The 53,957-nt window shown below is 53.1% G+C and carries 41 protein-coding genes; 29 read left to right on the plus strand and 12 right to left on the minus strand.

Annotated features, from left to right (window positions below; all coding sequences use genetic code 11):
- Window positions 1-111: 111 nt before the first annotated feature.
- From BZK41_RS21390 to BZK41_RS21415, 6 genes are all read right to left on the minus strand, one after another.
- Window positions 112-711: an SIS domain-containing protein gene (locus BZK41_RS21390; protein ID WP_079939496.1), complete on the minus strand. Its 600-nt coding sequence runs from the start codon at window positions 709-711 to the stop codon at window positions 112-114.
- Entirely contained in the window at window positions 708-2,345 is a 1,638-nt protein-coding gene (locus BZK41_RS21395) for an FGGY-family carbohydrate kinase (protein ID WP_079939497.1), read from the minus strand. The genes BZK41_RS21390 and BZK41_RS21395 overlap by 4 nt, the downstream gene beginning before the upstream one ends.
- Window positions 2,346-2,362: 17 nt before the next feature.
- On the minus strand, window positions 2,363-3,316 hold the full coding sequence (locus BZK41_RS21400; protein ID WP_003037658.1) for an ABC transporter permease: 954 nt from the start codon (window positions 3,314-3,316) through the stop codon (window positions 2,363-2,365).
- A gap of 1 nt (window position 3,317) precedes the next feature.
- Window positions 3,318-4,307, minus strand: coding sequence for an ABC transporter permease (locus tag BZK41_RS21405; protein ID WP_079939498.1), 990 nt, complete (start codon window positions 4,305-4,307; stop codon window positions 3,318-3,320).
- Window positions 4,300-5,808: a sugar ABC transporter ATP-binding protein gene (locus tag BZK41_RS21410; protein WP_079939499.1), complete on the minus strand. Its 1,509-nt coding sequence runs from the start codon at window positions 5,806-5,808 to the stop codon at window positions 4,300-4,302. Before BZK41_RS21410 ends, BZK41_RS21405 begins: the two co-directional genes overlap by 8 nt.
- A gap of 103 nt (window positions 5,809-5,911) precedes the next feature.
- Complete coding sequence (locus tag BZK41_RS21415) at window positions 5,912-6,895, minus strand: autoinducer 2 ABC transporter substrate-binding protein (protein ID WP_003037665.1); 984 nt, start codon at window positions 6,893-6,895, stop codon at window positions 5,912-5,914.
- A 420-nt stretch (window positions 6,896-7,315) separates the two neighbouring features.
- On the opposite strand from BZK41_RS21415, the gene BZK41_RS21420 reads away from it, so the two are divergent.
- Entirely contained in the window at window positions 7,316-7,954 is a 639-nt protein-coding gene (locus tag BZK41_RS21420) for a DUF1007 family protein (RefSeq protein WP_079939500.1), read from the plus strand.
- Window positions 7,945-8,925, plus strand: coding sequence for a nickel/cobalt transporter (locus tag BZK41_RS21425; protein WP_079939501.1), 981 nt, complete (start codon window positions 7,945-7,947; stop codon window positions 8,923-8,925). Before BZK41_RS21420 ends, BZK41_RS21425 begins: the two co-directional genes overlap by 10 nt.
- 70 nt (window positions 8,926-8,995) lie before the next feature.
- On the opposite strand, the gene suhB is transcribed toward BZK41_RS21425, so the two are convergent.
- A complete protein-coding gene (suhB, locus tag BZK41_RS21430) occupies window positions 8,996-9,799 on the minus strand; it encodes an inositol-1-monophosphatase (RefSeq protein ID WP_003037670.1) in 804 nt (267 codons plus the stop codon).
- Between the two features lie 118 nt (window positions 9,800-9,917).
- On the opposite strand from suhB, the gene trmJ reads away from it, so the two are divergent.
- The 11 genes from trmJ to sseB all read left to right on the plus strand — a co-directional run bounded on the left by trmJ (window position 9,918) and on the right by sseB (window position 18,694).
- Entirely contained in the window at window positions 9,918-10,649 is a 732-nt protein-coding gene (trmJ, locus tag BZK41_RS21435) for a tRNA (cytosine(32)/uridine(32)-2'-O)-methyltransferase TrmJ (protein ID WP_079939502.1), read from the plus strand.
- Window positions 10,650-10,888: 239 nt separating this feature from the next.
- The gene (gene iscR, locus BZK41_RS21440) at window positions 10,889-11,380 is read left to right on the plus strand and encodes a Fe-S cluster assembly transcriptional regulator IscR (RefSeq protein ID WP_003037674.1); all 492 of its coding nucleotides are present in this window, start codon (window positions 10,889-10,891) and stop codon (window positions 11,378-11,380) included.
- Window positions 11,381-11,492: 112 nt separating this feature from the next.
- Complete coding sequence (gene iscS, locus BZK41_RS21445; protein ID WP_003835233.1) at window positions 11,493-12,707, plus strand: cysteine desulfurase; 1,215 nt, start codon at window positions 11,493-11,495, stop codon at window positions 12,705-12,707.
- A 25-nt stretch (window positions 12,708-12,732) separates the two neighbouring features.
- On the plus strand, window positions 12,733-13,119 hold the full coding sequence (gene iscU / locus BZK41_RS21450; RefSeq protein ID WP_002913991.1) for a Fe-S cluster assembly scaffold IscU: 387 nt from the start codon (window positions 12,733-12,735) through the stop codon (window positions 13,117-13,119).
- 20 nt (window positions 13,120-13,139) lie between these two features.
- Complete coding sequence (gene iscA / locus BZK41_RS21455; RefSeq protein WP_003835203.1) at window positions 13,140-13,463, plus strand: iron-sulfur cluster assembly protein IscA; 324 nt, start codon at window positions 13,140-13,142, stop codon at window positions 13,461-13,463.
- Window positions 13,464-13,571: 108 nt separating this feature from the next.
- Window positions 13,572-14,087, plus strand: a complete 516-nt coding sequence (gene hscB / locus BZK41_RS21460) for a co-chaperone HscB (RefSeq protein ID WP_079939503.1) — start codon at window positions 13,572-13,574, stop codon at window positions 14,085-14,087.
- Between the two features lie 15 nt (window positions 14,088-14,102).
- A complete protein-coding gene (gene hscA, locus BZK41_RS21465; RefSeq protein ID WP_079939504.1) occupies window positions 14,103-15,953 on the plus strand; it encodes a Fe-S protein assembly chaperone HscA in 1,851 nt (616 codons plus the stop codon).
- A 1-nt stretch (window position 15,954) separates the two neighbouring features.
- Window positions 15,955-16,290 carry an ISC system 2Fe-2S type ferredoxin gene (gene fdx, locus BZK41_RS21470; protein WP_003037690.1) on the plus strand — a complete coding sequence of 112 codons (336 nt, stop codon included), beginning with the start codon at window positions 15,955-15,957 and terminating at the stop codon, window positions 16,288-16,290.
- Window positions 16,291-16,301: 11 nt separating this feature from the next.
- Complete coding sequence (iscX, locus tag BZK41_RS21475) at window positions 16,302-16,502, plus strand: Fe-S cluster assembly protein IscX (protein ID WP_003037694.1); 201 nt, start codon at window positions 16,302-16,304, stop codon at window positions 16,500-16,502.
- A 61-nt stretch (window positions 16,503-16,563) separates the two neighbouring features.
- On the plus strand, window positions 16,564-17,847 hold the full coding sequence (gene pepB / locus BZK41_RS21480) for an aminopeptidase PepB (protein ID WP_005120412.1): 1,284 nt from the start codon (window positions 16,564-16,566) through the stop codon (window positions 17,845-17,847).
- Between the two features lie 70 nt (window positions 17,848-17,917).
- Entirely contained in the window at window positions 17,918-18,694 is a 777-nt protein-coding gene (gene sseB, locus BZK41_RS21485; RefSeq protein WP_016157136.1) for an enhanced serine sensitivity protein SseB, read from the plus strand.
- A 43-nt stretch (window positions 18,695-18,737) separates the two neighbouring features.
- On the opposite strand, the gene sseA is transcribed toward sseB, so the two are convergent.
- Complete coding sequence (gene sseA / locus BZK41_RS21490) at window positions 18,738-19,583, minus strand: 3-mercaptopyruvate sulfurtransferase (protein ID WP_079939505.1); 846 nt, start codon at window positions 19,581-19,583, stop codon at window positions 18,738-18,740.
- 206 nt (window positions 19,584-19,789) lie between these two features.
- Here sseA and BZK41_RS21495 point away from each other — a divergent pair, with 206 nt between their 5' ends.
- The 13 genes from BZK41_RS21495 (at window position 19,790) to BZK41_RS21555 (ending at window position 39,555) form a co-directional block, all read left to right on the plus strand.
- On the plus strand, window positions 19,790-24,724 hold the full coding sequence (locus BZK41_RS21495; RefSeq protein WP_079939506.1) for an alpha-2-macroglobulin: 4,935 nt from the start codon (window positions 19,790-19,792) through the stop codon (window positions 24,722-24,724).
- Complete coding sequence (pbpC, locus tag BZK41_RS21500) at window positions 24,725-27,037, plus strand: peptidoglycan glycosyltransferase PbpC (RefSeq protein WP_079939507.1); 2,313 nt, start codon at window positions 24,725-24,727, stop codon at window positions 27,035-27,037.
- Window positions 27,038-27,185: 148 nt separating this feature from the next.
- Window positions 27,186-27,617, plus strand: coding sequence for a nucleoside-diphosphate kinase (ndk, locus tag BZK41_RS21505; protein WP_003037710.1), 432 nt, complete (start codon window positions 27,186-27,188; stop codon window positions 27,615-27,617).
- A gap of 290 nt (window positions 27,618-27,907) precedes the next feature.
- Window positions 27,908-29,074, plus strand: a complete 1,167-nt coding sequence (locus tag BZK41_RS21510; protein WP_003037713.1) for a bifunctional tRNA (adenosine(37)-C2)-methyltransferase TrmG/ribosomal RNA large subunit methyltransferase RlmN — start codon at window positions 27,908-27,910, stop codon at window positions 29,072-29,074.
- 283 nt (window positions 29,075-29,357) lie between these two features.
- Window positions 29,358-30,356, plus strand: coding sequence for a cytoskeleton protein RodZ (gene rodZ, locus BZK41_RS21515; protein ID WP_079939508.1), 999 nt, complete (start codon window positions 29,358-29,360; stop codon window positions 30,354-30,356).
- Between the two features lie 26 nt (window positions 30,357-30,382).
- Window positions 30,383-31,501: a flavodoxin-dependent (E)-4-hydroxy-3-methylbut-2-enyl-diphosphate synthase gene (ispG, locus tag BZK41_RS21520; RefSeq protein ID WP_003037720.1), complete on the plus strand. Its 1,119-nt coding sequence runs from the start codon at window positions 30,383-30,385 to the stop codon at window positions 31,499-31,501.
- A 110-nt stretch (window positions 31,502-31,611) separates the two neighbouring features.
- Window positions 31,612-32,886, plus strand: coding sequence for a histidine--tRNA ligase (gene hisS / locus BZK41_RS21525; protein WP_079939509.1), 1,275 nt, complete (start codon window positions 31,612-31,614; stop codon window positions 32,884-32,886).
- 13 nt (window positions 32,887-32,899) lie between these two features.
- On the plus strand, window positions 32,900-33,520 hold the full coding sequence (locus tag BZK41_RS21530; protein WP_079939510.1) for a YfgM family protein: 621 nt from the start codon (window positions 32,900-32,902) through the stop codon (window positions 33,518-33,520).
- A gap of 10 nt (window positions 33,521-33,530) precedes the next feature.
- Complete coding sequence (bamB, locus tag BZK41_RS21535) at window positions 33,531-34,709, plus strand: outer membrane protein assembly factor BamB (protein WP_016153997.1); 1,179 nt, start codon at window positions 33,531-33,533, stop codon at window positions 34,707-34,709.
- A 117-nt stretch (window positions 34,710-34,826) separates the two neighbouring features.
- Complete coding sequence (gene der / locus BZK41_RS21540) at window positions 34,827-36,299, plus strand: ribosome biogenesis GTPase Der (RefSeq protein WP_079939511.1); 1,473 nt, start codon at window positions 34,827-34,829, stop codon at window positions 36,297-36,299.
- Between the two features lie 300 nt (window positions 36,300-36,599).
- On the plus strand, window positions 36,600-38,141 hold the full coding sequence (locus tag BZK41_RS21545; protein WP_079939512.1) for a peptide MFS transporter: 1,542 nt from the start codon (window positions 36,600-36,602) through the stop codon (window positions 38,139-38,141).
- 63 nt (window positions 38,142-38,204) lie between these two features.
- On the plus strand, window positions 38,205-39,287 hold the full coding sequence (locus tag BZK41_RS21550; protein ID WP_079939513.1) for a Gfo/Idh/MocA family oxidoreductase: 1,083 nt from the start codon (window positions 38,205-38,207) through the stop codon (window positions 39,285-39,287).
- Window positions 39,288-39,339: 52 nt separating this feature from the next.
- Entirely contained in the window at window positions 39,340-39,555 is a 216-nt protein-coding gene (locus BZK41_RS21555) for a zinc ribbon domain-containing protein (RefSeq protein WP_079939514.1), read from the plus strand.
- On the opposite strand, the gene xseA is transcribed toward BZK41_RS21555, so the two are convergent.
- On the minus strand, window positions 39,552-40,925 hold the full coding sequence (gene xseA, locus BZK41_RS21560) for an exodeoxyribonuclease VII large subunit (protein ID WP_079939515.1): 1,374 nt from the start codon (window positions 40,923-40,925) through the stop codon (window positions 39,552-39,554). The genes BZK41_RS21555 and xseA overlap by 4 nt on opposite strands.
- Before the next feature lie 160 nt (window positions 40,926-41,085).
- On the opposite strand from xseA, the gene guaB reads away from it, so the two are divergent.
- Both guaB and guaA read left to right on the plus strand, forming a co-directional pair.
- Window positions 41,086-42,552 (plus strand): IMP dehydrogenase, encoded by a 1,467-nt coding sequence (gene guaB, locus BZK41_RS21565; RefSeq protein ID WP_003037756.1) that lies wholly within the window; start codon window positions 41,086-41,088, stop codon window positions 42,550-42,552.
- Window positions 42,553-42,615: 63 nt separating this feature from the next.
- On the plus strand, window positions 42,616-44,193 hold the full coding sequence (gene guaA / locus BZK41_RS21570; protein ID WP_079939521.1) for a glutamine-hydrolyzing GMP synthase: 1,578 nt from the start codon (window positions 42,616-42,618) through the stop codon (window positions 44,191-44,193).
- Window positions 44,194-44,314: 121 nt separating this feature from the next.
- Here guaA and mscS read toward each other — a convergent pair whose 3' ends face one another.
- Together mscS and BZK41_RS21580 are read right to left on the minus strand one after the other, a co-directional pair.
- Window positions 44,315-45,193 carry a small-conductance mechanosensitive channel MscS gene (gene mscS, locus BZK41_RS21575; protein WP_079939516.1) on the minus strand — a complete coding sequence of 293 codons (879 nt, stop codon included), beginning with the start codon at window positions 45,191-45,193 and terminating at the stop codon, window positions 44,315-44,317.
- A 367-nt stretch (window positions 45,194-45,560) separates the two neighbouring features.
- Complete coding sequence (locus tag BZK41_RS21580) at window positions 45,561-45,764, minus strand: YfgG family protein (protein ID WP_079939517.1); 204 nt, start codon at window positions 45,762-45,764, stop codon at window positions 45,561-45,563.
- 350 nt (window positions 45,765-46,114) lie between these two features.
- On the opposite strand from BZK41_RS21580, the gene BZK41_RS21585 reads away from it, so the two are divergent.
- Entirely contained in the window at window positions 46,115-48,334 is a 2,220-nt protein-coding gene (locus tag BZK41_RS21585) for a sensor domain-containing phosphodiesterase (protein WP_079939518.1), read from the plus strand.
- 46 nt (window positions 48,335-48,380) lie between these two features.
- Here the strand turns inward: BZK41_RS21585 and BZK41_RS21590 are convergent, their stop codons facing one another.
- Window positions 48,381-53,798: an autotransporter outer membrane beta-barrel domain-containing protein gene (locus BZK41_RS21590; protein WP_079939519.1), complete on the minus strand. Its 5,418-nt coding sequence runs from the start codon at window positions 53,796-53,798 to the stop codon at window positions 48,381-48,383.
- Between the last annotated feature and the right edge of the window lie 159 nt (window positions 53,799-53,957).

Below are 53,957 nucleotides of genomic sequence, written 5' to 3' on the forward strand. Positions count from 1 at the left end.
TGCACATAAGGTGAACGGAAACTTATTCAGAGTAAAACGTTCTCCCTACATGTTGAACTGACCGCCATTACACTTGCAAATAGGGGGGGTTAAAAAGAGCGCTGTCTGGCGTTACTTACCACGGCTCAGCGTTAATCCCACATCACCGCCTGGATGCACAGACAACAGCGTCTCCTTCGAGTAACCGCTTTCGCTCATCAGGCAGGCGCAGGCGGCGTCAAAGATAGCCAGCACCAGTAAAATTGAGGTGGTGGCCAACATGTTGAGCGGGTCGGCCTCACGCTGGACGCCAGTGGAAATCACCAGCTTCGACGCTTTAGCAATGGCTGAATCGGCGTTTTCAGTCATGCTCAGGATGGGCACATTCCTCGCAGCCAGCCCGGGCAGCAGCCGGGTGAGTTCATCCGAATTGCCCCCACGCGACAGCATAATCACCAGGTCGTCGGCACGTAAAAAACCGAGATCGCCATGTGCCGCGTCCGTCGCGTTGAGGTAGATCGCCGGACGTTCAACGCACGCAAGCATATGCGCCACTTTACGCGCCGCAATGCCGGAGGTACCGACGCCGGTGACAACGATTTTCCCCTGACAGCCGCGCAGCTCCGCCATCAGCGACTGCCAGAGAGGTTCAGTCAGATGCTGCCCCAGACCCGCCAGGGCATCGCTATAGAGCTGAAATACGCCGGTAGCCTGAGACCAGGAGTTGCTCATGCGTCCTCCTGCATCAACTGGCGATATTTCATATGATCCTGATACATCTCGTGGAACACCCGATATTTGCGATCGTAGTACTGCTTAATGCGATTAGTCTGCGGTGTGACAGTTTTGCCAATTCGGCTCATCGCCGACATCGCTTCCGGGAAAGTTTCGAATACGCCCGCGGCGATAGTTCCCATCATGGCGCCACCCAGCAGCATGGCTTCGCTCTCTTCAGGCAGCAGCATGGCGCAGCCGGTGGCGTTGGCATGTTCCTGAACGAAGATCGGGTTTTTCGTCCCGCCGCCGCTGGCCATTATCGTATCGATGGTGTAGCCGCTTTGATTCATCGTTTCAATAATATGACGGGTTCCCAGCGCAATGGCCTGGATGGTCGCAAGGTACTGTAGTGCCATATCTTCCGGCGTACGTGACAGCTTCAAACCGGTGATTGCGCCCGTGAGCGTTGGGTTAGCGCGCGGCGAGCGGTTGCCGTGGAAATAGGGCAGGATGTGCATGTCGCGGGTTAAAAACGCGATATCTTCCGGCTCTCCGGCCATTTTACGCAGCAGCGCATTCAGCACTTCATAAATGGTTTGCCCCTGAGATTTAGCCTGCGTCAGCAGGGTTTCGTAGCAAGGATGCGACTGAATAACGTGGTCGATTAACGCCCCGGTTGCCGACTGCCCACCTTCGTTAAGCCAGTATTCTGGCAGTACGGCTGAGTAGTAAGGACCCCAGACGCCGCCGATAAAACGTGGCTCTTTGGAAATTGCCATGTGCCCGGTAGAGGTGCCGCCAATCAGCGCGATACGACGGTCAAAATCCGCCACCTCGCCGGAAACACCGCTTGCCCCGAGCGTGCCAAGGGTACCGGCGTGGGCATCGATGATCGAGACGCTGACCGCGGTCCCCGGAATCAGCCCCATTTCGCTGGCGGCGCGCGCAGACAGCCCGTGACCGAGCGGTTCGCCCATGGTTTTCACATAGCGACCAATTTTGGCAGCATCATGCTCCAGCAAATCTTCCAGCCCAATCTGGCGGAAATAGCTGGCATCCCATTTGTCTTCATGGCCCATATAGGTCCATTTGCACACCGTCGAACACAATGAGCGCGTGTCATCGCCCGTTGCGCGCCAGGTCAGGAAATCGGGCAGGTCAAAGTAGTAACCCGCATTGGCCCAGGTGTTGGGCATATGTTGCTTCAGCCACAGCAGTTTTGGCGTCTGCATTTCCGGGGAGATAATACCGCCAACGTAGTCCAGCACCCGATGATGCAGAGCGTTGATGCGTTCGGCCTGGGTAATGGCGCGGTGATCCATCCACACAATGATGTTCTGTTCGCTGCGCCCGGACGGGCTGATGGTCAGCGGTTTACCTTCTTTGTCCAGCACCACCAGTGAACAGGTCGCGTCAAAGCCCAGACCTTTCACCTGGATAGGGTTGATATCCGACTGGTTAATCGCATCGCGAACCGCGTTACACACTGCCTGCCAGATGTTATCGGAAGACTGCTCAACAAAATCGGCCTGCGGGCGGTAAATCTCGATGGCCCGACTGGCCTGGCCGACCATTCTGCCGTTGAGATCAAACACGCCAGCACGGGCGCTTCCGGTTCCGACATCCACACCAATAAAGTAACTTGCCATAATTTTTTCTCCTGAAATCAGGCTTTACGATTCTGTAATGCGATAAAGAGGATCAGCACCGCGCCCCACAGCGCCATCGTCAGATAGCTGCTGACCCCCAGCAAGTTAAGGCCGCTTTCCAGCATTTGCAGCACAATCAGTGCCAGCACCAGGCCGATAATGCGCCCGAAGCCGCCATCCGGGTTGATACCGCCGAGGACGGAGGCAAGGATGGTGACCAGCAGGTAGGACTCACCGTATCCGGCTTTAGCCGAGTTGAATTTCGCCATCATCAAAATGGCGGCGACCCAGCCGAGCAGGGCCGAAATCACGTACACCGAAATTTGTACCCGTACGGTATTCACGCCGCTGTAGCGGGTAGCCTGTTCATTGGAACCAACGAGATACAGGCTGCGCCCAAGCGTGGTATGTTCCAGCAGTACCCACAGCAGGATTGCCACCAGGAAAAAGAGCAGTAGCGCCACCGGAATACCGGCAATCGTGGCGTTACCAAGGTACTGAATGGCTGTCGGGAAACCGGAAATCACCGTCCCGTTGGAAAGCAGAATATTCAGCCCGGAGATAAGCGTCATCGTGCCGAGCGTGGCGAGAATAGGCGAGACCCCGACCCAGGCAATCAGCGCGCCGTTGAGCGTGCCGATGGCCACCGCCACGGCAGCGCCTGCCAGCAGCGCCAGTACCAGAAACAGCGGGTTATCCGGATGGGTGACGATAATCGCCGCCATCACCAGTGAGCAGGCGTTCGCCCCGGCAATAATCGACAGGTTAATGCCGCCGGTCAGCATGGTCATGCCCATCCCGAGGGCCAGCATGCCGAGGATTGGCAGCTGTGAGCCAATCGACTGGAAGTTAGCGACGCTGAAGAAACGACTGCCGAGCAGGGCCGAGAAAACCAGGGCGACGACCACAATAATCACGCATTGCAGACGAATGATGGCATCACCGGGTAAAAATCTGGCGATTGTTTTCATCTCAAAGCTCCCTTGCCAGTTTGCGTTTTTCGTTCCAGGCCGTGGCGCTGATGCTGACCAGGATAATGGCGCCGCTGAACACGGTGTGCCAGTAAGAGGAGACGCTGAGCAGCGTCAGACCATTTTGTAAGAAGGCCAGCAGAACCACGCCGAGCAGGGTCCCGGTCAATGTACCGCGCCCGCCGCTCATGCTGGTTCCGCCGAGTACTACCGCCGCCAGCACCGTCAGCTCAAAGCCGAGCAGCGAATTGGGCGCAACTGACTGGGTGATTTGCGCCTGAACCACGGCGGCAACGCCAGCCAGAATACCCATGTAGCCATAGACGTAGAAATGCAGCTTCAGCAGATTCAGCCCCAGGCGCGAGGCCGCGTCGCGGTTGCCGCCCATGGCGTAAACCTGACGGCCAAGACGGGTATAGTTCATCAGCACGGCGGTAAAGATGATCACCGCCGCCAGGCACAGCAGGGGCAGGGTCAAACCGTAGTCGTAGCCATCCGCCGCGGTGAAAGAGAACCAGTTAATGCCGTTCATAAACCAGTCCGGGAAGCCATACAGCCAGGTGCCTTTAGTGGTGTAAACCAGCAGGCCGTAGTAGACGTTCAGCGTGGCGATAGTAATGATGATTGCCGGAACGCGCAGCCAGTAGACCAGAAAACCGTTGATCAGCCCAAGCAGCAGGCCCACCGCAATCGCGATGATTAACGCCAGCGCGAAGTTGCCGCCGTGGCCGATAACCCAACTGGCCATTGCATACTGGGCAATGGCAGTCATCGCCGGAAATGAGATGTCGATCCCGCCGGAAATCAGCACCACAAACAGCCCGCAGGCAAGGATGCCGAGAATTGCGTAGCTGGTAGCCACATCCGTCAGGTTCCCCAAAGACAAGAACTCGTCGGTGCTGATGCTCAGCCCAACGGCAAGGGCTACAACCAGCAGGCCCAGCCAGAACTCATGTTGCCCGATTAAACGGGAGAGATGCATCTTACTCATTGATTACCTCGACCACTTCAGCAATCTCCTCTTCACGGCATTGATGAGGATTAAATTCCGCCACCAGCTTGCCGCGACGCATTACCAGCACGCGGTGGCTGTTGTAATACGCTTCCGGGATTTCATCGCAAATCATCAGCACCGCCATACCCTGTTCCGCCAAATCGCGGGCTATCTGGTAAATGCCCTCTTTGTTGGCGATATCCACGCCGACGGTAGGCGAGTCGAGGATCAGGATGCGGGGATTGGTCGCCACCCATTTGGCAATGGCGATACGCTGGGCATTACCACCGGAAAGGGTTTTGACCGGCAGGTGCGGATCGGACACTTTGATATTTAGTTCGCGGATTAAATCGGCGACCAGCTTTTGTGCTTTACGATGATCGAGCAAGCCGCTACCGGTGTGCAGTTGATCAAACACCGTGACGATGGTGTTGTCGTAGATCGACTGCTCCATGATCAGCCCCTGCGTCAGGCGATCTTCTGAGACATAGCCGATCCCGTGTTTGATGGCGTCATGGTTATTGCGCAGAGTAACCGGCTGGCCGTTAATGCGAATCTCGCCGCTTTCCGGGTGCGTCATACCAAACAGGCTCAGACAAAGCTCAGTGCGTCCGGCACCCAGCAGTCCGACAATGGAGACAATCTCGCCGCCGTGCAGCGACAGATTAATGTTCTGGTATTTACCTCTGCGGCTGAGGTTGTGCAGCTCAAGCAGAGGCTCTTGCTCAATCGCGGGCCTTTCCGGCAGCGGACTGTAGTAGAAGCGTTGTCCGGTCATCAGGAAGGCCAGCTCGTGGCTGTCGAGTTCGCTGGCAGGGTATGTGCCCACCAGTTTGCCGTCGCGCATTACGCTGATGCGGTCCGCCACTTCCATCACCTCATCCAGACGATGGCTGACAAACACGACGCAAATTCCGGCCGCTTTCAGTTCATTAACTACCCGCAGCAGGCCATTAACCTCCTGACGGGTTAGCGAGGCGGTGGGCTCGTCCATAATCACCAGACGCGCGTCGGCGGCTATCGCCCGGCAAATGGCGACCAGCTGTCGATCAGCAATTGAGAGTTTTTCAACTTTTTTATCGGGATCGATATTTACCCCGATACGTTTCATGGCTGCCAGCGCCTGCTGTTTCATGGCGCCACGACGCACCCAGATATCGCCACCAGGCAGATAGCGGTTGACGGCGATATTTTCTGCGACGCTAAAATTGGGGAACAACGACAGGTCCTGATAAATAACCTGAATGCCATAATGGGAAGAGAGCTGCGGCGTCAGGTGATGGAACAGTTTTCCGTCGAGTAAAATTTGCGCGCCTTTTTCCGGGTGATAAACCCCGGAGATCACTTTAATAATGGTACTTTTACCACAGCCGTTTTGACCCGCCAGACAGTGAACTTCGCCTTTTCTTAGCGTCAGATTCACGTTATCCAGCGCCAGCACGCCCGGGAATTGTTTGCTGATATTCTCAAGAGTGATAAATGCGGTGGTGTCTGCCATGGACAATACCCCTGCGCGCGTCCGGGGGGACGCTGAGTGTTAGTTTGGTTGATAGCGCCGACCAGACGGTCGGCGTTAAGGTTCCCTGGTGTTGGCTAAAGCCTTAGAAACCAAGTGATTGTGCGTTGTCTTTGGTGACTTCGAGGATCTTGTTAAAGCGGATCACTTTCTTCTCCGTGTCGATATCGGCTTTCCCTAAACCATCGATACTCAGATCGGCGTTCACTTCTTTGCCCTGCAACAGCTGATCGGCAACTGTTACCAGCGCGTAGCCCGCATCTTTTGGATCCCACAGCAGCGCTTTTTTGATATCACCGCGCATCAGATAAGGCGCAGCCTGTGCTGGCATGGCGATCCCGACGACGGCGATCTTATCTTTGGCGCGTTTTTTCTGCACAGCCTGACCTGCACCGATTGGACCCAGTGAACCGAAGCCGATAATGCCCTTCATCTGCGGGTAAGTTTTCATCAGATCCAGCGTTGTGGCGTAGGATTTATCGATGCTTTCCGCGACCGGCAGACGTGAAGTGACCTCGAACATTTCCGGATATTTTTCTTTCTGGTACTTAATTGCATAATCCGCCCACGCGTTATGCAGTGGGACCGTCAGCGAACCAACATAGATGGCATATCCGCCTTTGCCGCCCATATTTTTCGCTAACTCATCGACGTTGGCCTGGGCGTATTTTTCACTGTCGATGGTTTCGATATCCCACTGGCCAATTTGCTCATCCGGGGATTCGTGCGTCAGCACCACGATGCCTTTATCGCGCGCTTTTTTCAGTACCGGCTCAAGGACCTTGGCATCATTCGGCACCACGATGATCGCATTAACGTTTTTGGCGATCAGATCCTCAATCACTTTCACCTGCTGCGCCGGGTCCGGCGTTGAAGGCCCGGTCTGGTAAGCATTCACATCCAGTTTTTTTGCTGCTTCATTTACGCCGGTTTCCATCCGGTTAAACCATGGGATCCCGGTGACTTTGGCAACCACAGCAATTTCATATTTTTCCGCCGCAAAGGACGTGCCGGACAACATGCATGCAGAAACCAGGGTTGCGCTGAGTAATGCGAGTTTGAATTTCATAGTTGTACCTTTCGTAGGGGGCAGGACATGTCACGGCGTGAAGTTAACAATGAATGGAAGAGGGAATGAATCATAAGTTTTACGAATGTGATCTACGCCCATTATTGTGAATTTATGGAAATAAAATGGTTAACAATTAGTTAAATTTGCATGGTTTTACATTTAAGTGTTCAAATTTATTGTTAATTAAATATTAAAATGAAACTATAAATTAACATTTTATTATCATTTGACTTAAGTTGTGACGCTGAAAAGGTGTTTGGGTGGAATTTCCCGAAGAAGAAATTATCGAAATTGAGAACTGAATCGATACCGGAAAAGGGTACTCAATATTTTTTCGTTCAATGGTATCCTCAGCACTCTTTCGCCAAACCCGGCATCATTATTTGTGGCGGTGTGGATTTTCATCGTGGAGAACTCATGCAAGGCGTTAAACGTATCATTATCACGTTGTTTCTCGCTGTCCTGTCCTTTGGCGCAGGCGCGCATCCCCACAGCTTTATCCATCTGAAAACTGAGATAGTGAGCGAGAATGACCAGTTCGTCGCGCTGAAAATGCGCTGGACGATGGATGAAATTACCTCGGCGGATCTGCTTTACGATGCGGGGAATGCCAAGCCTGGTGATGAGATCTGGAAGAAACTGGCGGCGGAAGTGATGGCCAACGTTCTCGGACAGCACTACTTCACCGAAGTGTGGCACGACGGGCAAAAGGTAAAGTTTAAAAACAGACCGACGGAATATGGCATGGAGCGTGAGGAACATCAGGCGGTGCTGACGTTCGTTCTACCTCTGGCCGAAGCTCAGCCGCTGAGTGGTCAAAAATATACCCTTTCAACCTTCGACCCGACCTACTACGTTGATATGAGCTATGACAAAGACAGCGACGCCAGGCTGGGGCAGGCCATAAGCCAGAAATGCCGTATTTCAGTACATACGCCGACGCCGAATGAACAAACGCTGAGCTTTGCGCAGTCGCTGGATAAAGAAGACGCCCCGCCGGAGGATATGGAGTTGGGTAAACAATTTGCACAGACGGTGACGCTGCAATGTCAGTAGTTTATCAACAACGCGCAGCCAGACGTCGCTGGCTGACGCTATGGCCGCTGGCGGTGTTTTTGCTGCTGGCGGCAGGCGGCATACTGTGGTTATGGCAGGCCTGGCCACAGGTGATGATGAAAAGTGTCGTCTGGCAGCGCGATGTTAATCAACAGATGAGTGGATTGCTGAAAGCGGTTGCCGCCAGTCCGACCCAGGCCGGGGGATCGCTGTTGTTGTTTAGTTTTCTCTACGGCGTTCTTCATGCGCTGGGGCCGGGACATGGAAAAATCGTCATTACTACCTGGCTGGCAACGCATCCCTCGAAGCTGAAGTCGAGTATTGGTCTGACGCTGGCCTCATCTTTATTGCAGGGGTTGGTCGCCATCGGGCTGGTGGTTGTAGTACTCACAGTCTTGCAATTGCCTGCACGACAGTTACATATGAGTAGCTTCTGGCTGGAGAAAGGGAGTTATGCGCTGGTTGGTGTGTTGGGCGTTTTATTGTGCGTCCGTGCGCTGAAGAAATTGCGCCAGCTGCTGCGTCGCCCGAAATTCACCGCCTTTACGCCGCACCATGTGCATCACGAGGGTTGCGGCTGCGGGCATCAGCATTTGCCCAATCCTGAACAGTTGCAAAGCGGGGATGACTGGCGCGCCCGGCTGATGATCGTTTTGTCTATGGGGATGCGGCCGTGCTCGGGGGCAATCATGGTCTTACTGTTTAGCAAAGTGATTGGCGTTTTTAGCTGGGGTATGGCGTCAGCGCTGGCGATGGCGGCAGGAACCTCTTTGACGATTACGTCACTGGCTCTGCTGGTGCACAGTTTCCGCTCGCTGGCGGTGAAACTTAGCGGGCATAAAGCGCCGGTGCTGTGGCGACAGATTGGCTGGACGACGCTGGCGTTAGCCGGTGGTGCAGTGCTGATTGCTGCTGCGGCAGTGATGTGGATGAGCGCGGTGCCGGTGGGGCGGGGGATAAGACCGTTTTAGGTCAGAGCTGTATAGTATGAATTGTAGGCCGGATAAGACGCGAAAGCGTCGCATCCGGCACCACAGCTGATTAACGCTTCAGCGCGTCGCTCAGTTCGTCACGCATGTTAGCCAGCATAGCTTTAACTACGCGCGGGTTACCTGCAACGATGTTGCCGGTCGCCAGGTAGTTATGGCCGCCGGTGAAGTCGCAAACCAGTGCGCCAGCTTCACGAGCAATCAACTCGCCCGCTGCGAAATCCCATGGTTTCAGACCGATTTCGAAGTAACCGTCAACGCGCGCAGCGGCAACGTATGCCAGATCCAGCGCAGCAGAACCGGTACGGCGGAAGTCAGCACACTCGGTGAACATCTTGCCAAGAATCTTCATGTAAGAAGCGGCGTGCTGTTTGGCTTTGAACGGGAAACCGGTGGCGATGATGGTGCCGTCCAGATCGCGGGCGGTGCTGCCACGCAGACGGTAGCCGTTCAGCTGTGCGCCCTGGCCGCGAGTTGCGGTGAACAGTTCATTACGCATTGGATCGTAAACAACGGCGACTTCAGTACGGCCTTTAATGCGTACTGCGATGGAAACCGCGAAGTGCGGCAGACGTTTTACGAAGTTGGTGGTGCCATCCAGTGGATCGATAACCCATTGAACATCCTGATCTTCACCAGCGTGTTCACCGCTTTCTTCGGTGATGATGGTGTGCTGTGGGTAAGATTTGCGAATTGTTTCGATAATAATCGCTTCGGCGGCTTTATCGACGTTAGTCACGAAATCATTGCTGCCTTTCTGGCTGGTTTCTACAGAGTCTGGTGTTTCGTAGTGTTTGGCAATTACATTACCCGCCTTGCGCGCTGCGCGCACGGCGATGGTCAGCATCGGATGCATCGGTCTCTCTCACTGGATGTTAAAGAACGGGAAAACGGCGCAGAGTATAGCAGCGAGTTCGGAATATGTCTTCGTTTTATGGTAATATGCCCGAATAATCTTTAGCCGAAGAAATACAATGCTGCAAAATATTCGAATCGTGCTGGTGGAAACCTCTCACACTGGCAACATGGGCTCTGTAGCCCGCGCAATGAAAACCATGGGTTTAACCAATCTGTGGCTGGTAAATCCACTGGTTAAACCGGACTCACAGGCCATCGCTCTGGCAGCGGGTGCCAGTGATGTGATCGGTAGCGCGCAGATCGTCGATACGCTCGATGAAGCGCTGGCGGGCTGTAGCCTGGTGGTAGGCACCAGCGCGCGTTCCCGTACGCTGCCGTGGCCGATGCTGGATCCGCGTGAATGCGGTTTAAAAAGCGTCTCTGAAGCGACGAACTCGCCGGTGGCGCTGGTGTTTGGCCGCGAACGCGTTGGCCTGACCAACGAAGAGTTGCAGAAGTGTCATTATCACGTCGCTATTGCCGCGAACCCGGAATACAGTTCGCTCAACCTGGCGATGGCGGTGCAGGTTATCTCTTATGAAGTGCGCATGGCCTGGCTGGCAACGCAGGAAAGCGACAAGGCAGCAGAATACGAAGAAGCTGAGTATCCGCTGGTCGATGATTTAGAGCGTTTTTACGGTCATCTGGAGCAAACGCTGCTGTCGACCGGGTTTATCCGTGAAGGGCACCCGGGACAGGTGATGAATAAGCTGCGCCGTTTGTTCACGCGCGCGCGTCCTGAGAGCCAGGAGCTGAACATCCTGCGCGGGATTTTAGCTTCAATCGAGCAGCAGAATAAAAGCAAGTAACTGTACTAATGCCGGATGCGCTTCGCTTATCCGGCCTACAGGCCGCACGATTCGTAGGCCGGATAAGCGAAGCGCATCCGGCAAGTGAAAATGGCACTGAAGGTTAAATACTTGACTAAATTAGTCAAGTAAATAGTTGACTGATTTAGTCGGGAATGTCAGACTTGCCCCTGCTATGCAATACCCCCATTTTACAATAAAAAACCCCGGGCAGGGGCGAGTTTGAGGCTAAGTAAGACATGAGACTGACATCAAAAGGGCGTTATGCCGTGACCGCAATGTTGGACGTTGCGCTCAACTCCGAAACGGGCCCGGTACCGTTGGCTGATATTTCTGAACGTCAGGGAATTTCCCTGTCATACCTGGAGCAGCTGTTTTCCCGTTTGCGTAAAAACGGTCTGGTTTCCAGCGTACGTGGACCAGGCGGCGGGTATCTGCTGGGTAAAGATGCCGGCAGCATCGCAGTAGGTGAAGTGATTAGCGCTGTTGACGAGTCTGTAGATGCGACCCGTTGCCAGGGTAAAGGCGGTTGTCAGGGCGGCGATAAATGCCTGACCCACGCGCTGTGGCGCGATCTGAGCGATCGTCTGACCGGTTTCCTCAACAACATTACGTTGGGCGAACTGGTGAATAATCAGGAAGTCCTGGATGTGTCTGGTCGCCAGCATACCCATGACGCTCCACGCACTAATCGTGCTCAAGACGCGATCGACGTTAAGTTACGCGCATAATAAAAGTATTTTAGAATCAGGCCGGGGTGCTACACACCCCGTTAACTCGGTCGTACATCCAGCCGGTTGCCTGATTCCTTGCATTGAAGCGATGTACGGAGTTTATAGAGCAATGAAATTACCGATCTATCTCGACTACTCCGCAACCACGCCGGTGGACCCGCGTGTTGCCGAGAAAATGATGCAGTGTCTGACCCTGGACGGAAACTTTGGTAACCCAGCGTCTCGTTCACACCGTTTCGGCTGGCAGGCTGAAGAGGCGGTAGATATCGCCCGTAACCAGATTGCCGACCTCGTGGGCGCTGACCCGCGTGAAATCGTATTTACTTCCGGTGCGACTGAATCCGATAACCTGGCGATTAAAGGTGCAGCCAACTTTTATCAGAAAAAAGGCAAGCACATCATCACCAGCAAAACCGAACACAAAGCCGTGCTGGACACCTGTCGTCAGCTGGAGCGCGAAGGGTTTGAAGTCACCTACCTCGCCCCGCAGCGTAACGGCATTATCGACCTGAAAGAACTTGAAGCGGCAATGCGTGACGACACCATCCTCGTGTCCATCATGCACGTGAACAACGAAATCGGCGTGGTGCAGGATATCGCGACTATCGGCGAAATGTGCCGTGCGCGCGGCATCATCTATCACGTTGATGCGACCCAGAGCGTGGGTAAACTGCCTATCGATCTGAGCCAACTGAAAGTTGACCTGATGTCCTTCTCTGGCCACAAAATTTATGGTCCGAAAGGTATCGGCGCGCTGTACGTTCGTCGTAAACCGCGTATTCGTATTGAAGCGCAGATGCACGGCGGCGGTCACGAGCGCGGTATGCGTTCCGGTACGCTGCCTGTGCACCAGATCGTCGGCATGGGTGAAGCATACCGTATCGCTAAAGAAGAGATGGAAACCGAGATGGCGCGCCTGCGCAGTCTGCGTAACCGTCTGTGGAACGGCGTGAAAGATATGGAAGAGGTGTACCTCAACGGTGACCTCGAGCAGGGCGCACCGAACATTCTCAACGTCAGCTTCAACTTTGTTGAAGGCGAGTCGCTGATTATGGCGCTGAAAGACCTGGCGGTATCCTCCGGTTCTGCATGTACTTCTGCAAGCCTGGAGCCATCCTACGTGCTGCGCGCGCTGGGGATGACCGACGAGCTGGCACACAGCTCAATTCGTTTCTCTTTAGGTCGTTTCACTACCGAAGAAGAGATTGACTACGCCATTAATCTGGTTCGCAACTCCATCGGCCGCCTGCGTGACCTTTCTCCGCTGTGGGAAATGTTCAAACAGGGCGTGGATCTGAACAGCATTGAATGGTCACATCACTAATCGGTACCGATAAGGAGAATTCAGCATGGCTTACAGCGAAAAAGTAATCGATCATTACGAGAATCCACGTAACGTGGGCTCTTTTGACAACAGCGACGAGAACGTGGGCAGCGGCATGGTGGGTGCACCGGCCTGTGGCGACGTGATGAAGTTGCAGATCAAAGTCAACAATGAGGGTATCATTGAAGACGCGCGTTTCAAGACTTACGGCTGCGGTTCCGCTATTGCTTCCAGCTCTCTGGTTACCGAATGGGTAAAAGGGAAATCTCTGGACGAAGCACAGGCGATTAAAAACACCGATATCGCTGATGAGCTTGAACTGCCACCGGTGAAAATTCACTGCTCTATTCTGGCTGAAGACGCGATTAAAGCCGCGATTGCGGATTACAAAAGCAAACGTGAAGCAAAATAATTAAGAGTTGAGGTTTTATTATGTCGATTACCTTAAGCGACAGTGCAGCAGCGCGTGTAAATACCTTCCTGGCAAACCGCGGTAAAGGGTTTGGTCTGCGTCTGGGCGTGAGAACCTCCGGCTGCTCAGGTATGGCCTATGTACTGGAATTTGTTGACGAGCCGGCGGCTGAAGATACCGTGTTTGAAGACAAAGGCGTAAAAGTCGTGATCGACGGTAAGAGCCTGCAATTCCTCGACGGTACGCAGTTAGACTTCGTCAAAGAAGGTCTGAACGAAGGGTTTAAGTTCACTAACCCGAACGTGAAAGACGAATGTGGATGCGGCGAAAGCTTCCACGTGTAACGCGCTTACTGATAACCCCACCGTGGTCGCCTGCGCGTGGGGTTTGTTTTACCTGACTCTCTGGTTTTGCCTCATCGAACAACAGAGAATCGATGCCCTGAGAATGTTATGGACTACTTCACCCTCTTTGGCTTACCGGCCCGTTATCAGCTCGATACTCAGGCGCTGAGCCTACGTTTTCAGGATCTACAACGTCAGTATCATCCTGATAAATTCGCCAGCGGTTCCCAGGCGGAACAACTTGCTGCGGTTTCGCAGTCCGCCACTATCAACCAGGCCTGGCAAACGCTGCGTCATCCTTTGATGCGCGCCGAATACTTATTGTCTTTACACGGCTTTGATATCCGCAACGAGCAGCACACGGTGCGCGATACCGCGTTCCTGATGGAGCAACTTGAGCTGCGTGAAGAGCTGGACGAGATTGAACAGGCAAAAGACAGTCAATGTTTAGATGCGTTTATGCAACGCGTCAGCGAAATGTATAACGTTCGCCATCAACTGATGGTGGAACAGCTGGATAGCGAGACGTGGGACGCAGCGGCAGATACCGTGCGTAAGCTGCGTTTTCTCGATAAACTGCGAAGCAGTGCAGAACAACTCGAAGAAAAACTGCTCGATTTTTAATTTCCGGAAGCGAAAATGGCCTTATTACAAATTAGTGAGCCTGGTCTGAGCGCCGCGCCGCACCAGCGTCGTCTGGCGGTAGGTATCGATTTAGGCACCACCAACTCCCTGGTTGCGACTGTACGCAGCGGCCAGGCCGAAACGCTGGCAGACCATGAAGGTCGCCACCTGTTGCCGTCAGTGGTTCACTATCAGCAGCAGGGCTACTCTGTCGGTTACGATGCCCGCGCCAATGCCGCGCTGGATACGGCAAACACCGTCAGCTCGGTAAAACGCATGATGGGCCGCTCTCTGGCGGATATCCAGGCGCGTTACCCGCATCTGCCATATACGTTCCAGGCGAGCGAAAACGGCCTGCCAATGATTGAAACCGCAGCCGGTTTGCTGAATCCGGTGCGTGTCTCCGCTGATATTTTGAAAGCGCTGGCCGCGCGGGCAACCGAATCGCTGTCCGGCGAACTGGACGGCGTAGTAATCACCGTTCCGGCTTACTTTGACGACGCACAGCGTCAGGGAACCAAAGACGCCGCGCGTCTGGCGGGCCTGCACGTATTGCGTCTGCTGAACGAACCGACCGCAGCGGCGATCGCGTATGGCCTGGACTCCGGTCAGGAAGGCGTAATTGCGGTCTACGACCTTGGCGGCGGTACGTTTGATATTTCTATTCTGCGTCTGAGTCGCGGCGTGTTCGAAGTGCTGGCGACCGGCGGTGATTCCGCGCTCGGCGGCGACGATTTTGACCATCTGCTGGCCGATTACATTCGCGAGCAGGCGGGCGTGGCCGATCGTAGCGATAACCGCGTACAGCGCGAACTGCTGGATGCCGCAATTGCAGCGAAAATCGCGCTTAGCGAAGCTGATTCTGTAACGGTTAACGTGGCGGGATGGCAGGGTGAAATCACCCGTGAAACCTTTAATGAACTCATTTCCGCACTGGTCAAGCGTACGCTGCTGGCCTGCCGTCGCGCGCTGAAAGATGCGGGCGTGGAGCCGCAAGATGTACTGGAAGTGGTGATGGTCGGTGGTTCAACGCGCGTGCCATTGGTGCGTGAACGCGTCGGTGAATTTTTTGGCCGTACGCCGCTGACCTCTATCGACCCGGACAAAGTGGTCGCAATCGGTGCGGCAATTCAGGCGGATATTCTGGTCGGGAATAAGCCGGACAGCGAAATGCTGCTGCTGGACGTTATCCCGCTGTCCCTGGGACTGGAAACCATGGGCGGTCTGGTGGAGAAAGTGATCCCGCGTAACACCACTATCCCGGTAGCGCGCGCGCAGGACTTTACCACCTTTAAAGATGGCCAAACCGCGATGTCCATTCACGTGATGCAAGGCGAGCGTGAACTGGTGCAGGACTGCCGTTCCCTGGCGCGTTTTGCGCTGCGCGGCATCCCGGCATTGCCAGCAGGCGGCGCGCATATTCGCGTGACCTTCCAGGTGGATGCCGATGGGCTGCTGAGCGTCACCGCCATGGAGAAATCCACCGGCGTTGAGTCCTCAATCCAGGTTAAACCGTCCTACGGTCTGACCGACAGTGAAATCGCCTCCATGATTCAGGATTCGATGAGTTTTGCCGAGCAGGACGTAAAAGCCCGTATGCTGGCAGAACAGAAAGTCGAAGCGGCACGCGTACTGGAGAGTTTATCTGGTGCGTTGAACGCTGATGCCGCGCTGTTAAGCGCCGCAGAACGTCAGGCTATCGACACCGCCGCCGCGCACTTGAGCGAGGTTGCACAGGGTGACGATGTTGACGCGATAGAGCAAGCCATTAAAAACGTAGACAAACAAACCCAGGAATTCGCTGCTCGCCGCATGGACAAATCCGTCCGTAGCGCGCTGAAAGGCCATTCCGTGGACGAGGTTTAATATGCCAAAGATTGTTATTTTGCCTCATCAGGATCTCTGTCCCGATGGCGCAGTTCTGGAAGCTGAGACCGGCGAAACCATTCTCGACGTTGCCCTGCGTAACGGGATCGAGATTGAACACGCCTGTGAAAAATCCTGTGCCTGCACTACCTGCCACTGCATCGTGCGTGAAGGTTTTGATTCTTTGCCGGAAAGCACAGAAGAAGAAGACGACATGCTGGATAAAGCCTGGGGACTGGAGCCGGAGAGCCGTTTAAGCTGTCAGGCTCGGGTAACCGAGGACGATTTAGTGGTCGAAATCCCACGTTACACAATCAATCATGCGCGTGAGCATTAACAGAGGGTAGTATGGGACTGAAGTGGACCGATAGCCGCGAAATCGGCGAGGCGTTGTACGACGCGTTCCCCGATCTCGATCCCAAGACCGTTCGTTTCACCGATCTGCATCAGTGGATCTGTGACCTGGAAGAGTTCGATGATGATCCTCAGGCATCGAACGAAAAAATCCTTGAGGCCATTTTGCTGGTCTGGCTGGACGAAGCCGAATAAGTCAACGGGCTGCCCACGGGTGGCCCGTTTTCCTGTATGCGCGAAAATAAGGATAAATAAAATGACAGAAGCCATGAAAATTACGCTTTCCACGCAACCCGCCGATGCCCGCTGGGGTGAAAAGGCGACATACAGCATTAATAATGACGGCATTACCCTGCACCTGAACGGAAAAGATGACCTCGGCCTTATCCAGCGTGCCGCGCGTAAAATCGACGGTCTGGGCATTAAACACGTTCAACTGGACGGTGAAGGCTGGGATACCGAACGTAGCTGGGCGTTCTGGCAGGGCTACAAGGGACCAAAAGGCACCCGCAAAGTTGAGTGGGCCGCCCTGGACGAAGCGCAGCGCAAAGAGCTGGATAACCGTCTGAAAATTATCGACTGGGTGCGCGATACCATTAACGCCCCGGCAGAAGAGCTGGGCCCGGAACAGCTGGCGCAGCGTGCTGTTGATCTGCTGTGCTCCGTCGCGTGCGATAACGTCTCTTACCGTATCACCAAAGGCGAAGATCTGCGCGAGCAGAACTACATGGGTCTGCATACCGTAGGCCGCGGCTCTGAACGTCCTCCGGTGCTGCTGGCGCTGGACTACAACCCAACAGGCGACAAAGAAGCCCCGGTTTATGCCTGCCTGGTTGGCAAAGGTATCACCTTTGACTCCGGTGGTTACAGCATCAAACAAAGCGCATTTATGGACTCAATGAAGTCCGACATGGGCGGTGCGGCAACCGTAACTGGCGCACTGGCATTTGCCATCACCCGTGGTCTGAACAAGCGCGTGAAACTGTATCTGTGCTGCGCGGATAACCTGATCAGCGGCAACGCCTTTAAGCTCGGCGACATCATTCACTATCGCAACGGTAAAAAAGTTGAAGTGATGAATACCGATGCCGAAGGGCGCCTGGTGCTGGCCGATGGTCTGATCGACGCCAGCGCGCAGAAACCGGAGCTGATTATTGATGCTGCCACGCTGACCGGCGCGGCGAAAACCGCGCTGGGCAACGATTACCACGCGCTGTTTAGCTTTGATGATCAACTGGCTGCTCGCCTGCTGGCAAGTGCGGCGCAGGAAAACGAACCGTTCTGGCGTTTGCCGCTGGCAGAGTTCCACCGTAGCCAGTTGCCGTCGAACTTTGCCGAGCTGAATAACACCGGCAGCGCGGCCTACCCGGCTGGCGCAAGCACCGCGGCGGGCTTCCTGTCCCATTTCGTGGAAAACTACCAGCAGGGCTGGCTGCACATCGACTGCTCTGCGACCTATCGCAAAGCGCCGGTTGAGCAGTGGTCTGCGGGTGCAACTGGTCTGGGTGTGCGCACTATCGCGAATCTGCTGACCGCATAATTTATTACTGTATTGCCGGATGGCGCTACGCTTATCCGGCCTACATGTATTCATCCAATTTGTGATACTTATGTCCGAAACAAAAAACGAATTAGAAACCTTGCTGGAACAAGCGGCGACAGAGCCTGCGCATCGTCCGGCATTTTTCCGTACTTTACTGGAATCCACCGTCTGGGTGCCGGGCACTGCCGCAGAAGGCGAGGCGGTGGTTGAAGATAGCGCTCTCGATCTGCAGCACTGGGAAAAAGAAGACGGCACGACCGTGATCCCGTTCTTCACTTCTCTGGAAGCCCTGCAGCAGGCGGTGGAAGATGAGCAAGCGTTCGTCGTTATGCCGGTGCGTACGTTGTTTGAAATGACGCTCGGCGAAACGCTGTTTCTCAACGCGAAACTGCCGACCGGCAAAGAGTTTATGCCGCGTGAAATCAGTCTGCTGATGGGGGAAGAAGGCAATCCTCTGAGTACTCAGGAAGTACTGGAAGGCGGTGAATCGCTGATCCTCTCTGAAGTCGCTGAACCTCCGGCGCAAATGATTGACTCGCTGACTACGCTGTTTAAAACCATTAAGCCGGTAAAACGCGCGTTTCTCTGCTCAATCAAAGAAAGTGCGGAAGCCCAGCCGAACCTGCTGATTGGTATTGAAGCCGAAGGTGATATTGAAGAGATCATTCACGCCGCGGGCAGCGTTGCGACCGATACGCTGCCGGGTGATGAACCTATTGATATCTGCCAGGTGAAAAAAGGCGAGAAGGGCGTGAGCCACTTTATCACTGAGCATATCGCGCCGTTCTACGAACGCCGCTGGGGCGGTTTCCTGCGCGACTTTAAACAGAACCGGATTATCTAAATAGTAGGCCGGATAAGCGAAGCGCTATCCGGCTTTTCCAGCTTTATAATTTCGGTTCTACCGGTAAATCGTTACGTGCTCCCCATTCGCTCCATGCGCCGTCATACAATGCGACGTCAGAAACGCCCAGCGTGGCAAGTGCCAGCACCACGACGGCAGCCGTTACGCCGGAGCCGCAGCTGGCAATAATAGGGCGGTCAAAGCTCACGCCGTGGCTGAAGAAAATAGCATCCAGTTCATCGGTAGTTTTCAGTTCGCCGTCACGAACCAGTTCTGTCCACGGTACGTTAAGCGCACCCGGCACATGGCCACGTTTCAGACCTGGACGCGGTTCGTCAACTTCGCCATTAAAACGTGCAGCCGGACGGGCATCGACGATCTGCGCCGTTTTTTCATGACTGGCCAGCAGTACATCGGTAACGCGCACTACTGCGTCAGGCGTAAAGGCCACGTTAAATTCACCTTCAGGTAAATCCTCATCGCCTTCCTTGAGCATTAGCTCATCGCGCTTCCAGCCTGCCAGACCGCCCGCCAGAATGGAGACATTTTCGACGCCAAATGTACGTAGCATCCACCATGCGCGTGGCGCGGAAAACAGATTACCGTCATCGTAGATAACCAGATGCTTATCCTGATCAACGCCCAGCTCGCGCATCGCAACGGCAAAGGCTTCCGGGCGCGGCATCATATGCGGTAGCGGTGAGGTATGATCGGAAAGCGCTTCAATATCAAAAAAGACTGCTCCAGGAATATGGCCCGCGCGATACTCCTCGCCAACATCGCGATCTTCCTGTCCTGGAGGTGCCATCCGGGCATCAAGAATTTGTATTTCCGGGTCGTCAATATGTTCGGCAAGCCAGTCGGCAGCGACAAAGAAGGCGGTGGTCATAGGCATCTCCATTTTTACCAGGTTTCGGCAAATTGTCGGACGTTTAGTGCAAAGCGACAAGTAAAAGAGGCTGATTTGTCAGGCGAATCCACATTAATCATGAAAATTAGGACAACGTTGTTCAGTTACTGACTTCCACAGCTGGAAATCTGACGCATAATAGTTGATCTACGTAGCTAACGGGCCACTACGGCCAGGGATGAAAAATGAAACATTTACGCGTAGCGGCCTGCATGCTGATGCTGGCACTGGTCGGGTGCGATAATAATAACGAAAAATCACCGACGGCTGCGAAACCTGATGCACCAGCGCCACAGACTGCGCCCGCAAAAGACAAGGCTCAGTTAGAACAGCTGATGCAGCAAAGCCAGGGCAAGTCGCTGACGATGCTGGATGCCTCAGAGGTCCAGCTCGACGGTGCGGCAACGCTCGTGTTGACCTTCTCCATTCCCCTCGATCCAGAACAAGATTTTTCCCGCGTCGTGCACGTTGTTGATAAAAAAAGCGGCAAAGTGGACGGCGCCTGGGAGTTGGCACCAAATCTGAAAGAGCTACGCTTACGCCATCTGGAACCTAACCGGGAACTGGTGGTGACCATTGAGCGTGATTTGCTGGCGCTGAATAAAGCGACGTTCGCGATTGATTATGAAAAAAACATTACCACTCGCGACGTCCAGCCAAGCGTAGGGTTTGCCAGTCGCGGCTCGCTGCTGCCGGGAAAAGTAATTGAAGGCCTGCCGGTAATGGCCCTCAACGTTAACAGCGTGGATGTGAACTTCTTTCGCGTGAAGCCTGAATCGCTCGGCGCATTTGTCAGCCAGTGGGAATACCGCAATTCCTTGACGAACTGGGAATCTGACAATCTGCTGAAAATGGCGGAACTGGTGTATACCGGACGCTTTGACCTCAATCCTGCGCGTAACACCCGTGAGAAGCTGCTGCTGCCGCTGAGCGATATCAAGCCGTTGCAGCAAGCAGGTGTTTACATCGCGGTGATGAATCAGGCTGGACAATACAACTACAGTAATGCCGCTACGCTGTTCACGCTCAGCGATATTGGTGTGTCTGCTCACCGTTACCACAATCAACTGGATGTCTTTACGCAGAGTCTGGAAAACGGCGCCGCGCAGCAGGGTATTGAGGTCACGTTACTCAACGAAAAAGGACAGACGCTGGCGCAGGCTACCAGCGACGCGCAGGGTCATGTCAAACTGGAGACTGATAAAGACGCGGCCTTATTGCTGGCCCGCAAAGACGGGCAAACCACGCTGCTGGATCTGAAGCTCCCGGCGTTGGATCTGGCTGAATTTGATATTGCTGGCGCACCGGGATACAGCAAACAGTTCTTTATGTTTGGTCCCCGTGACCTCTATCGTCCTGGCGAAACGGTGATCCTCAACGGATTACTGCGTGACAGCGATGGCAAAACGTTGCCAGACCAGCCGGTGAAGCTGGAGGTCGTGAAGCCTGACGGACAAGTGTTACGCTCGGTGGTTAGCCAGCCGGAGAACGGTCTGTACCGCTTTAGCTGGCCGCTGGACACCAACGCACCAACCGGTATGTGGCATATTCGTGCTAATACGGGCGACAACCAGTCGCGGATGTGGGATTTCCACGTCGAAGATTTTATGCCTGAGCGGATGGCGCTCAATCTCTCCGCCAATAAGATTCCGGTAGCTCCGGCTGATGAAGTGAAGTTCTCGGTAGTGGGCTACTACCTGTACGGCGCGCCTGCTAACGGCAATGCTCTGCAAGGGCAGCTTTTCCTGCGCCCGCTGCGCGAAGCGGTGCAGGCATTGCCGGGGTTCCAGTTTGGTAATATTGCCGAAGAAAATCTGTCCCGCAGCCTCGATGAAGTTCAGCTTACGCTGGATGAACACGGTCGCGGCGAAGTGACCACCAACAGCCAATGGCAGGAGACGCATTCTCCGTTACAGGTGATCCTGCAAGCCAGCCTGCTGGAATCTGGTGGTCGTCCGGTAACGCGTCGGGCTGAACAAGCCATCTGGCCTGCGGACACGCTGCCGGGTATTCGTCCGCAGTTTGCGGCAAAAGCTGTCTATGACTACCGTACTGATACCACCGTGAATCAGCCTATCGTTGATGAAAACAGCAACGCCGCTTTCGACATTGTGTATGCCGATGCGCAAGGCGAGAAAAAAGCGGTGTCCGGTTTGCAGGTGCGTTTGATCCGCGAGCGACGAGATTATTACTGGAACTGGTCTGAAGGCGAGGGCTGGCAATCACAGTTCGATCAAAAGGATCTGGTTGAGGGTGAGCAGACCCTGGATCTTAAGGCCGATGAGACCGGTAAAGTTAGCTTCCCGGTTGAGTGGGGCGCTTATCGTCTGGAAGTAAAAGCCCCGAATGATGCAGTGAGCAGCGTACGCTTCTGGGCCGGTTATAGCTGGCAGGATAACAGCGACGGCAGCGGGGCCGCGCGTCCCGATCGCGTGACGCTGAAACTGGATAAACCCAGCTATCGTCCTGGCGATACCATGAACCTGCACGTTGCCGCTCCTGCTGCTGGCAAAGGTTATGCGATGGTGGAATCCAGCGAAGGCCCGCTGTGGTGGCAAGAAATAGACGTACCGGCGGATGGTCTCGATATCTCCATCCCGATCGATAAAAGCTGGAATCGCCACGATTTGTATCTCAGCGCGCTGGTGATTCGCCCTGGCGACAAGTCCCGTTCGGCAACGCCAAAACGGGCGGTCGGCTTACTGCATTTGCCGTTAGGCGATGAAAACCGTCGTCTGGCGCTGGCGCTGGAAAACCCGGCGAAAATACGTCCAAACCAGCCGTTGACCGTCAAGATTAAAGCCAGCGTCAAAAATGGCGACGTACCAAAACAGGTTAACGTGCTGGTCTCTGCCGTTGATAGCGGGGTGTTGAACATTACCGATTACGCCACGCCGGACCCATGGCAGGCGTTTTTCGGGCAAAAACGCTATGGCGCGGATATTTATGATATTTACGGCCAGGTAATCGAAGGGCAGGGGCGTCTGGCAGCGCTGCGCTTTGGTGGTGATGGCGATGAATTAAAACGCGGCGGTAAGCCACCGGTCAATCACGTCAATATCGTGGCGCAACAGGCGTTGCCGGTCACGCTCAACGAGCAGGGCGAAGGTACGGTGACGTTACCAATTGGTGATTTCAATGGTGAACTGCGGGTAATGGCGCAGGCCTGGACTGCGGATGACTTTGGCAGCAGCGAAAGCAAAGTGATTGTTGCGGCACCGGTGATTGCTGAACTGAACATGCCGCGCTTCCTGGCGGGGGGCGATACCTCGCGCCTGACGCTGGACGTGACTAACCTGACTGACAAACCGCAAACGCTGAATATTAAGCTCGTGGCCAGCGGTTTACTGGAGCTGATGGGGCAAGATCCCGCACCGGTAAATCTGGCGCCAGGCGTACGAACTACGCTGTTTATTCCGGTGCGTGCGCGGGAGGGCTTTGGTGATGGCGAAATTCAGGCAGAAATTAGCGGTCTGACTTTACCGGGTGAAACGCTGCCTGTTCAGCATAAACAGTGGAAGATTGGCGTGCGTCCGGCGTTCCCGGCGCAAACCGTTAATAACGGTGTCGCACTGCAGCCAGGCGAAACCTGGCAGCTTCCGGGCGAAGAACTGACCAATTTCTCCCCTGCAACGATGCAGGGGCAATTGCTGTTCAGCGGTAAGCCGCCGCTAAATCTGGCGCGTTATATCCGCGAACTGAAGGCTTACCCTTACGGCTGCCTGGAGCAAACGGCGAGCGGGTTGTTCCCATCCTTATACACCAACGCTGCGCAATTGAAGGCGTTAGGTATTGTGGGCGACAGCGATGAAAAACGCCGTGCGGCAGTCGATATTGGGATTTCTCGTTTAGTGCAGATGCAGCGTGATAACGGCGGTTTCGCGCTGTGGGATAAAAACGGGTCGGAAGAGTACTGGCTGACCGCGTATGTCATGGACTTTCTCGTCCGGGCGAATGAACAGGGCTACAGCGTCCCGGTGGAAGTGATTAACCGGGGCAACGAGCGGCTGCTGCGCTATTTGCAGGATCCAGGAATGTTGTCGATTCGCTATACCGACGACGCATCAGCAAGCCGGTTTGCCGTACAAGCCTACGCCGCGTTGGTACTGGCGCGTCAGCAAAAAGCCCCGCTCGGTGCATTGCGTGAGATCTGGGATCGCCGTGCTCAGGCGGCTTCTGGTTTACCGCTGTTACAACTGGGGATCGCGCTGAAAAATATGGGTGATGCCAACCGCAGTGAACAGGCGTTGACGCTGGCGCTGAATACGCCGCGCCGCGATACGCAACAGTGGATGGCGGATTACGGCAGTGCGTTACGGGATAACGCGTTGATGCTGGCTTTGCTCGAAGAGAACAAGCTCAAACCTGACGTGCAGAATACGCTGCTGAACACGTTGTCAGAACAGGCCTTTGGACAGCGCTGGCTCTCGACTCAGGAAAATAATGCGTTGTTCCTTGCCGCGCGTACGTTACAGGATTTGCCTGGTACGTGGCAGGCGCAAACGTCACTCTCGGAGCAACCATTGGCAGGGGATAAATCGCTAACCCGCAATTTGGATGCCGACACACTGTCTACGCTGAGCGTCACCAATACCGGTAATCTACCGCTGTGGTTGCGTCTGGATGTGAGCGGTTATCCGCAAACCTCACCGACGCCTGCCAGCAACGTTCTGAATATTGAGCGTCAAATTCTGGGGCTCGACGGGAACAGCAAATCGCTGGATTCTTTGCGTAGCGGCGAGCTGGTGCTGGTCTGGCTGGAGGTGAAAGCCAGCCAGAACGTGCCGGATGCGCTGGTGGTTGACTTACTGCCAGCAGGACTGGAGCTGGAAAACCAGAATCTGGCCAACGGTAGCGCCAGCCTGCAGGATAGCGGCAGCGAAGTGGCGAATCTGCTTAATCAGATGCAGCAGGCAGATATACAGCACGTTGAGTTCCGTGACGATCGCTTTGTCGCCGCGGTGGCGGTCAACGAAGGACAACCGGTTACGCTGGTGTATCTGGCGCGAGCGGTAACGCCGGGAACCTACCAGGTTCCCGTCCCACAGGTGGAATCAATGTATGTTCCGCAGTGGCGCGCGACCGGTGCGACAGAGGGACTTTTGATTGTCAGACCGTAAATGATGCGTGGGTTGGGTAAACGCGGCTGCTGGCTCTGGCTGGCAGCCGTTGCGCTATTGATTGTGGCGGCAGTATGGGCGGCAGATAAAATCTGGCCGCTGCCCTTGCACGAAGTCGATCCGGCACGGGTCGTGGTGGCCCATGATGGTACGCCACTCTGGCGCTTTGCCGATGCGGATGGTATCTGGCGGTATCCGGTAACGATTGATGAAGTGTCGCCCCGCTACCTTGAGGCGCTAATTAACTACGAAGACCGCTGGTTCTGGAAGCATCCCGGCGTCAATCCGTTTTCAGTACTGCGCGCAGCATGGCAGGACCTCTCCTCTGGGCGTGTGGTTTCGGGCGGCAGTACGCTCACCATGCAGGTCGCACGATTACTCGATCCCCATCCGCGAACCTTCGGCGGCAAGTTTCTCCAGCTCTGGCGCGCATTGCAGCTGGAATGGCATCTCTCCAAACGTGACATCCTGACACTGTATCTCAACCGTGCGCCGTTTGGCGGTACGCTGCAGGGCGTGGGGGCGGCAAGCTGGGCCTATCTTGGTAAATCACCCGCGCAATTGAGTTACTCCGATGCCGCATTGCTGGCTGTGTTGCCACAGGCACCGAGTCGCCTGCGTCCGGATCGCTGGCCGGACCGTGCTGAAGCGGCGCGTAATAAAGTGCTCGAACGTATGGCGGCTCAGGGTATTTGGCCTGCCAGACAGGTACAGGAGTCGCGTGAAGAGCCGATCTGGCTGGCACCCCGGCAAATGCCGCAGTTAGCGCCATTATTCTCGCGCATGATGCTGGGGAAAAGCCGGAGCGATAAAATCGTAACTACCCTTGACGCTGGATTGCAGCGCCAACTGGAAGAGCTGGCGCAAAACTGGAAAGGGCGCTTACCTGCTCGCAGTTCGCTGGCAATGATTGTGGTCGATCACACCGATATGAGTGTACGTGGCTGGGTGGGGTCGGTAGATATGAATGACGACTCCCGCTTTGGTCATGTGGATATGGTGAATGCGATCCGTTCGCCCGGCTCGGTGCTGAAGCCGTTTGTTTATGGCCTGGCGCTGGATGACGGACTCATTCATCCCGCTTCGTTGTTGCAGGATGTCCCGCGGCGAACCGGGGACTATCGACCGGGAAATTTTGACAGCGGTTTTCATGGCCCGGTGAGCATGAGCGAAGCGCTGGTAAGGTCGTTGAATTTACCCGCCGTGCAGGTACTCGAAGCCTATGGCCCGAAGCGTTTTGCCGCATCGTTACGTAACGTCGGCTTACCGCTGTATCTGCCCGCAGGGGCTGCGCCGAATCTGTCGCTGATTTTAGGTGGCGCGGGGGCAAGGCTGGAAGATATGGCCGCAGCGTACAGCGCCTTTGCCCGCCAGGGAAAAGCGGGAAAACTGCGTCTGCAGCCGGGTGACCCACTGCTTGAACGTCCGTTGATGTCGGCGGGCGCGGCGTGGATTATTCGCCGCATTATGGCCGGCGAAGCGCAACCGCTGCCGGATAACGCGCTGAGCAGAGTGGTCCCTCTGGCGTGGAAAACGGGCACCAGCTATGGCTATCGCGATGCCTGGGCGATTGGTGTTAACGCCCGTTATGTGATCGGTATCTGGACTGGCAGACCAGACGGAACGCCGGTGGTGGGTCAGTTTGGATTTGCCAGCGCCGTGCCGCTGCTCAATCAGGTCAACAATCTTTTGCTCTCTCGCGGGACAAATCAGCCGGAAGATCCACGCCCTGAATCCGTAGGTCGCGGTGTGGTGTGCTGGCCGGGCGGGCAATCCCTTGCTCCCGGAGACAGCAACTGCCGTCGCCGTCTGGCAACCTGGTTACTGGATGGCAGTCAGCCGCCAACGTTATTATTGCCCGAGCAGGAAGGCGTTAATGGTATTCGTTTTCCTGTCTGGCTGGATGATGAAGGCAAACGTGTGGCGGCGGATTGCCCGCAGGCGCACCAACAAACGTTAATCGTCTGGCCGTTGCCGCTGGAGCCATGGCTACCGGAATCAGAACGCCGTGGGGCGAGATTACCGCCAGTTTCTGCCACGTGTCCGCCGTTGGGACAAGACGCTTCGCAGCCGTTGCAGTTGACAGGCATTCGTGATGGCGCGATTGTGAAGCGTTTACCCGGTTCTGCTCAAGCCTCATTGCCGGTGCAAACCAGTGGTGGGAGCGGTGAACGCTGGTGGTTTCTTAACGGTGAAAGGCTGGATGAACGCGGACGTCGTCTGACGCTACAGCTGGCGACTCAAGGGGAATATCAACTGCTGGTGATGGATGACGCTGGTCAGGTCGCGACGGTGAGATTTTCGATGCAGTAGACCAGTTGGTGACTGTTTGTTGCTAAAATTCATCTTATTTTAAAGAAATGTTACCTTCATCAATAGTCAATTGCCGGGATGCTCTTTATAATCCGCGCCAGGTCGTACATCTATATAGACAACAACAGAACACATTACAGAGGTTATCATGGCTATTGAACGTACTTTTTCCATCATTAAACCAAACGCGGTGGCAAAAAACGTTATTGGGAGCATCTTTGCGCGCTTTGAAGCAGCAGGGTTCAAAATTGTCGGCACTAAAATGCTGCACCTGACCGTTGAGCAGGCGCGTGGCTTCTATGCTGAGCACGATGGCAAACCGTTCTTTGACGGTCTGGTTGAATTCATGACCTCCGGTCCGATCGTTGTTTCTGTTCTGGAAAGCGAAAATGCCGTACAGCGTCATCGCGATCTGCTGGGCGCAACCAACCCGGCGAATGCGCTGGCCGGTACTCTGCGTGCAGATTATGCTGACAGCTTCACCGAGAACGGTACTCACGGTTCCGACTCCGTTGAGTCAGCGGCGCGCGAAATCGCCTATTTCTTTGGTGAAGGTGAGGTTTGCCCGCGTACTCGCTAATCTCCTGCGTCTTTCACGTCGCAGATGCGTTGGCAGCGTTCGTTTACCCCGGTCACATAGTTTTCTATGCTTCCGGGGATGCTCGAACTTGCCGCCTTCCTGCGACGCGAAATCCTCTGGAGATGAATTAGCGATTTACATATTATTTTCGCTAATGCTTCGTGCAAACGTGGCATCCCTGCGCCAGACTTTGTACAATGCAACGCCCCGGAAGAGCAGATCGCTTGCCGGGGCGTTTCTTTTTAACCCTCCACGGGCCACAACGTGTAACAACGAGGCCGGAAAAAATTATGTCTGAATTAGTTAACACCTCTGAAGTCGTCATTCCTGCGGTTCCAAATAAAAATGGAAAAATTAACCTGCTGGATCTGAACCGTCAGCAAATGCGCGAATTCTTCAAAGAGATGGGCGAAAAACCGTTTCGTGCCGATCAGGTCATGAAGTGGATGTACCACTATTGCAGCGACAACTTTGATGACATGACTGACATCAATAAGGTGCTGCGTAACAAGCTGAAAGAAGTGGCTGAAATTCGCGCTCCGGAAGTGGTGGAAGAGCAGCGTTCTTCTGACGGTACGATCAAATGGGCCATCGCGGTTGGCGATCAGCGTGTCGAAACCGTGTATATCCCGGAAGACGATCGCGCAACCCTGTGTGTTTCTTCACAGGTCGGTTGTGCGTTAGAGTGTAAATTCTGCTCTACGGCGCAACAGGGCTTTAACCGTAACCTGCGGGTATCGGAGATCATTGGTCAGGTCTGGCGCGCGGCGAAGATCGTCGGTGCGGTGAAGGCTACGGGCGTGCGTCCTATTACCAACGTGGTGATGATGGGGATGGGCGAGCCGCTGCTCAACCTGACCAACGTGGTTCCGGCGATGGAAATCATGCTCGATGACTTCGGTTTTGGGCTGTCCAAGCGTCGCGTCACGCTCTCCACCTCAGGCGTTGTTCCTGCGCTGGATAAACTGGGTGATATGATTGACGTCGCGCTGGCGATTTCTCTACATGCGCCGAACGATGAAATTCGTGACGAAATTGTACCGATCAACAAGAAGTACAATATCGAAACATTCCTTGGCGCGGTTCGTCGTTATCTGGAGAAATCCAACGCTAACCAGGGGCGTGTAACCATTGAGTATGTGATGTTAGATCACATCAATGATGGTACTGAACACGCGCATCAGCTGGCAGAACTGCTGAAAGATACGCCGTGTAAGATCAACCTGATCCCGTGGAACCCGTTCCCGGGCGCGCCGTATGGCCGTAGTTCTAACAGCCGTATCGATCGTTTCTCCAAAGTGTTGATGAGCTATGGTTTCACCACCATTGTGCGTAAAACACGTGGCGATGACATCGATGCAGCCTGTGGTCAGCTGGCGGGCGACGTTATCGACCGTACCAAGCGTACTCTGCGTAAGCGTATGCAGGGCGACGCTATCGACATTAAGACCGTTTGATGTTGGCGCACTACGGTATAATTCCTGTACCGTAGTGCAACGTAAGCCATATGAGGTTTTTTGTTGTCGTCGTCAGGTCAATAATAACGGTGCGTTTTTGTCGACTTTAAGGCAGTATGTAACGGCGTAACAAGTGTTTAGCCCTCAGGTTTACGCCGTTTTGTCATTGATAGTCTGACCGTTTTATACTGTCTGACGAAGGTTAACTGACCAGATGTTTCGCGGTGTGGGTGAGCATTGTGGCTCGCCGGCATCAGAACCCAAATTTACGCAGCTGTAGCGAATGAATACTGAAGCCACGCACGACAAAAATGAAACACTATCCACCGGCGTTCGTCTGCGCAATGCCCGTGAACAACTCGGATTCAGCCAGCAGGCAGTCGCGGAGCGACTTTGCCTGAAGGTCTCCACAGTACGCGATATTGAAGAAGATAAGGCGCCAGCCGATCTTGCTTCAACATTCCTGCGTGGGTATATCCGTTCTTATGCGCGTCTGGTGCATATTCCTGAAGAAGAACTGTTGCCAGGGCTGGAAAAACAGGCTCCGATTCGACCAGCTAAAGTCGCACCGATGCAGAGCTTCTCGCTCGGTAAGCGTCGTAAGAAACGCGACGGCTGGTTAATGACCTTTACCTGGCTTGTACTGTTTGTCGTTGTCGGACTGACAGGCGCCTGGTGGTGGCAGAACCATAAAGCACAGCAGGAAGAGATCACCACCATGGCCGATCAATCCTCTGCTGAGCTGAATGCCGGTAAAGAGGGTGCGCAGAACGTACCGTTAGATACCAGCGCCGCAGCGGGGCAGGATACCCCTCCGGCTCCTGACGATGGTGCGGTAGCGGACGCGGCGCCAACGTCAGACGTTGCAGCGACCCCGGCACCCGCCGCGGATGCGCAGCAGAACGCCGTTGTGGCACCTTCTCAGGCTAACGTCGATACCGCAACTACAGCGCCAACAGCGCCAGCTACTGCGGCTCCTCTGCCGACCGATCAGGCAGGTGTGACTACACCTGCAGCCGATCCTAACGCGCTGGTGATGAACTTTACCGCCGATTGCTGGCTGGAAGTAACCGATGCAACCGGTAAAAAACTGTTCAGCGGGATGCAGCGTAAAGACGGCAATCTAAACCTGACCGGTCAAGCGCCGTACAAACTGAAAATTGGCGCCCCGGCGGCAGTGCAGATTCAGTTCCAGGGTAAACCTGTCGATCTGAGTCGTTTTATCAGAACTAACCAGGTTGCGCGTCTGACCGTTAATGCCGAACAATCACCGGCTCAGTAACAGACGGCAATGCGGGAGATTTTTTAATGCATAACCAGGCTCCAATTCAACGTAGAAAATCGACACGCATTTACGTTGGGAACGTGCCGATCGGCGATGGTGCGCCCATCGCCGTACAGTCTATGACCAATACCCGCACCACGGATGTGGAAGCGACGGTTAATCAGATTAAAGCGCTGGAACGCGTAGGCGCAGACATTGTTCGTGTCTCTGTACCGACAATGGATGCCGCAGAAGCGTTCAAGCTTATCAAACAGCAGGTTAACGTCCCGCTGGTTGCCGATATTCACTTCGACTATCGTATCGCGCTGAAGGTGGCGGAATACGGTGTTGATTGCCTGCGTATTAACCCAGGTAATATCGGCAGTGAAGAGCGTATTCGCATGGTGGTGGATTGCGCTCGTGATAAAAATATTCCTATCCGTATCGGCGTTAACGCCGGATCGCTGGAAAAAGATCTGCAGGAAAAATACGGTGAACCAACGCCGCAGGCGCTGCTGGAATCCGCTATGCGCCACGTAGATCACCTCGATCGTCTGAACTTCGATCAATTCAAAGTCAGTGTTAAAGCGTCTGACGTGTTCCTCGCCGTAGAATCCTATCGCCTGCTGGCGAAACAGATCGATCAACCGCTGCATCTGGGGATCACCGAAGCCGGTGGCCTGCGTAGTGGTTCGGTGAAGTCCGCGATTGGCCTTGGCCTGCTGTTATCTGAAGGGATCGGCGATACGCTACGTGTTTCTCTGGCAGCCGATCCGGTGGAAGAGATCAAAGTTGGTTTTGATATCCTGAAATCGCTGCGCATTCGCGCGCGCGGGATCAACTTCATCGCTTGCCCAACCTGTTCGCGTCAGGAGTTTGACGTTATTGGTACGGTTAACGCACTGGAGCAACGCCTGGAAGATATCATTACGCCAATGGACGTTTCGATCATCGGCTGCGTGGTAAACGGTCCTGGTGAAGCGCTGGTTTCTACGCTGGGCGTGACGGGCGGTAACAAGAAAAGTGGCCTGTATGAAGACGGCGTGCGTAAGGACAGACTCGATAACGACGACATGATTACGCAGCTTGAAGCCCGCATCCGCGCTAAAGCGAGTATTCTGGACGAAGCGCGTCGTATCGACGTGCAGCAGCTTGAAAAATAACAACGTGATGGGAAGCGGCGTGCTTCCCGTGTATGATTGAACCCGCATGGCGCCCGCATTGTTCGGGTTAGCGCTGAGGGTTCATTTTTATATTCATAAAGAGAATAAACGTGGCAAAAAACATTCAAGCCATTCGCGGCATGAACGATTATCTGCCTGGCGAAACCGCCATCTGGCAGCGCATTGAAGGCACTCTCAAAAACGTGCTCGGTAGCTACGGTTACAGTGAAATCCGCTTGCCGATTGTAGAGCAGACCCCGTTATTCAAACGCGCGATCGGTGAAGTCACCGACGTGGTTGAAAAAGAGATGTATACCTTTGAGGACCGTAATGGCGACAGCCTGACGTTGCGTCCTGAAGGGACTGCGGGCTGCGTACGCGCCGGCATCGAACATGGTCTCCTGTACAATCAGGAACAGCGTCTGTGGTATATCGGGCCGATGTTCCGCCACGAACGTCCGCAGAAAGGACGCTATCGTCAATTCCATCAGCTGGGTGTCGAAGTGTTTGGCCTGCAAGGCCCGGATATCGATGCGGAACTGATTATGCTGACCGCTCGCTGGTGGCGCGCGCTGGGTATTTCTCAGCATGTCAGCCTTGAGCTGAACTCAATCGGTTCACTTGAAGCCCGCGCTAACTACCGTGATGCGCTGGTCGCCTACCTGGAACTGCACAAAGAGAAACTGGACGAAGACTGCAAGCGTCGTATGTACACCAACCCGCTGCGCGTTCTCGACTCCAAAAACCCGGAAGTACAGGCGCTGCTCAACGACGCGCCTGCGCTGGGCGACTATCTTGATGACGACTCTCGCGAGCACTTCGCAGGCTTGTGCAAACTGCTGGAGTCCGCAGGCATTGCCTACACCGTCAATCAGCGTCTGGTTCGTGGTCTTGATTACTACAACCGCACCGTATTTGAGTGGGTCACCAGCAGCCTGGGCTCTCAGGGTACCGTGTGTGCCGGTGGTCGTTACGACGGTCTGGTAGAGCAACTTGGCGGTCGTGCAACGCCTGCCGTGGGCTTTGCTATGGGGCTGGAACGACTTGTTTTGTTAGTTCAGGCAGTTAATCCGGAATTTAACGCAGATCCTGTTGTCGATATATACCTGGTTGCTTCAGGGGCGGACACGCAGTCGGCGGCAATGACGCTTGCAGAACGTCTGCGCGATGACGTTCCTGGGGTGAAACTGATGACAAACCACGGCGGCGGCAACTTTAAGAAACAGTTTGCCCGCGCCGATAAGTGGGGCGCCCGCGTTGCACTGGTACTGGGCGAGTCCGAAGTGGCTGACGGTACTGTTGTAGTGAAGGATTTGCGCTCTGGTGAGCAAACGGCAGTAGCGCAGGATAGCGTTGCCGCGCATTTGCGCACTCTACTGGGCTAAGGAGAAGGACAGCGTGGAAATTTACGAGAACGAACACGACCAGGTTGATGCGGTAAAACGCTTCTTTGCTGAAAACGGCAAAGCGCTGGCTGTTGGGATCATTTTAGGGGTTGGCGCGCTGGTTGGTTGGCGTTACTGGACCAGCCATCAGACGGAGTCCGCACGCTCTGCTTCTCTGGCGTATCAAAATACGGTGTCTGCGGTTAGCGCGGGTAAACCGGACAGCATTCCTGCTGCAGAGAAATTTGCTGCAGAGAATAAAAATACCTATGGCGCGCTGGCTTCACTGGAACTGGCGCAGCAGTTTGTTGACCAAAATGAACTTGAGAAAGCCGCAACTCAGCTGCAACAGGGCTTGGCTGCGACCAGCGATGAAAATCTCAAAGCGGTGATTAACCTGCGTCTGGCGCGTGTTCAGGTTCAGCTTAAACAAGCCGATACCGCACTGAAAACGCTCGACACCATTAAGGGTGAAGGGTGGACGGCCATTGTTGCCGATCTGCGTGGTGAAGCGTTGCTGAGCAAAGGCGACAAACAAGGTGCGCGTAGCGCATGGGAAGCGGGTGTGAAAAGCGATGCCTCTCCTGCTCTGAGCGAAATGATGCAGATGAAAATCAATAATTTGTCCATCTGAGAGGGACCCGATGCAATTGCGTAAATTACTTCTGCCAGGGCTGCTTTCCGTTACCCTATTGAGCGGCTGTTCACTGTTTAGTGGCGAAGAAGATGTCGTTAAGATGTCCCCATTACCGGTGGTTGAGAACCAGTTTACTCCGTCTACGGACTGGAGCACCTCCGTAGGTAACGGTATTGGTGATTTCTATTCCAATCTTCATCCTGCGCTGGCGGATAACGTTGTCTATGCAGCCGATCGCGCCGGTGTCGTTAAGGCGTTGAATGCGGACGACGGCAAAGAAGTCTGGTCTGTTAATCTGGGTGAGAAAGACGGCTGGTTCTCCCGTGCATCTGCACAGCTTTCTGGCGGTGTAACCGTGTCCGGCGGACATGTTTACATTGGCAGTGAAAAAGCACAGGTTTATGCGTTGAATACCAGCGACGGTACCACCGCATGGCAGACGAAAGTCGCCGGTGAAGCGCTGTCTCGTCCTGTTGTGAGCGATGGCGTAGTATTGATCCACACCAGCAACGGCCAGTTGCAGGCATTAAACGAAGCAGACGGCGCCATCAAATGGACCGTTAACCTCGACATGCCTTCTCTGTCTCTGCGTGGTGAATCCGCTCCGGCAACCGCCTTTGGCGCAGCTATTGTCGGCGGTGATAACGGTCGCGTGAGCGCCGTGCTGATGCAGCAAGGCCAGATGATTTGGCAGCAGCGTATCTCTCAGGCGACAGGCCCAACGGAAATCGATCGTCTGAGCGACGTTGATACCACGCCGGTTATCGTCAATGGCGTTGTTTACGCGCTGGCTTATAATGGTAACCTGACGGCGCTGGATCTGCGCAGCGGTCAGATTATGTGGAAACGCGAACTAGGCTCGGTGAATGATTTCATCGTTGATGGTAACCGTATCTACCTGGTTGACCAGAACGACCGCGTGCTGGCGCTGACCACCGATGGCGGCGTGACGCTGTGGACGCAAAGCGATCTGCTGCACCGTCTGCTGACGTCCCCGGTATTGTATAATGGCAATCTGGTCGTCGGTGATAGCGAAGGCTATCTGCACTGGATTAACGTTGACGATGGTCGTTTTGTTGCCCAACAGAAAGTCGACAGCTCAGGTTTCCTGACCGAGCCGGTCTCTGCTGATGGTAAACTGCTGATCCAGGCGAAAGACGGTACGCTGTACTCTATTACGCGTTAATCGTCGCGGCCGCTCGCTTTGAAAAACGGCTCCTGGTGCAGGGGCCGTTTTACTGTTTTTAACAACGGGGCAAAAATGTGCCCGTTGTCTGATGATTTTTTAAATGAGGCTTTAAACATGGTACCTGTGGTCGCGCTTGTCGGGCGCCCTAACGTTGGCAAATCCACGTTATTTAACCGTCTAACTCGCACCCGAGATGCGCTGGTTGCGGATTTCCCGGGTCTGACTCGTGACCGTAAGTACGGTCGTGCGGAAATTGAAGGCCGTGAGTTTATCTGTATTGATACCGGCGGTATTGATGGCACCGAAGACGGCGTTGAAACCCGTATGGCAGAACAGTCGCTGCTGGCTATCGAAGAAGCAGACGTTGTGCTGTTCATGGTGGACGCGCGTGCAGGCCTGATGCCTGCGGATGAAGCTATTGCGAAACATCTGCGTTCGCGCCAGAAACCGACGTTCCTGGTCGCTAACAAAACTGACGGACTCGATCCTGATCAGGCGGTTGTTGATTTCTACTCGCTGGGTCTGGGTGAAATTTATCCGATCGCGGCGTCCCATGGTCGTGGCGTCCTCAGCCTGCTGGAGCATGTTCTGCTGCCGTGGATGGATGACGTTGCTCCTCAGGAAGAAGTGGATGAAGACGCGGAATACTGGGCGCAGCTGGAAGCCAAAGAAAACGGCGAAGAAGAGCCTGAAGACGATTTCAACCCGCAGGACCTGCCGATCAAACTGGCGATTGTTGGTCGTCCGAACGTAGGTAAGTCCACACTTACTAACCGTATTCTCGGCGAAGACCGCGTGGTGGTTTACGACATGCCGGGAACCACGCGTGACAGTATTTATATTCCGATGCAGCGCGATGAGCGCGAATATGTGCTCATCGATACCGCGGGCGTGCGTAAGCGCGGCAAAATTACCGAAGCGGTAGAAAAATTCTCAGTAATCAAAACGCTGCAGGCAATTGAAGATGCCAACGTGGTGATGCTGGTGATTGACGCGCGTGAAGGGATTTCCGATCAGGACCTGTCGCTGCTGGGCTTTATCCTCAATAGTGGGCGCTCACTTGTTATCGTTGTGAACAAGTGGGATGGCCTGACGCAGGAAGTAAAAGAGCAGGTCAAAGAGACGCTGGACTTCCGTTTGGGCTTTATTGATTTTGCGCGCGTACACTTTATCTCGGCGCTGCACGGTAGCGGCGTGGGCAATCTGTTTGAATCGGTCCGTGAAGCATACGATAGCTCTACACGTCGTGTGAGTACCGCAATGCTGACGCGCATCATGACCATGGCAGTAGAAGATCATCAGCCACCGCTGGTGCGTGGTCGTCGTGTGAAGCTGAAATATGCCCATGCCGGTGGTTATAACCCGCCAATCGTGGTGATTCACGGCAACCAGGTCAAAGACCTGCCGGATTCCTACAAGCGCTATCTGATGAACTATTTCCGCAAATCTCTGAACGTAATGGGGACGCCGATCCGTATTCAGTTCAAAGAAGGGGAAAACCCGTTTGCAAACAAACGCAATACGCTGACTCCGACTCAGATGCGTAAACGTAAGCGTTTGATTAAGCACATCAAAAAAAGCAAGTAATCGTCGCTGATGCAGATGAAAACCCGCGCTTGTCGCGGGTTTTTTTTCGTTATTCCAACGCCAACCTCAGCCCGTGCGATGTCAATCACTATTCGTTTTTTGCCAAGTTTAAATCTAAGAAAGTAGACATTTGTCGAGTTTTCATCTTAAAGTCCGGGGGCTGGTACTAGACAAAACTAGCCTTAGGTTATCAAATGGTTAAATAATTTTTCGCCGCATGTAAAAAATCGGTCAGATACGTAACTGGCTGGCGTACATCGCGGTGTTTACACGCACGACGACATAACTTTCGGGAGAATTATGCAATCCTCTGTTAATCAAAAAGAAAGCCGAACTTTCTTCGGTCATCCTTATCCGCTCGGCTCGCTGTTCTTCACGGAGATGTGGGAGCGTTTTTCGTTTTACGGCATTCGCCCGTTACTGATCCTGTTTATGGCTGCTACTGTTTATGACGGCGGCATGGGACTGGCGCGTGAAAACGCCTCGGCCATTGTGGGGATCTTTGCCGGTACGATGTACCTTGCCGCACTGCCGGGTGGTTGGCTGGCAGATAACTGGCTCGGCCAACAGAAAGCGGTGTGGTACGGTTCCATTTTGATTGCGCTCGGTCACCTGTCGATTGCGATCTCGGCCATTATGGGGAACAACCTGTTCTTTATCGGCCTGATGTTTATCGTGCTCGGGTCCGGTCTGTTTAAGACCTGTATCTCAGTGATGGTTGGCACGCTGTATAAAAAAGGCGATGCGCGTCGCGACGGCGGTTTCTCGCTGTTCTACATGGGCATCAATATGGGGTCGTTTATCGCGCCGTTGATCTCCGGCTGGCTGATTAAATCCCACGGTTGGCACTGGGGCTTTGGCATTGGCGGTATCGGGATGCTGGTGGCGTTAATCATCTTCCGCGTATTTGCCGTTCCATCGATGAAACGCTATGACAGCGAAGTAGGTCTGGACTCTACCTGGAACAGCCCAGTAGTGAAACGTAACGGTGTGGGCGCGTGGCTGCTGGCGCTGGCCGTCGGCGTAGCCGTTATCGTTACGCTGATTGCGCAGGGCGTGATTGTGATTAATCCGGTCGCGGTTGCCAGTATGCTGGTGTACGTGATTGCCGCTTCCGTCGCGCTCTATTTTATCTACCTGTTCATCTTTGCCGGTCTGAACCGTAAAGAGCGCGCCAGACTGCTGGTCTGCTTTATCCTGCTGGTTTCCGCCGCGTTCTTCTGGTCCGCGTTTGAGCAGAAACCAACCTCGTTCAACCTGTTCGCTAACGACTACACTAACCGTATGATCGGTGATTTTGAAATCCCGGCAGTGTGGTTCCAGTCGATAAACGCGCTGTTTATCATTCTGCTGGCACCAGTATTCAGCTGGGCGTGGCCGAAGCTGGCGAGCATGAACATTCGCCCGAGCAGCATCACCAAGTTCGTTATCGGTATTCTCTGTGCCGCTGCAGGCTTTGGTCTGATGATGCTGGCTGCGCAAAACGTTCTCAGTAACGGCGGTGCTGGCGTTTCTCCATTCTGGCTGGTGGGCAGCATCCTGATGCTGACGCTTGGTGAGCTGTGCCTGAGCCCGATCGGTCTGGCGACCATGACGCTGCTGGCCCCGGAAAGAATGCGCGGGCAGATGATGGGCCTGTGGTTCTGCGCCAGTGCGCTGGGTAACCTGGCCGCAGGTCTGATTGGTGGTCATGTGAAGGCCGACCAACTGGATATGCTGCCGGATCTCTTCGCTCGCTGCTCGATTGCGTTGCTGATCTGCGCTGCGGTACTGATCGTCCTCATTGTGCCGATTCGTCGCATGCTGGAGAATACGCAAACTAAACCGGTAACCAGCGCCTGATAACACCTCGATTGTGCCGGGGCAGACGTGATGTCCCGGCCATTCAATTTATGAGGTGAGAACATGCTGTTAGGGTTTGTTGGGCTTGGCGCAGTTGTTGAAACAGCATACTTGCCCGCATTACGTCACATGTTCGGTGATTCCCTGTGCTGTGTGGGATTTGACGTGCAGCCCGCAAAGCAACCTGCTGATGTGACATGCTGTGCATCGCTCGCTGAACTTCTTGCAACACCGCTTGATACCTTATTTATCACCACCGCATCACTGCATCATCTCGATGTGCTTGAGCAGGCGCTGGCCGCTCCCATCGCACGTATCGTGGTCGAAAAACCGATTGTCGCCACGCTTTCCCAAATTGAAAAACTGAAAACGTTGCTGGTTCAACCCGGCGTCGCTGACCGTGTACTGGCACTAGACCACTGGATGGCGCGCAATGGCGCAATGCAGCTGGCACTGGGAAAGCTCGGTGCACAGTGGCTGGGCGATAGCCCACAACAGGCACTGGTTTCTCACTTTTCAGACGTTGTTAAAATCGACGGTTTTTTGCAGGAACCGAGCGGGTATAACGCTTCAGGAGAGCCTATCGCGCTCAACTTTGCCACCGGTGAGCCGGACACGCGTGAGCTTCGCCACCCGGATGGCGTGATTCTGGACATTGGCACACATGTACTGGCTATGCTGCGTGAAACGGTGCGTTACCTGGGCGGTAATGACAGCATGACCTTGCAGGTGAAGAGCGCTAAAGACCGTCTGGGACATAACATCATCCAGGGGGACCTGAACACGGCTGAAGGAGAGGCGCATCTGCAAGGACTGATTAGCGGTATACCGCTGGATATCTGGTTGAATAAATACGCGGGGCCGGCTGGTGGACAAAAAGGTCTGCGCCTTTATCTGCGTGATGGGCGCATCATCAATTACGACCGGTGGGGTGCCGAGGATGTGCTCGAATTGATTGACGGTGATGTTGTGCAACGCTGGTGTCTGCCAGGTACGATTTATGCCCATTGTCTGGCGGAACATATTCTGGGGGCGCAAAGTCTGTTTGAGCGCAGCCCGCAGGAGGTGAGTCGCACGACGCAGCGCAGGCTGGAGGAGGTCGAACGATTACTGACCCTACAGCAACAGTTGCGTGGTTCACACTAGGCGTATCATGGTAAAATTAGCGCAGAATTGAACGCTATTTAAAGGAGTCACCATGTCGATGACCTGCCCGGATTGTCACGCAGAACTGGAACCACAAAACGGTGTGGCACACTGTGAAAACTGTAAAAAAGATATTCCGTTAGAAGCGCGCTGTCCGGAGTGCCATCAGCCGCTCCAGGTGTTAAAAGCCTGCGGAGCGGTGGATTACTTCTGTCATAATGGTCATGGTCTGATTTCGAAGAAACGTGTGGAATTTGTGCCGGTTTAATCTGGCTTTTTTTTACGCGTTTTCTTTGCCGCCGTTACGCCTTTCACTTCGCTCTCTACCCAACCGTCTGACAGGCGGGTAGTGAGCACATCCCCGGTTTTTACCTGTTTCGTCTGCTTTAGCACTTTGCCGTCCGTCGCGGTAGTGACGCTATAACCACGAGCGAGTGTAGAGAGAGGACTCACCGCTTCAAGATGCGTCACCACATTACCGAAGCGTTCTCGCTGTGCACTTAAACGCGCGCGGATATTCTCTGCCAGACGGTACTCCAGTTGCTGAATACGGGTTTGCGCCCGATAAATGCGCGGCTGTGGGTTTTGTTGGCTCAGGCGTTGGCTTACGCGCTGTTGGCGCTGATTGGCCTGCTTAATCTTATTCTCAAGTGCGAAATTCATCCGCTGGCGCAGTCGCTCCAGCACGGTCTGCTGACGGGCCAGACGCAGTTGCGGATGTTGCTGTTGCAAACGGTGATGAAGCTGGGTAAATCGACGAGTACGGTTGGCGATGTAATAGTCCATCGCCATTTCCAGACGCTGCTGGCCATGCTGAATTTGACGCAGCAGTTCCAGTTGATTGCGGCTGACAATTTCCGCCGCAGCTGATGGCGTAGGCGCTCGTAAATCTGCAATAAAATCGGCAATCGTGACATCTGTTTCGTGGCCGACGGCGCTTACTACCGGAATGCGGCTGGCAAAGATTGCCCGCGCTACGCGTTCGTCGTTAAAACTCCACAAATCTTCCAGAGAACCACCGCCGCGCCCGACGATAAGCACATCGCACTCGCCCCGCGCATTCGCCAGCTCAATGGCGCGAACGATTTGTCCTGGCGCATCGTCGCCCTGGACCGCGGTCGGGTAGATAATAACGGGCAGGGATGGGTCACGACGCTTCAGAACGTTGAGAATATCGTGCAGCGCAGCCCCGGTTTTCGAGGTAATGACCCCAACGCAGTGGGCTGGTGAAGGTAGCGGTTGCTTGTATTGCTGATCGAATAACCCTTCAGCCTGCAGTTTGGTTTTGAGTTGCTCATATTTTTGCTGCAACAAGCCTTCGCCAGCTGGCTGCATGCTCTCAACAATAATCTGGTAGTCGCCGCGCGGTTCGTACAACGTAATGTTGGCGCGTACCAGAACCTGCTGACCGTGCTGTGGGCGGAACGTTACCCGACGATTGCTGTTGCGAAACATCGCGCAGCGTACCTGGGCGGTGTCATCTTTGAGCGTAAAATACCAGTGACCGGAGGACGGCTGAGTGAAATTCGAGATTTCACCGCTGATCCAAACTTGTCCCATTTCCTGCTCAAGCAGCAAACGAACCGTCTGATTTAGGCGGCTTACGGTAAAAATTGAGGTGGTTTGAGAGGATAACATGTGAGCGGGATCAAATTCTAAATCAGCAAGTTATTCAGTCGAAAGTAACATGCTCACAGAGGAGCGCAAGGTTTTTTTGCAAAAAAGTGTGGATGCAATCGGTTACGCTCTGTATAATGCCGCGGCAATATTTAATAACCTCCCAGGTGAGATATTGCCCATGCTACGTATCGCAAAAGAAGCCCTGACGTTTGACGACGTCCTCCTCGTTCCCGCTCATTCTACCGTTCTGCCGAATACTGCTGACCTCAGCACGCAGTTGACGAAAACCATTCGCCTGAACATTCCTATGCTCTCCGCAGCAATGGACACCGTGACGGAAGCGCGCCTGGCGATTGCCCTGGCCCAGGAAGGCGGCATCGGTTTTATCCACAAAAACATGTCTATCGAGCGCCAGGCTGAAGAAGTTCGCCGCGTGAAGAAACACGAATCTGGTGTGGTAACTGACCCACAGACCGTACTGCCAACCACTACTCTGCGCGAAGTGAAAGAACTGACCGAACGTAACGGCTTTGCAGGCTACCCGGTGGTGACAGAAGATAATGAACTGGTCGGCATCATCACTGGTCGTGACGTGCGTTTTGTGACTGACCTGAATCAGCCGGTTAGCGTCTACATGACCCCGAAAGAGCGTCTGGTGACCGTTCGTGAAGGCGAAGCGCGTGATGTTGTTTTTGCCAAAATGCACGAAAAACGCGTTGAGAAAGCGCTGGTTGTTGATGACAGCTTCCATCTGCTCGGTATGATCACCGTTAAAGATTTCCAGAAAGCAGAACGTAAACCTAACGCCTGTAAAGACGAGCATGGTCGTCTGCGCGTTGGTGCAGCTGTCGGTGCTGGCGCAGGTAACGAAGAGCGTGTTGACGCGCTGGTTGCCGCTGGCGTAGACGTCCTGCTGATTGACTCCTCTCACGGCCACTCTGAAGGCGTTCTGCAGCGTATTCGTGAAACGCGTGCTAAATATCCTGACCTGCAGATCATCGGCGGTAACGTTGCTACGGGCGCAGGTGCTCGCGCGCTGGCTGAAGCCGGCTGCAGCGCTGTTAAAGTGGGTATCGGCCCTGGCTCCATCTGTACTACCCGTATCGTTACCGGCGTCGGTGTTCCGCAGATCACCGCCGTTTCTGATGCCGTTGAAGCGCTGGAAGGCACCGGTATTCCGGTTATCGCCGATGGCGGTATTCGTTTCTCCGGCGACATCGCTAAAGCGATTGCTGCTGGTGCTGCCGCAGTGATGGTTGGCTCCATGCTGGCGGGTACTGAAGAATCCCCGGGCGAAATCGAACTGTACCAGGGCCGTTCTTACAAATCTTACCGCGGTATGGGTTCTCTGGGCGCGATGTCCAAAGGGTCTTCTGACCGTTACTTCCAGAGCGATAATGCCGCTGACAAACTGGTCCCGGAAGGTATCGAAGGTCGCGTTGCCTATAAAGGTCGCCTGAAAGAGATCATTCACCAGCAGATGGGCGGCCTGCGCTCCTGTATGGGTCTGACCGGCTGTGGTACTATCGACGCGCTGCGAACGAAAGCAGAGTTTGTACGCATCAGCGGTGCGGGTATTCAGGAAAGTCACGTTCACGATGTGACCATCACCAAAGAGTCCCCTAACTACCGCATGGGCTCCTGATAAGTTTCCGCGCCCGGCTATATGCCGGGCGAATTTGTTTCACTTGCCTCGGAATTAGCGTCAATGACAGACAATATTCATAAACATCGCATTCTCATCCTCGATTTCGGCTCACAGTACACTCAGCTGGTTGCACGTCGCGTACGTGAACTGGGCGTCTACTGTGAACTGTGGGCATGGGATGTTACGGAAGCACAAATTCGCGAATTCAACCCAAGCGGTATCATTCTTTCCGGTGGTCCGGAAAGTACCACTGAAGAAAACAGCCCGCGTGCGCCGGAATACGTTTTCAATGCGGGCGTGCCGGTGTTCGGCGTGTGCTACGGTATGCAGACCATGGCAATGCAGCTCGGTGGTCATGTTGAAGGTTCTAACGAACGTGAATTCGGCTATGCGCAGGTTGAAGTTCAGACCGACAGCGCGCTTGTCCGCGGTATTGAAGACTCCCTGACCGCAGACGGCAAACCGCTGCTGGACGTGTGGATGAGCCACGGCGACAAAGTGACTGCGATTCCGGAAGGTTTCGTGACCGTTGCCAGCACCGACAACTGCCCGTTCGCTATCATGGCGCACGAAGAAAAACGCTTCTACGGCGTGCAGTTCCACCCGGAAGTTACCCACACCCGTCAGGGCATGCGCATGCTGGAGCGCTTTGTGCGCGACATCTGCCAGTGTGAAGCGCTGTGGACGCCGGCAAAAATTATCGATGACGCCGTTGCCCGCATTCGCGAGCAGGTTGGCAATGATAAAGTTATCCTCGGTCTGTCCGGCGGCGTTGACTCCTCCGTCACCGCGATGTTGCTGCACCGTGCTATCGGCAAAAACCTGACCTGCGTGTTCGTTGACAATGGTCTGCTGCGTCTCAACGAAGCTCAGCAGGTGATGGATATGTTCGGCGACCACTTTGGCCTGAACATCATTCATGTGGAAGGCGAAAAGCGTTTCCTGGACGCGCTGAAAGGCGAGAACGATCCAGAAGCTAAACGTAAAATCATCGGCCGCGTATTCGTGGAAGTATTCGATGAAGAAGCGCTGAAGCTGGAAGACGTTAAGTGGCTGGCGCAGGGCACCATCTACCCGGACGTGATCGAATCCGCGGCTTCTGCCACCGGTAAAGCGCACGTTATTAAATCTCACCACAACGTTGGCGGTTTGCCGAAAGAGATGAAGATGGGGCTGGTTGAGCCGCTGCGTGAGCTGTTCAAAGACGAAGTGCGTAAGATTGGTCTGGAGCTGGGCCTGCCGTACGACATGCTGTACCGTCACCCGTTCCCGGGACCGGGTCTGGGCGTACGTGTGCTTGGCGAAGTGAAGAAAGAGTACTGCGACCTGCTGCGTCGCGCGGATGCTATCTTCATTGAAGAACTGCACAAAGCTGACTTGTACAACAAGGTAAGCCAGGCGTTCACCGTGTTCCTGCCGGTACGTTCCGTTGGCGTTATGGGCGATGGCCGTAAGTACGATTGGGTTGTTTCCCTGCGTGCTGTTGAAACCATCGACTTTATGACCGCGCACTGGGCGCACCTGCCGTATGACTTCTTAGGCCGCGTATCCAACCGCATCATCAACGAAGTGAACGGTATTTCCCGCGTGGTGTATGACATCAGCGGTAAGCCGCCAGCGACGATTGAGTGGGAATAATATCCCTTTTGGTAGCGGTTTCTGAACCGGTAATATGAAAAAAAGCCCTCTATTTACAGAGGGCTTTTTATTGCACGCATTTCAGTAAATACTTCAGGCGCATGCTCTGCAGGATAGTACGCTAATCGACCAGTTGAAGCTGAGGCTGCTGCTGAGGTGCGATACTCTGAATATGCACATCCATCTGCGGATAAGGCAGGCTGATGTGGTTGGCGTCCAGCGCCTCTTTGATATTTTCCAGCAGATCGTAATAGGTGTTCCAGTATTCAACGTTTGGCACCCACACGCGGACGTAAAAATTCAGCGCAGAAGCGCCCAGTTCACCCAGACGAACGGTCACCCCACGTTGCTTATCTATGCGGCTGTCCTGCTCGATAATATGGTTAATCACGCGCTTAACATCTGCTATTCGGCTCTGGTAGCCCACGCCAATCACCAGATCGATACGGCGGAAAGGGTGACGGGAATAGTTAATGATGTTGTCAGCGATGATCTTACCGTTTGGAATCACAACTTCTTTGCTATCCGCGGTGAGCAAGGTGGTGGAGAAGATGTGCACCTTTTCTACTGTTCCGGTAACAGCACCAATCTGTACCACTTCCCCTGCGCGAAAAGGCCGCAGGGAAACCAGTAATACACCAGCGGCAAAGTTGGAAAGTGAGCCTTGTAGCGCGAGGCCAATAGCGAGTCCGGCGGCACCGATGACGGCAATAATGGAGGATGTTTCAATACCGACGCGGCCCAACGCTGCGACGACGGAAAAGGCGAGGGTGATGTAACGTACCAGCGCGGTGAAGAACTGAATGATGGTTCTATCGACTTTACGTTTAAGTAGTAACTTTTCCAGCCCACGAGAGAGCAGACGAGCGATAAATTTACCGACAAACAATAAGATTACGGCGGCAACGATATTCCAGCCGAATTGAATGACAGCATCACTGTGCCCGGCGATCCACTCAAGGCCGCTTCTTATTTTCGGGAATAATAAAAAACCACTCATGGTATTACCCTGTAGTATTTAAAAATGGTAACAATTCAAATAACTATTTAATTTTCATGCAATATATAAATATTTTCGTCAGTGATATTTACTGATGATATTAATTAGCGTTTATTTGAGCACTGTTTGTCTTTTTTATGTTCGTTAAAACAGAACGTAAAAATCAGCGCGAATGGTGCGGTGAAGTGGAATGAAAAGATTGTGTATTTGTGCGAAAAATACGGTCGATTATCCGATAATTCAGCGAGAGTGGTGGGAGATGTGTGTAAAGTTTCGTCACTCAAATCCCTTACCGGATGGTTAAATGTCAGACGATTAGCCATCCGGTAAGGAATCTTAATGCTGGGGATATCACAGGCGCGAGCGATCAATGTACGTCGGTTTGTGCAGGAGATGTCTGTTGCGGCTGAGTGATCTGCTGAGATTCTTTTTTGTCCTGGTGGTGATGCCACGCACCAATAGCGGAGTAGACGAAGCGTCCGAAGAAGAAGAGAAAGCTGATAAGCAGTACGATCCGGATCATGCGACTGTTAAATCGGTGTCGTTTGCGTAGGCTGGTAACCTGGCTCACAAAAGGTTCCTTGTAGTGTACCCAACTGAGGGCGATACTCACATTAAGGCACACTGAGAGGGAATGGTCAATTCTTCCTTATGTAAAATTGCTTCAGTTGTTTTATCTCCTTATGTTATGGAAATTAATATTATTATTTGCATGAATAATGTATTAACGATAAAAAATAATGAAAAGCGTAATAATTGATGAATGAGGGGCGTTTTTTTTGATATGTATCAAGCACCATCCTTTGCTGCCAACTAAAATCGATGAATCATTGTGATGTATTTTACTTTATCGTTTTGAAGTCAGGTGGGATGCCTGTCTGAATACCCCCTACAGGATGTGTGGGATTCTACTGAGCATCTATGAAACTCAATAAAAAATATATTGGTATTAGAGACAGATGGTGGGCGTTACCTCTCATCTTGCCATCTTTGTTGTTGCCTATATTGAGCACTGCCACCACCTATGCCCATATTAGTACGGGGACCGTAATTCTTTTCTACCTGCCGTTAGCGCTGATGATTAGCCTGATGCTTTTTTTTGGCTGGGCGGCATTGCCAGGAATTATCATTTCCATTGTCTGGTACAAATACCCGCAGGTTGGGCTATTTGAAACACTCTCTATAATTTCGCACTTTATAGTTACAATAGTGCTTAGCTGGGGGGGATATAAAGTATTTTCACCCCGACGAAACAATGTTTCCCATGGGGACTCCCACCTGATGTTTCAACGTATGTTCTGGCAGGTGTTCTGTCCGGCTACGCTGTTTCTGATACTCTTCCAGTTTGCTGCATTTGTGGGCGTTTATGAAAGCAAATCCGGCATGGTGGGCGTTATGCCCTTCAACACAGGCACATTAATCAACTATCAGGCCATACTCGCTGGAAATCTTGTAGGTGTACCGCTGTGCTATTTTATTATACGAACAATTCGCAACCCCTTGCATGTGAGAGGTTTTTTTTCTCAATTAAAGCAGCAGTTTGATACCAAAGTAACTAAAACAGAGTTTGCGATCTGGCTGATTATATTGGCCGTGCTTATGGCAATGCTGTGTATGCCGCTAAATGAGCAAAGCTCAATATTCAGCACGAATTATACCTTGTCACTGTTGCTGCCTGTCATGCTTTGGGGAGCAATGCGTTACGGTTATAGATTTATTTCGCTGATATGGTCTGTAGTACTAATTACCTCAATTCATTATTATCAGCGCTATATGCCCTGGTATTCAGGTTACGATACCCAGCTTGCCATTACTTCGTCGAGTTACCTGGTTTTCTCCTTCATCGTGAATTTCATTGCCGTACTGGCAACACGTCAACGGTTTGTTACCCGGCGCAACCATCGTCTGGCCTTCTTTGACCCCATGGTGCATATTCCGAATTTGCGCGCTTTGAACCGGGATTTGAAAAAAGCACCATGGTCAGTGCTCTGTTTTTTGGGGGTTCCGGGCATGGAGTTGCTGGTGAAAAATTACGGCATTATGCTGCGTATCCAGTACAAGCAAAAACTGGCTCAGTGGATAACACCGCTGCTTGAACAGGATGAGTATGTCTATCAATTATCGGGTAATGATTTAATTCTGCGTCTTAACACTGAGCAACACCAGGAACGCATCGAAGCACTGGACAGGCATATCAAGCAGTTTCGTTTTATCTGGGACGGCATGCCTTTACAGCCGCAGGTTGGGATCAGCTTTTGCTATGTCCGTTCTCCTGTTAACCACATCTATTTGTTGCTGGGGGAGTTAAGTACTATTGCTGAGTTATCGCTGGCAACCAATTCGCCAGAGAATTTGCAGCGGCGTGGCGTGATGCACCTGCAACGTGACCTGAAAGATAAGGTTGCGATGATGAACCGTATTCAGCAGGCGCTGGAGAACAATCGCTTTTTCCTGAAGGCGCAGCCGATTTTTGGCGTGCGTGGCGACGTGTACCACGAAATCCTGCTGCGGCTTGAGGGGGATGACGGTGAAACTATCGCCCCTGATAGCTTCTTGCCGGTAGCTCATGAGTTTGGTTTGGCATCCCGCATCGATCTGTGGGTGATTGAAAATACGCTGAAATTTATGGCACAGAATCGGGAAAAAATTCCCGCTCACCGGTTTGCTATTAATTTGTCACCCACATCGGTATGTCGTGCCAGACTTCCTAATGACATCAACCAGTTACTGAATAAGTACAAGGTTGAAGCATGGCAACTTATCTTTGAAGTAACGGAAAGCAATGCCTTGACCAATGCGGAACAGGCACAGACAACGTTGTTGCAGCTGCAATCATTGGGCTGTCAGATTGCGATTGACGATTTTGGTACCGGATATGCCAGCTATGCGCGGCTGAAGAACGTGAATGCCGATATCCTGAAAATTGATGGCAGCTTTATTCGCAATATCGTTTCGAACAGCCTCGACTACCAAATTGTGGCCTCAATTTGCCATCTGGCGCGAATGAAAAGAATGCTGGTGGTTGCGGAGTACGTCGAAAGCGAAGAAATACGCAGTGCGGTGATTTCGCTGGGGATTGATTATTTACAGGGCTATTTGATTGGCGAGCCAAAGCCGCTATCTGAAATAATTTGGTCATGATGAAGAATGCCGGGTAGGGAGGACGCTACCCGGCAGTTGGTTTATGTTACCAGTTATAGCGTAGATTCAGACTACCATTGATGTCGCCGAAATCATTGCTGCCTTTCTGCCCGCTAATCTGAGCACGAACATTCCATTGTTTGTTTATATCTGCCTGAATACCGACTTTTAGCTCTGCTCTATTAGCCGGAAGATCCTGCTGCACGTCTGTACCGTCAAACGACACCGAGGTTTCGTCATTGGTGTGTAGCCAGTTTGCTTCCATAAACGGCTGGATCACAGTCGATTTATCTTTATATAGCTTGCCGTCAACCCGAAGACCCATTCTTGTCGTCCAGCTATCACTGCTCTGACCGTCTATACGGGTGCCATTGTTATCGGTTACGCTATCGGCATCATAGTTCTGCCAGATAATTTGCGCCTGTGGCGTCAGGCTGACGGTATTACCATTGTTCAGGGAAATATCGTAGCGGTAACCCGTTTCCAGTGAGATGGCATTGGCGGTTGAATCATACTCTTCGGAGCCGACATCACCGTTTTCTACGCTGTTGTTATAAATACCGTACTGATACCAACTGTCCATATACAGACCTCGGTGGGTTTGCGCATCGGCAAACCAGGTTGCATACACACCGAGATTATAACCATCAACATTACCGCTGGCGGTGAACTGGCTGCCATCTGCGCCGCGATTACCTGTACTGTCAGTATCTGCGTTGATATAGCTGGCCATCACCCCAATGGTCAGACTTTGCTGACCATTATCCCATGCCAGAATATCCCCACCTAACTGGAACTCGGAGTAGTTGCTGTCTAAATCAAGATTGCCGCTTACTGCTTGTGAGTCGGATTGACCCGCTTTGAAATGTGCCCAAACGCTGCCATCCGCGCTACGGTACTGACTGCCTTCGCGGTCATCCAGCGTTTGCATTTGTAGGCTGCGTGCCATCCACTGGTTGCCCAGGTAAGCACCGATATCAGCGCGATATTGTGGCGTAGTGTTGCCGCCGTTGTCAGGATTGATCGGCGTCACGTCGCTACCATCATCCGGATCGACAGGCGTCACGTCGCTACTATCATCCGGGTCGACAGGCGTCACGTCGCTACCATCATCCGGGTCGACAGGCGTCACATCGCTACCATCATCTGGGTCAACTGGCGCAATAGTTTGGGAGCTGAGATACCAGTCGCCATTACTTTCATTTTTATATAATCGGTACTCATACAGGCCAGCTTGAACCTGGTTGCCTTGCTTAAAGACACCATTGGACTCGCCTCCAATATCGACAACTTCAATACCGGTGGTGGTTTGTGCGCCTTGGTTGCCAATACCATGTATATACAGCGTGGTGTTTCCGGATGTATCGCCAGTGACAACTAATTTATCGGTGGCGGAACTGTCGTCACCCAATTCAGTGTTCAGATAGAGGCTACCCTCGTTACCGATGTAATCACCCTCAACGTGCAATGTATTGCCCGGTAAGTAGGTGCTGCTTCCGCTAACAAGGGTGCCGGAGTTGGTGAGATCGCCATTAATGAAAAACGTGGCGTTCGTTTCTTCGCTATCACCAAAATTAAGCGTCCCTTTGTTATCGACATTGCCATTTACTACGGCTTCATTGCTGCCACCGAAGGTTGCTCCAGCGGCAATATTCACGGTTTGTTGGCTGCCTACAGCACCAATAGTGCCTGTTCCCGCTAACCAAAGAGTTCCTTCCTGGATGTCGGTTGTGCCACTATAAGTGTTATTACCGCTAAGGATTATCTCTCCTGCGCCCATTTTGGTTAATGACTGACCATCCCAGTCGCTGTTGCCGGTCCGGTCTGCCAGGCTGCTGGTGACTTCGAAGGTTTTACCGGAGTCCAGGGTAAAGTTGCCATGCGCTGCTGTCGCGGAGGTTGCGCCTGCATTCCAACTCAAATCTTCAGCAAGCAGGTACTGTGAGGCGTCGTCAGGATTTACCATTCCGCTTACCGTCAGGTAGTCGGGTTTATCGATAATGTTCATCGACAGGTGGGCAAAGTTTCCACTAATGTCGTTATCCATATCCATCAGAGTAAAGCTCTTAAGGTCTTTATCTGAGGCATGGTCTTGCAGAGTGACATCATTCACATGCAGCGTACCATCCAGCTCGGCATTGCTTCCCGTAATTAAAGGTTGGATTGAATTGCTGTTAAGTTCTACATCGAGCGTACTACCGCTTTCCTGTATCAAACTACCCTGGCCAAGATTCAGTGACGTTCCGGCGGTCAGTACCGTTGTGCTATCGGTTCGGGTTGTAATACCCCCCGTTGCGTTTATCGTACCGTCTGTATCCAGAACTAAAATGGAGTTGTTATCCACCAGACCCGTGCCAAGCGCATTTTCACTGGTTGCGGTAAGGGTTCCTTCGTTGATAAAAGTGCCGCCGCTGTAGCTGTTATTACCGGAAAGAATCAGTTCACCGCCGCCTTCTTTGGTGAGTGTTTTACCATCCCAGCCAGTGGTGCTTGATGCGTTGAGTGTGTCATTGACATCAGTAAGATCGGTGCCGAGAGTGAAGCTACCGTCAGGATCGCTTAGCGTGAAGGTTCCGTGAGCATCAGTTGCAGCATTATCGCGGTCTGCATACCAGGATAAGGAGGTTGCCAGCAGATATTGGCTGTGATCGTTCTCGTTGATTTTGCCGTCAACGGTGAGGAAATCGACCGATTTTTGATCCATACCCGCAATGGTGAGTTCATCAAAATCACCCTGGATATCATTATTCGCGTCTATCAGCGTAAAGGTATAAGGATCATTGGTTAACGGGTCTTTGATGTTGCCGATACCAGAGATATTGAGTGAACCCCCTAATGCAACGTCATCTGCGGTGATAATAGCTTCACTGCTTGAATCATCCAGCTCGATGTTCAGAGTGCTATCTGTTTCCTGTGTGAATGTTTTTACATTTAGCGTACTACCGGCAGCCAGCGTTGTTGTTGCGTCAGAATGAGTGACGAACTGTGCGCCTCCCATATCAAATTTACCATCGGCATTTAGTAACAACGTACCGCTGTTATCAACATCACCACTACCGAGTGCGTTAACATGGGTTGCGGTGACTTCACCATCTTTAATTACCGTGCCGCCGCTATAGCTGTTGTCACTGGACATTACCAGCGAACCACTGCCGTCTTTGAGCAGAGAGCCTGTGCCCGTGATCTGATTGTTAAGTGTTCCTGAATCTAATTGAAGTACGCCGTTATCGGTAATGCTACTTGTTCCCAGCGATTTGGTTTCATTAGCGATGAGCGTACCGCCAGCGATGACGATGTCACCACTGTAATCGCTGCTATCAGCGGTGAGTGTCAGGCTGTCAGAACCGTCTTTTTTCAGTACGCCTTCACCTACAAGTGTGTTATCCAGCGTACCGGCGCTAAGCTGTAAAGTTGCTCCCTGGCTAATTGTTACATCACCGTGGCCAAGCGTTGCCGCATTTTTTGAGGCCAGTGTTCCGGCATTGATTTGAGTCGCGCCATAATTGTTGTTGGCGTTACTCAGTATCAGTGTACCGTCACCTTCTTTGGTCAGTGTTTCACCGTCCCAGTTGGTTGTGGCATTGACGTCACTCAGTTCGCTCACAACTTCAAATCTGTCATCGCCTGCAATAGTGAAAGTACCATGGGCTTCCCTTGCAGAATTTGCGCCTGCATTCCAGCTTAATCCTTCACTCAAAACGTAATTGGTGTTGTCTTTCGCATCAATACCCGCGTTCAGCGTGAGGTAGTCCGGAAGGCTAGGGGTATCAACATTGAGTGTCAGACTGTCAAAATCGCCGTTAATTGCGCTGCTGGAATCGATGAGAACAAATGAGCTAAAGTTTTTGTCGGAATCTACAGGAGCAAATGTCGCCGTTGCATTGACGGTCAGATCGCCTGCCAGCGTCGCACTACTGGTTTTAATCACCGGTGTTGTGGAAGCGTTACCCATGGTGATAGCCAATTGACTCTGGTCTTGCAACGTCAGGGTACTGTCAACGTTCAAAATCGACCCTGTGGAACCTTCCTTCTGGATCAGGTCAATCTTTCCATTGCTGGTTAGGGTACCAAGATAGGATTTGTTGTTCAGATTCCACTGACTGTTTTCGTCGAGCGATAGTGTGGCGAAAGCAGCATCTGTTTTGCCATTTAGCGTCGAATTTTTAAGTGACAGCGTTGAAGATGTCATTCCCGCCGTAACATCGCCGTTAAGTGTAGAGTCTGTGGCTTCAACGGTGGTTTTGCTGTCCAGCATGATGGCGGTTGGACCCGTCAGCGTGACGTCTGTCAGCGTGATGGGGGATGTGATTTTGGTATTGCTGTCGACATGTAATGCCGCAGTGTCTGACGTCACTGTGGCATTTTTTACGTTCAGAGAGGTTAAATCGGCATAAAATGGGCTTTGGCCTACGCTCGTCATTTTAATACCGTCGTTCTCTGCATTAATGGTTGCGCCATCAATATTAACGGCGGAGCCAATACCATAAACGCCGATACCAGCAGAGTGAACCACCATTGAAGCCTTATCGCCCGTAATATCGAGCGTTGTGGCATTGCTGGCTTCAATTGCCGCCCCTTTGGTATTGGTATGTGTAATAGCTGAGTTTTGCAGCTTCAGGGTTGATTCTCTGTAACCCCAAACGGTACTGTCTATGCCTGTGGAACTTACCGTGCTATCGGACATATTTAACGTGCCGATATTAACGATGCGTACCTGACCTTCTGCAAGTGTTATCGTACTTCCACTATTAACCGTGAGTGCGCTAGTATTTTGTGCAACGACATCGTTATCTCCAGTTGCATTTACCGTCGTGTTGGTTAGTGAAATATCGGAATTTTTATCCGCGATGATCGTACCGTAATTGCTCCCGTCAATGCTCACTATGCTGTTTGTTAGTGATATATGTCCATCATCTTGAGCAGTAATTGCTGAGCTATAGATGCCAGTTGATAAAATGCTTGAATTGGTTAGCTGAAGGGTTGCATTATTTTCTACAAAGATAGCGTTACCAAGACTATTTCCGTCTAATCCCCCTGTTGTTTCAATGGTCAGGTGGTCTCCTGTTACAGATGTTTTGTTCGAATAATCACCTGCGACGTATAGTGCAGAGCCTTTTAATGGGTCAGAGTAAATAAGAGAGTTTGGTGAACCATCTGTGGTCATGTCATGAGAGAGTTCATCAATATAACCAAGGGTATAGTTGCTTAATGTATTATAGGTGTCGGTACCTGCCTGCGCGGCCGGGCTGGCAAAAATCAAGGCAGTGATGACGGCGCAAGCTATCTGAGTCGGTATTGCTTTTATTCCAGACAGTGCAGCATTGCGTGTTGCTTTACTATTTAAATCATTCACTGTGTTAATGGCGGATGATGCTTTAATTCTGCATCCACTGCGCGCTAATTCTGAAGCTACAACGTACATGTTGCGTACGGCGCTCCAGATAATGCTATACGTTTTATTCAATTTTAAATTTCCTTTTTGATGAGTTCCATTTATTTATTGTATGAATGCTTGCGATTTATTTATTATGGAGATTATTATTGGAATGAATGTTAATAACGATTTTTGACGTGTCTGAAAGTAACAAAGTAAATAATTAGTATAAATTTTATATAAAACAGA

This window comes from Citrobacter sp. A316, assembly GCF_002042945.1.
GTDB lineage: Bacteria > Pseudomonadota > Gammaproteobacteria > Enterobacterales > Enterobacteriaceae > Citrobacter > Citrobacter portucalensis.

Coding starts and splice junctions, on each gene's coding strand:
- BZK41_RS21510 (WP_003037713.1), top strand. CDS start 27,908: ATGTCTGAATTAGTTAACACCTCTGAAGTCGTCATTCCTGCGGTTCCA.
- BZK41_RS21420 (WP_079939500.1), top strand. CDS start 7,316: ATGCAAGGCGTTAAACGTATCATTATCACGTTGTTTCTCGCTGTCCTG.
- guaB (WP_003037756.1), top strand. CDS start 41,086: ATGCTACGTATCGCAAAAGAAGCCCTGACGTTTGACGACGTCCTCCTC.
- iscS (WP_003835233.1), top strand. CDS start 11,493: ATGAAATTACCGATCTATCTCGACTACTCCGCAACCACGCCGGTGGAC.
- rodZ (WP_079939508.1), top strand. CDS start 29,358: ATGAATACTGAAGCCACGCACGACAAAAATGAAACACTATCCACCGGC.
- guaA (WP_079939521.1), top strand. CDS start 42,616: ATGACAGACAATATTCATAAACATCGCATTCTCATCCTCGATTTCGGC.
- hscB (WP_079939503.1), top strand. CDS start 13,572: ATGGACTACTTCACCCTCTTTGGCTTACCGGCCCGTTATCAGCTCGAT.
- fdx (WP_003037690.1), top strand. CDS start 15,955: ATGCCAAAGATTGTTATTTTGCCTCATCAGGATCTCTGTCCCGATGGC.
- ndk (WP_003037710.1), top strand. CDS start 27,186: ATGGCTATTGAACGTACTTTTTCCATCATTAAACCAAACGCGGTGGCA.
- bamB (WP_016153997.1), top strand. CDS start 33,531: ATGCAATTGCGTAAATTACTTCTGCCAGGGCTGCTTTCCGTTACCCTA.
- BZK41_RS21425 (WP_079939501.1), top strand. CDS start 7,945: ATGTCAGTAGTTTATCAACAACGCGCAGCCAGACGTCGCTGGCTGACG.
- pbpC (WP_079939507.1), top strand. CDS start 24,725: ATGATGCGTGGGTTGGGTAAACGCGGCTGCTGGCTCTGGCTGGCAGCC.
- BZK41_RS21390 (WP_079939496.1), bottom strand. CDS start 711: ATGAGCAACTCCTGGTCTCAGGCTACCGGCGTATTTCAGCTCTATAGC.
- BZK41_RS21395 (WP_079939497.1), bottom strand. CDS start 2,345: ATGGCAAGTTACTTTATTGGTGTGGATGTCGGAACCGGAAGCGCCCGT.
- ispG (WP_003037720.1), top strand. CDS start 30,383: ATGCATAACCAGGCTCCAATTCAACGTAGAAAATCGACACGCATTTAC.
- BZK41_RS21405 (WP_079939498.1), bottom strand. CDS start 4,307: ATGAGTAAGATGCATCTCTCCCGTTTAATCGGGCAACATGAGTTCTGG.
- BZK41_RS21415 (WP_003037665.1), bottom strand. CDS start 6,895: ATGAAATTCAAACTCGCATTACTCAGCGCAACCCTGGTTTCTGCATGC.
- iscA (WP_003835203.1), top strand. CDS start 13,140: ATGTCGATTACCTTAAGCGACAGTGCAGCAGCGCGTGTAAATACCTTC.
- BZK41_RS21550 (WP_079939513.1), top strand. CDS start 38,205: ATGCTGTTAGGGTTTGTTGGGCTTGGCGCAGTTGTTGAAACAGCATAC.
- mscS (WP_079939516.1), bottom strand. CDS start 45,193: ATGAGTGGTTTTTTATTATTCCCGAAAATAAGAAGCGGCCTTGAGTGG.
- BZK41_RS21585 (WP_079939518.1), top strand. CDS start 46,115: ATGAAACTCAATAAAAAATATATTGGTATTAGAGACAGATGGTGGGCG.
- iscX (WP_003037694.1), top strand. CDS start 16,302: ATGGGACTGAAGTGGACCGATAGCCGCGAAATCGGCGAGGCGTTGTAC.
- BZK41_RS21555 (WP_079939514.1), top strand. CDS start 39,340: ATGTCGATGACCTGCCCGGATTGTCACGCAGAACTGGAACCACAAAAC.
- pepB (WP_005120412.1), top strand. CDS start 16,564: ATGACAGAAGCCATGAAAATTACGCTTTCCACGCAACCCGCCGATGCC.
- sseA (WP_079939505.1), bottom strand. CDS start 19,583: ATGACCACCGCCTTCTTTGTCGCTGCCGACTGGCTTGCCGAACATATT.
- trmJ (WP_079939502.1), top strand. CDS start 9,918: ATGCTGCAAAATATTCGAATCGTGCTGGTGGAAACCTCTCACACTGGC.
- suhB (WP_003037670.1), bottom strand. CDS start 9,799: ATGCATCCGATGCTGACCATCGCCGTGCGCGCAGCGCGCAAGGCGGGT.
- iscU (WP_002913991.1), top strand. CDS start 12,733: ATGGCTTACAGCGAAAAAGTAATCGATCATTACGAGAATCCACGTAAC.
- xseA (WP_079939515.1), bottom strand. CDS start 40,925: ATGTTATCCTCTCAAACCACCTCAATTTTTACCGTAAGCCGCCTAAAT.
- sseB (WP_016157136.1), top strand. CDS start 17,918: ATGTCCGAAACAAAAAACGAATTAGAAACCTTGCTGGAACAAGCGGCG.
- hscA (WP_079939504.1), top strand. CDS start 14,103: ATGGCCTTATTACAAATTAGTGAGCCTGGTCTGAGCGCCGCGCCGCAC.
- BZK41_RS21545 (WP_079939512.1), top strand. CDS start 36,600: ATGCAATCCTCTGTTAATCAAAAAGAAAGCCGAACTTTCTTCGGTCAT.
- der (WP_079939511.1), top strand. CDS start 34,827: ATGGTACCTGTGGTCGCGCTTGTCGGGCGCCCTAACGTTGGCAAATCC.
- iscR (WP_003037674.1), top strand. CDS start 10,889: ATGAGACTGACATCAAAAGGGCGTTATGCCGTGACCGCAATGTTGGAC.
- BZK41_RS21400 (WP_003037658.1), bottom strand. CDS start 3,316: ATGAAAACAATCGCCAGATTTTTACCCGGTGATGCCATCATTCGTCTG.
- BZK41_RS21410 (WP_079939499.1), bottom strand. CDS start 5,808: ATGGCAGACACCACCGCATTTATCACTCTTGAGAATATCAGCAAACAA.
- BZK41_RS21495 (WP_079939506.1), top strand. CDS start 19,790: ATGAAACATTTACGCGTAGCGGCCTGCATGCTGATGCTGGCACTGGTC.